This window comes from Serratia sp. K1WW1, from assembly GCF_055790865.1.
This window is the reverse complement of sequence record NZ_CM147697.1, coordinates 747,734-804,979: the sequence shown is the minus strand read 5'-3', so window position 1 is coordinate 804,979 and position 57,246 is coordinate 747,734. Positions and strand designations below refer to the sequence as shown.

The window sequence follows — 57,246 nt, the reverse complement described above, 5'->3', positions numbered from 1 at the left end:
GCCAGCTTGGCCTTAACCCCTTCAGCCAATAGCGTTTCATAGCATAGTCGCGCCAGATTGAGCGCAGCCAGCGTAGACTTGCCGCCCGCCATGCTGGTGGCCTGGGCATCAAAACAGGCCTGAGCTTCAAAATAGGTAGAAAGCGCGTCGCCCATGCCCGCCACCAGCAGGCGTACCGGCGCTTTGGCTATAATGGCGCTATCCATCACCACCATATTCGGGTTGGCGGGGTAGATCAGGTATTCTTCAAACTCGCCGCTTTCGCTGTAGATCACCGACAACGCGCTGGTAGGCGCATCCGTCGAGGCAATGGTCGGCATCAACACCACCGGCACATGCTGGTAATAGGCGATCGCCTTGGCGGTATCCAGCGTTTTACCACCACCGATACCGATCACACCTTTGCAGCCGTGGCTTTTCAGCTCCTGACCAAGGCGGTCGATTTCCTTGCGGCAGCATTCGCCATTAAACGTACCAGCGTGATACTTCACCCCATGCTGATGCAGGCTACCCATCACAGTATCGCCGACCAGTTTCATGACGAAATCGTCGGCGATCACAAAGTAATGATCGGCAAGGGCTTTGGCATATTCGCCCACGGAGGCCGACGCATTGACTCCTTGGATGTATTTGCTTGGGGATTGAATGATTCTCAACATAACTGACTCCTTGTAGGGACGTTAACCCAGTAACATTCAGATTTCAGAGGGTGATATCGACGTATTGTTCTGTTGCTGACTATACGACCTGCTGGCCGCTTGGCGAGTAAGGAAAAAAACGTTACATAATGGAACATGGCATCGAGCAGAACGTTCCATTATGTAACGCTTTTGCTGCAGTTATGCGCCGTAAAGCGAACTGGCGCACACCGTAACGTATAAGTGCGTAAAGAGTGGATCCTGCGGGTGTTTCAGCTTTAATTTTGAGCATCTTTCCCCTATCCTATCGACCACTACTGGGCAAGGGCGAATACAGCCCGCATGATGGGATAGATATCGATGAAACGGACCAAAAACATCAACAAAGACACCTTCCGCAAATCCTGGCGCAGCTACCGTGTTGCTCCCGTGGCTTTGGCGATCAGCGCAGTGTTTATGCTGGCCGGCTGCGAACAGGCGGATGAGACGGTTTCCCTGTATAAAAATGCTGACGATTGTTCAACCTCCAACCCGTCGATGAGCGAGCAGTGCACCACCGCGTATAACAACGCGCTGAAGGAAGCGGAAAAAACCGCGCCTAAATACGCCACTCGTGAAGACTGCGTCGCCGAATTCGGTGAAGCGCAATGTACTCAGGCTCCAGCACAGGCTGGCATGGCCGCAGAATCACAAAGCAGTGGCAGCATGTGGATGCCGCTGATGGCGGGCTACATGATGGGCCGCATGATGGGTGGCGGGGGCTACGCTCAACAGCCGCTGTTTACCTCTAAAAACGCCGCCAGCCCGGCAAACGGCAAGTTTGTTGATGCCAGCGGTAAAAGCTATGGCCCGGCAACCGCAGGCGGCCGCTCCATGACAGTACCTAAAACCGCCATGGCCCCTAAACCAGCGGTGACCAATACCGTTACCCGTGGTGGTTTCGGTGAGTCCGTGGCCAAACAGACCAGCATGCAACGCAGCAGCGCCACCTCCAGCAGCTCACGCAGCATGGGCGGTTAAGACATGAAACGCGTTGCGATTAGCGAGCGCCCAGACTGGCGCGAAAAAGCCACCGAATTTGGTTTCGCCTTTCACACCATGTACGGCGAACCCTACTGGTGTGAAGATGCCTATTACCAGTTCACGTTAGCGCAGATCGAAGAGATTGAAGATGCCACCGCCGAACTGCACCAGATGTGCCTGAAGGTGGTAGATAAGGTGGTCAACAGCGATCAACTGATGACCAAATTCTGCATCCCCAAGCACACCTGGGAATTCGTTCGCAGCTCCTGGCGCACTAATCAGCCCTCGCTGTATTCACGCCTCGATCTGGCCTATGACGGCATCAATCCACCCAAGCTGTTGGAAAATAACGCCGATACGCCAACCTCACTGTATGAGGCAGCGTTCTTCCAATGGCTGTGGCTGGAAGATCAGATCAACGCCGGCAAGCTGGATCCCGCCGCTGACCAGTACAACAGCCTGCAAGAAAAACTGATCGAACGTTTCGCCGATCTGCAAGCCAACCACGGCTTTGGCCTGCTGCATCTGGCCTGCTGCCAAGACAGCGAGGAAGATCGCGGTACGGTGCAATATCTGCAAGATTGCGCGCTGGAAGCGGGCCTGCCGACCGAATTCCTGTATATGGAAGAGATTGGCCTGGGTGAGAAAGGCCAGTTTACCGATCTGCAAAATCAGGTGATCAGTAACCTGTTCAAGCTCTATCCGTGGGAATTTATGCTGCGCGAGATGTTCTCCACCAAGCTGGAAGACGCTGGCGTACGCTGGCTGGAACCGGCCTGGAAGAGCATTATCTCCAACAAGGCTCTGCTGCCGCTGTTGTGGGAAATGTTCCCGGATCATCCAAACCTGCTGCCAGCCTACTTTGCCGAGGACGATCATCCGCAGATGGATCATTACGTCACCAAGCCGCTGTTCTCACGCGAGGGTGCCAACATCCAGATCGTCCAGAACGGTCAGGAAGTGGCGCGCGTAGATGGGCCATACGGCGAAGAAGGCATGATTGTGCAGCAGTTCCATCAGTTGCCACAGTTTGAAGGCAGCTATACGCTGATCGGCAGCTGGCTGGTCAACGATCAGCCTTGCGGCATTGGCCTGCGTGAAGATCGCGAGTTGATCACCCAGGATCTGTCGCGCTTCTACCCGCATATTATTCTTGGTTAATCCGTAGGGTCGAACCTATTCGATCGTAGAGGCGCGAATTTTTCGCGCCTTTTTTATTCGTCTCCGCTGGTGATTAATCGATTAACCCCATATACTCGTTCTGTCTGTTCTCCTCGGGCGGAGCTACCAGATATGAAGCTGACTTCCCTTATCCCGCCGCAGGTAAACCTGCATGATGGGCGCTTTACTGCACCTGATGTACAACATAAATCCACGACCCTGGGCAACCTGGCGGGGATATTTGCCGATCGTCACGCCTGGCAGGCGATGCCAGCAGAGTTTGCCGTCTACAGCGTAGAGATGCTGCCTTCCCCCTCGCAGGAAGGTGAGCTGTTTGTCGGCACTACGCACCTGCAACCAGGTAAAGTGGGTAACGAGTTCTTTATGACCCGCGGGCACTTCCACCAGCGCCGTGAACAAGCTGAATTCTACTTCGGGTTACGTGGTAAGGGTTTACTGTTGCTACAACACCAGGACGGTGACTGCATCCTTGAGCAAGTGTTTGCTGGCAGCGTCCACCACATTCCTTCCTTCACCGCCCACCGTCTGATTAATACCGGCGATGAGGTGCTCTCGGCACTAGCGGTCTGGCCAACGGTGGCCGGGCATGATTACAGCGCCTTACAGCCACAGGGCTTCAAACTGCGGGTGTTCGCCGATGCTGCAGGTTGGAAAGCGGAGGCTCAATATGAGTGACTCCATGCTGCCGTTTGGGTTGGACGTGCGCGTGACCCGCGATCCGATGGGTTTTGGCTATGGGGATGAGGTGATAGGGCCGCTGCCAGAGATCCGCACCTTGGATCAAATCCGCCCCTCGCTTCGCGACCCTGACTGCGATGGCCCAGAGCAGGTATACGCCATCGTGATGGATGTGGCCAAGCAGCAACACCTGGCGGAGTTAAAGAAGCGCATGCTGTTGTTTGGTATCGTGACCTATGCCAAAGGCCAACTGGGCCGTGAACCGATACGCAGCCAAGGGCATATTCACCGCGTCAGCCAGCACAGCGGCTGGTCCCCGCCGGAGCTGTACGAAATCTGGCAGGGCAAAGCGATCATCTATATGCAGGAACGGGTCGAACGGGACCCAGGCCGCTGCTTTGCCGTCCATGCCGGGCCAGGGGAAAAAGTGCTGGTGCCGCCGGGTTGGGCACATGCCACCATTTCCGCCGATCCCCATCAGCCACTAACCTTTGCCGCCTGGTGCGATCGCGAATACGGCTTTGAGTATGAGGCGGTACGGGCCTACAAAGGGCTGGCATGGTATCCATTATTGCAGGGCGATAACATCGTCTGGCAGCAAAACCCTCATTATCAATCCGGCAGGTTACACGCCATCGGGCCACGGCATTATGCGGAGTTTGGTCTGAGCGATGAGCCGCTCTATGCGCAGTTTGAGGCTGACCCGGCACGCTTTCAGTTTATTTCCAAGCCGGGTAGCGTAGCGGAGAAATGGCAGAGATTTGAACCTTGATGGAAGACGGGCGCAACTTTGGTTGCGCCCGATATTGCAGAGGGGGTCAGGAGAACAGGCCGCAGGCGACTCCGGCAGCGGCCAACACCAGCAGGCCTAGCATCGCCTTCACCGGTGAAAGCCCGCGCTTAGCCATCAGATACCAGGTAGCCAGCACTACGATCAGCGGCATCAGGTTAGGGAAAATACCATCCAGCATCTGTTGCAGCTGAATGTTCACCCCATCCTTGGTGATAAACTCCAGCCCGGTTCCCAGCTTGACGTAGCTGGCGGCCACCCCGCCCATGACAAACACCCCCAGCAGGGAAAGCGCTTCACGCAGGCGTGAGGATTTGCTGCTGACCAGCATCTCCACCGAGCCGGACCCCATGTTATAACCCTTCATAAACAGCCAGTAAGAGCCAGGGATAACGATCAGGCTGAAGGCAATAATGTAAAACAGCGGCCCAATCACGCTGCCACCGGCGGCCAGCGCCATGCCGATACTCAGCAGGATGGGGATCAACATCCCCGGCAACATGGAATCGCCGATCCCGGCCACAGGCCCCATCAAGCCCACTTTCAAGGTGTTGATGGTTTCACCATCGATCGGTTCCCCGTTGGCCCGTTTCTCTTCCAGCCCGATCACCATACCGTTGACGATCGCGCCCAGCTGCGGTTCGGTGTTGTAGAACGAGGTGTGGCGGCGGATCGCCTCAATCCGCTGCTGCTTGTCCTGATACAGTTTTTTCAGCGCGGGCATCATGCTCAGACAAAAACCATAAGACTCCAGGCGCTCAAAACTCATCGAGGAAAGGTTATACATCATCCAGGCGCGCCAGCAGCGGCGCAGATCCTGTTTATTCAATTTGGGTGTTGGCGTTTCCATCAGAATTCATCCTCATCGTCGGCCTGGGGCCCAGCCTGCGCGCTGGCGACCTGAGGCTCCGGCTTATAGTTGTAGTGGATCAGCGCTAACAGCGCGCCAACAATCACCAGCGCCACCATATTCAGCTTGAGGAACACGATGCAGATAAACCCCACCAGGAAATAAATCAGCATGCTGTAGTTTTTAATGATCTGCTTGAGAAGAATGGCAATCCCCACCGCCGGCAGAATGCCACCAACCACGTTCATGGTGGTTAGCACCAGCGCGGGCAGGCTGTCCATAAAGGCGTTGATGTAGCGCGCCCCAAAGAACACCGCGATAAAGGTCGGCACAAAACGCAGCAGGAAGTTGGTCACCTGCGGCCAAATGGCGCTGTTAAGATAGATCCCCCGTTCATCCCCCTGCTCCACAGCCACGTCCGCACGGTGGTTCCAATAGGAGTTGAGCACCATCATGGCGTTGAACAGCACGGTGCCCATGATGCCGATAGTCGCCGCCAATGCGACCGCCACCTCCGGGCCCTTGCCGGAAAGTATCCCCAGCGCAATCGCCGGGAAGGCGACAAAGTTGAGATCGGCCGGCATCGATCCTCCTGGCGTTACCATGGCGATATATACCGCCTGAACCGCAACACCGATGATGATACCGGTCTGTACATCGCCGAGGATCGCCCCCACCAGCATACCGGAGACCAACGGGCGGCTGAGAATATACCAGCCTCCGGTCAGCCCCAGCAGCCAAGGGCTACTCAGCGCGCCGAGATAGCAGAGTATCCCGATAAGCGTCGCTTCAAACCACATAGTTAACTCCTGTCAGTCAGACCTGTTTGAGTTTTTTTTTGGCATCTAGCCAGCTGAAATGGCTGGCGTCGGGTACCAGACGGAATTCGATCGCATGGCCACGTTCACTGAGAAAATCGAAGGCAGCGCTCTCTTCGTGATTTACCGACTGGTTCGGACCAATGGTCACGGTCTGTGCCCGTGCCGACATCGGCCCAACGTTGATCTTCTGGTTACGGTTTTTTAAATCGATACCGGCTTCCAACAGCCTGCGCAGCGTGACCGGCGATTTACCGATCACGAAGTATTGCTTGTCGCTGGCAATCACCTTCGGCAGCTTTTCTATCGCCTGTGCCACGGTGAACAACCACACCTTGGTGTCCTGTACCGCTCCTTTCATCACCGATGACAGCAGCGGATCTGCCGCTACCTCATCGTCGATCGCCACAATCCCGTCGCAGGGCAGCTCCTTCGCCCAACGGGTAACCAGCTGGCCGTGGATCACCCGATCGTCGATACGTACAAATGAAATCGCCATGATTTTTCCTCAGAAATCGTCCGGTTGTGCTGCTTGCGCCGGGCGGGCAACCACAATGGTTTCGCCCCCCTGCGCCACCAACTCTTGTGCGGCATGCTGCACATCCACGCCCTCCAGCAAGTCGGCACTCATCAGTAACATGGGGAAATTCACTCCAGTCACTACCGCCATCGGCACGGCGTTATTCGGGTCAAACGCATGGCGGCAGGCCACGTTATAGGGAGTGCCACACAGCAAATCGCACAGCACCAGTACCCCATCGGCACCGGGGCTAACCCGCTGCAATTCGGTGGCAAAATCCTGCTTGAAAGCCTCAATACCACCGGTTTCATCGAGGCTGACGTAACTGGTATGTGGCAACTCGCCATAAACCATGCTGGCGCTGGTCATCAGAGCCTCAGCCAGCGGGCCATGCGAGATCACAATCACTTTCAACATCGGTTTATCCCCTTACCCAGGCTTTGATGGTGGCGAGGGTTTTACCCTGGCTGCTGCCATAAGGGCTGATACGATAAGATCCCACCGCCGCCGGGACGATAAAGGTTTCCGCATAGTGCACCACAAACGGGGCGAATCGGCCCTCAGGGCTATCGACAACGGCCTCTTCCCCTTCGATCAGATTCAGCACGTTCACCCGCCCTTCGGTATGGTGCAACACCGGTTCACTGAACCAGTGGCGACGAGTTTCAATAAATTCACGCTCATGCAGGCCAGTACGCTCTTCCCGCCAGCCCGGCCCTTCGGCCACCGGCTCGATACGGTTTACCAGGTGCTCCTGCACCCAAGCGGTGTCACGCTGCCAGTCGATCACCTGTTCGCCATGATCCAAATGCACCGGTCGCGGCTGCCCATCCAACCCCAGACGACCCCAGTCCCAGAGTTTGAAGGTGAAGATGTAAGGCGTGGCGCTGATTTCCAGCACCATTGCCCCATCGCCAGAGCAATGCACCGTCCCCGCCGGGATCAGGAAGTGATCGTGTTTGTTGGCCGGGAACTGGTTAACAAACCTTTCATCATCAAAGGCTTTTTCACCCCGCTGAGCCGCAGCCAGATCGGCCATCATGGCCTGTGGGTCGGTGCCGGTTTTCACGCCCAGATAAACCTTGGCTTCCGGCTCCGCCGCCAGAATGTAGTAACTTTCATCCTGGGTGTAATGCATGCCGAAATGCTGCTGGATATATTCGGTAATCGGGTGCACCTGGAAACTGAGGTTTTGCCCGCCGACGGTATCCAGGAAATCAAAACGGATCGGGAATTCAGCGCCGAAGCGGGCATGTACTCGTTCACCCAACAGAGGGCGAGGATACAACAGCACCAAATCCTGTGAGGGGATCTCGACCCGGACGTCACCAAACCGCATTAGCAGGCTGTTTTCCTCGGGCACGCAGTCAAAACACCATGCATAGTTGGCTGCCGCCGGATCGAGATCGAACTGTTGCTTCATCCATTGACCGCCCCAGACACCGGGGTCAAAGAACGGGACTACGCGAAACGGTTGCTGGGTGGCCTGTTGCAACCCGGCGTGGAACGCGGTACCGGCTACCAGCTTGGGTGAGCCGGCCTGATTGGTATCCAGCACAAAGTTGGCTCGCTGCAACAAGGGGGTTTTGTGACGATCAAAGACCCGCCATTCCACAAAAAACGCGCGCTTATAACGGCGCAGTACGTCTTCATTCAGGTTGGCAACGCCCCAGTTGCCCAACTCGCCCCGGCGAAAACGTTGTTGTATCTCCCAGCGCGCCAGATCGGCATAGACCAGCACATCCCCTGCCGCGATGAGTGCCGCCCCTGCCCCATACACCACCACCAAGCCGCTTTCGACGGCCGCGATTGCCACACGCTGCTGCTGCACGGCCTCATCGGCAAAAAACTCCGGCATTTCGTGGCAGGACAACACGCCAAAGACCCGGTCATCCGTCAGATTGCGCTCAATCATCGCGTGGATATGGCTTTCATCATATTTTGCCTGCTCGGCGTTCAGTACCAGAGCGGGTAACAAGGGATCGATCAGCTGTGACTTGAGCTCCTCCAGATCCACGCCGTGGTAGCAATCCACCACCAGTACGGTTTTGGCCAATCCTTGCGCAGCGATATGGCTGCTGATGGCCTGCACCACGGCTGGCCAACCTTGCCAGGCTGCGCGGTCAAACCCCTGCACCACCAGTTCCGGGTGTTTGTCATAGTTTGCTTTACGATGTTGCTCGGACATGATCTTTTGCCTATGCACTGAAAACATAATCAAAGATTAATCGATTAACCCAATCTTAAACAGCGTGGTTAACGGGATTAACCTCAAACAACGGCGATAAAGCGGACTAAAACCCAAATTATTGCGATAGGCATCACAAATTATTTTCATCATTTGCCAACAAAAGGTTAATCGTTATACCTTAATGACAGATCCCGCCCGCAAACAGGATATGAAATGAGCACCATCACGCTGGCCGACGTCGCCGCCCAAGCCAAAGTCTCCACCGCCACGGTTTCCATGGTATTGCGTAATCGTGGCCGCATCTCGGATGAAACTCGCAAGCGCGTACTGAGCGCCATCGATGAGCTTGGCTACGTCTATAACCAGACCGCGGCTAACCTGCGCAATCGCAGCAGTAATCAGGTCGGCCTGCTGCTACACGACATCACCAATCCGTTTTATGCGGAAATGACCGCCGGGCTGAGCCAGGAGATGGAGCGCCACCAGCTCATGCTGTTTTTGGCTAACAGCGAAGAGTCGGCCCCCAGACAGCAAAAATTTGTCGACTCGCTGTTGCAGAACAATGCCAGTGGCATGGTGCTGTGCTCCGCACGCCAAACGCCGCCGCTGTTCTTTGAAACGCTCAAACGCCGCAAGATCCCAGCCATTATGGTGGTGCGCCCGGTTGCAGACGCTCATTTTGACTTTGTCGGTACCGATAACTTTTTGGGCACTCAGCTAGCCACGCAGCACCTGCTGGATCTGGGCCATCGGCATATCGCCTTTATTGGCGGTTCGGTCAGTTCCACCTCGCGCGCGCAACGCCTGGGTGGCTATACCAGCAAGCTGTTGGAAAGGGGGATTCAGGTCAACGGGGAATGGATTGTTTGCAGTGAGGCTAGCCAAAGCTCTGGTGCTAAAACCGCAGAGCAACTGTTTACGGCGTACCCGGAGATCACCGCCGCATTATGCTATCAGGACATCGTGGCGCTGGGTGTGATGCAGACTTTACGCAAACTTGGGCGCCAGGTAGGCCGCGACTTTGCGCTGATTGGCTTTGACGATATTACCGAGGCTTCCCTGGTACAGCCGGGGCTGACCACGGTGTCCGTCGCCTCACGCGAGATTGGCCGCAAGGCCGGAGAACTGTTGTATAGCCGCATTCAGGGTAACGATGAACCGCCAAAGCGCATCATTCTGCCGCCTTCGCTGGTGATCCGTGAGTCCTGTGGTTACGGGGGGTAATAGGTTTTTTGTAGAGCTTCAGCAAGCGTTTCGAATATTGCGATTTTCGATTATTTCGAATATATTGTATTTCGTGCTATAGAAATCAGAGAGACATGCCATTATGACCAGTGCAACTTTTTCCAAAATCAACTTGCCTGGTGTGCAAGAAAAAGAGATTGCCCAAAAAGGTTATCGAGATTTATCGGCGATGTTGGCAACAAAACTAGATATTCGCCACTTCTCGATCAGAGACGATGAGCAAAATGAACACTCTATTGAGGTTCCACCTTCTGCGGTGAAAATGCTCGTTGAGATACTAGGAGAACTAGCAAACGGGAACGCTGTTCAGGTTGTGCCCGTTCATGCGGAATTGACTACCCAAGAAGCCGCAAATTTACTTAATGTATCCAGGCCGCATGTTGTGAAAATGCTAGAAGAAGGCAAAATCGAATTCCATAAAACAGGGCGTCATCGCCGCATACGCTTTGCAGACCTTATGGCCTACAAAGAGCAGCGAGACATCGAAGCTGCTGCAGCAATGGATGAACTGACTCGTCTTTCACAGGATATGGATATCTATTAATGACGCATTCGCCTTACCCAGCATTGCTTGACGCTTGTGTGCTTTACCCAGCAAGACTGCGAGACCTGTTGATGCATTTAGGCCTAAGAGGTCTTTATCAGCCCAAGTGGACAGCGCAAATCCACGACGAGTGGAAGCGTAATCTACTGGTTAATCGGCGAGATTTGCAGGCCGAGCAGTTGGATCGCGTTCATGCTCTAATGGATAAGGCAATGCCGGATGCGAATGTCATAGGCCACGAACAATTGGTAGACAGCATTAGGTTACCTGACCAAGACGATCGCCATGTTCTGGCAGCTGCAATAATTGCAAACGCTGAGGTCATCGTCACTTATAACCTTAAAGACTTTCCGGTAGATTATTTATCGACTTTTGGTATCGAAGCCATACATCCTGACGACTTCGTGTCAGACCTTATTGATCTTAACCATGCGCTAGCACTTGAGGCGGTGACAAATCTAAGGCAAGCACTAAAGAATCCCCCCATGACAGCGGGTAGTTTTCTAGCTTCACTCACTCAAATTGAGATGGCAAAAACGGTTAAGGCATTGGAAGACTACAAGTTCATACTATAAGAAGCCCCGCAAAGGGGCTTCTATATCAACCAACCTGCACCGAAAGCATGCTCAGCGCGGCCATTTCAATCCCATCGATTGGCACCGAAATCGGCTCTTTACCATCCCAGCCGCCCAATACATACAGCAACGGCAGATAATGCTCTGGTGTCGGGTTCGACAACGCTGCGCCTTCATGCTGCATAAAATTCACCAGCGGGTGATGTTCGCCCTGATAATCCAGGTTATCACGCACGTACTGGTTGAATGACTCCGCCCAAGGATACGGGCTGGTGTCACCCTGCCATTTCACCATGCGCAGGTTATGCACTACGTTGCCGCTGGCCACGATCATTATCCCCCGATCGCGTAGCGCCGCCAGCTTACGGCCGAGCTCAAAATGGTATTCCGCTGGCTGAGTCCCATCGATGCTCAGCTGCACCACCGGGATATCGGCTTGCGGATACATCTTGATCAGCACGCCCCAGCTGCCGTGATCCAAACCCCACTCACTGGTATCGGCAATCACCTGCGCCGGGGCCAACAGGCTTTGCAGCTCTGCCGCCAGCTCCGGTGAACCCGGTGCCGGGTACTGTGTATCAAACAGCGCCTGTGGGAAGCCGCCAAAGTCGTGAATGGTTTTTGGATGTTCCATCGCCGTCACTGCCGTCCCACGAGTGTACCAGTGGGCAGACACAGCAACGATCGCCTTTGGCCGTGGCAATTGTTCACCCAACGCACGCCAGGCCTGGGTATAGCGGTTATCTTCCAGCACGTTCATCGGGCTTCCGTGGCCAAGAAAGAGTGCAGGCATACGAGAGGTGGTCATAAAAAATCCTTGGTTAGCGTGATAATCGTTCTGCTGACTACATTACGCTGTTTGTCCTACCAAGGCAGCCGGATAACCCTGATGGTGATCTTCAAGAAATTTGAATGGCTGGAACGATTGAAACCATCAGCCAAATCCACTCGATTTATGCTTTGGCTCTGTTAGTATCAGAAACTGATAAATATTATTGGCATACAAGGAGAATGCATGTCTGTACCGCTGATCCTGACCTTGTTAGCCGGGGGCGCTACCTTTGTCGGTGCCCTGCTCGGCATTATTGGCCAGAAGCCCTCCAACCGCCTGCTGGCGTTTGCGCTCGGCTTTGCCGCAGGGATTATGCTGTTAATTTCATTGATGGAAATGCTGCCCGCTGCGCTGCACACCGTCGGCATGTCGCCCATGCTTGGCTACGGCATGTTTATGCTCGGGCTGTTAGGCTACTTTGCGCTGGATCGCATGCTGCCACACCAGCACCCGCAAGACCTGGTGCAAAAGCCCATCAAGCCCCATAACCTGAAACGCACCGCCATGCTGCTGACGCTCGGCATCAGCCTGCACAACTTCCCGGAAGGGATTGCTACCTTTGTCACCGCCAGCGCCGATCTGGAACTGGGGATGGGCATTGCGCTCGCGGTCACCATCCACAATATTCCAGAAGGGTTGGCGGTCGCCGGGCCGGTGTATGCGGCAACCGGCTCCAAAACCAAAGCGCTGCTGTGGTCTGGGATCTCTGGGATGGCAGAAATTCTGGGGGGCGTACTGGCCTTCCTGGTGCTCGGCCCCATGGTTTCACCGGTGGTGATGGCGTCGATTATGGCTGCGGTGGCCGGGATTATGGTGGCGCTGTCGGTAGATGAATTAATGCCGTTGGCCAAAGAGATCGATCCACATAATAATCCAAGCTATGGCGTGCTGTGCGGCATGGCGGTGATGGGATTTAGCCTGACGCTGTTGCAAAGCGGCGGTATCGGCTAAAGAATTTTAAGCACAAAAAAGCCGCTTCATCAGCGGCTTTTTCATTTCAGTCAGCGACTCAGCTGGCCTTCTTTTCGTGCGACTGGCGATAGGCCACCAGATCTTCGATAGTCAGCACCACCATGTCATGCTGCTTGGCAAAGGTGATCACTTCTGGCGCATGCGCCATGCTGCCGTCATCGTTAGTCAGCTCACACAGCACGCCAGCGGGTTTGAAACCGGCCATTGAGACCAGATCGATGGTCGCTTCAGTGTGGCCACGGCGGTTCAATACGCCACCAGGCTGAGCACGCAGCGGGAACACATGGCCTGGGCGGTTCAAATCGCTTGGCTTGGCACCGTCTGCAATGGCCGCACGGATGGTCGTCAGGCGATCGCCAGCCGATACGCCAGTGGTCACGCCGTGCGCCGCTTCAATCGTCACGGTAAAGGCGGTCTGGAACTGGCTGGAGTTGTTGGTGACCATCATCGGCAGCTCAAGCTGCTGGCGGCGATCTTCGGTGATACACAGGCAAACAATGCCGCTACCGTGGCGAATGGTCAGCGCCATCTGCTCAACGGTCATGGTTTCTGCGGCGAAGATCATGTCACCTTCGTTTTCACGGTTTTCATCATCAAGCACCATCACACCGCGCCCGTTGCGCAGTGCATCAAGAGCGCGTTCAACGCGTTCTTCCGGCGTGCCGAAATCTGAAAGTAGAGTCTGATTCATGGTAAAAAACCTCATTAAAATTATGGATTACCAGAACCAGGGCGATCTTGAGGAGTGGCTATGCCAATAGCCAAAAAAATAACGCAAGCGGGGCATACGCCCGACAGGTGTCGTTACTCTCTCCCATCCGGACTATAACCGTCGGCCCCGGAATTACACCGGATCTGCTGACCTCTAACCCACTCCTGAGAGATAGGCTGAGCGCTCGCGGGCTTTCACCGTGAATGGTGATTTACCGCCGGTGGGGACTTGCACCCCGCCCTGAGAATAAGCATCTCGACTATAACCCCATCGCTTTAGTGTTTCAAGCCATCCGGTCGCGTAATGAGGGATCGCGCAGCAAACACGGTAATAGTTTATCCGGCGGGCAACTCGCATTACACTAGGCATCTGCCACCAAATATCAGAAAGGGAAACGCCATGATTGACCCGAAAAAAATTGAACAGATCGCTCGCCAGGTCCAAGAGTCGATGCCTAAAGGCGTACGTGAATTCGGGGAAGACGTTGAGAAAAAAATCCGCCAGGTACTGCAAGCGCAGTTGACCCGTCTGGATCTGGTTAACCGCGAAGAATTTGACGTGCAGACTCAGGTATTGCTACGCACCCGCGAGAAGCTGGCATTGCTGGAACAGCGCCTGACTGAATTGGAAGGCAAGCTGGATACCGCACCAGTAGCCAAGCCAGCAGACGAATAAGTTATTCTAAGGGGCGCATCAATGCGCCCCTTATTGCTTGGAGACCACCGCTGGCGTTTTACGCGGCAGCACCAGCCAAATCAGCACCAACATCGCCAACGCATACAGGCTTTTCCAGCCGATAATCACCAGCAGTAATAAGCACAGCGCGGAGCCGACGATCGCCATCAGCCGCGAACGCCCCTGCAAGATCCGCCAACCCGCCAACATACACAGCAGATAAATCAGTACGAAAATGCCATTGGCATACACCAGTAACGTATCCAGCGGCAGCTTCAGGGTATAGATCAGCAAAGTGAACAGCAGGCAGCAACCTACCACCGCGCTCAATGCATTGACCGGCACCTGGCCCGCGGAGAGTTTGGCTAAACCGCTAGCAGGCTTTTCCTGGGCCTGTGACCAGACCAGGCGGGCAAAGCTCTGGGTGTAGATATTCACGCTGGCAAAACAGGCCAGATAGCCGATGATGCAGGCAATCCACAGCGCATGTTCGCCAAACAGTTGCACCACGATCCCCGGCAACGAAGCGGCCGCCGCCTGATGTTCGCTGTAAGCATGGAAGTGCAGCACCGCTACGGTACAGCCCCAATAGACCGCCCCCGCCACCAACAGCCCGAGCATTAACGCGCGCGGAAAGTCCCGCTCTGGATGGCGAAACTCGGTCGCCAGATGAGCAAAAGCCTCCAGCCCGACAAAGCACCAGAACATCACCGCCAGCGCGTGGAACATATTAGGAGGAGAAATATCGCTGACCGCAGGCCATGGGATTTGGGATGGGGTAATGCCGCCTTGCCACCAGATAGCCCCCACCAGAGCTATCACCAGAAGGGCAATCAAGGTCTGAATATTGGCACTGGAACCGGCGCTGCGTGTGCCAAGCAGCCAAATCACCACTAGCGTGACAATTTGCACCAGCAACAGGCCGTTGGCATCCCAACCAAAAGTAGCCTGCCAGAACCCTGCGGCGATTTGTAATGCGGCGGGCAAGCCCACGGGGATCACAGAGAGGAACAGCCAAGCGGTTACCTTTGCCATGCGTGGCCCAAAAGCCAGGCCGACAAAATGCGCGGCACCACCGGCGCTGGGGAAATGGCGGCCCAACGCCGCAAAAGCGATGGCGATCGGGAATACCAGCACAATCAGTATTGGCCAGGCCCACAGGCTATCACCGCCCGCTACCTGCGCCGCCAATGCCGGAACAGCAAAGACCCCGGTGCCCAGCAGTGAAGTGGACAATAGCCCAACGCCCTGCGCTAAACTCAGCTCCTGCTTTAGTCCACTCACTGCAAACCACCCTGTTTACCCGTCGTCTTTTTCGGGCGCATTGCTCAGCGCCCCCTACAGTCAAAAAATATTAACCGCGCCCATCCTTGATGGCCTTGATGATGTTGGTGGTGGATAACCCATCTTCAAAGTTCAGTACCCGCACATCGCCACCGTTGGCCCAGACTTCAGCACTGCCAGCAATCTCATGCGGCTGGTAGTCACCGCCTTTCACCAGCAGGTCCGGCAGAACTTCGGCGATCAGGCGTTGCGGCGTATCTTCTTCAAACGGCACGACCCAATCCACGGCTCCCAGCGCACCCAACACCACCATACGGTTTTCCAACAGGTTAACCGGGCGGGTTTCCCCTTTCAGGCGTTTGGTTGACGCATCGCTGTTCACTGCAACGATCAGGCGATCGCCCAATTTGCGCGCATTCGCCAGGTACGAGACATGGCCTGCGTGCAGAATGTCGAAGATGCCGTTGGTCATCACCACTTTCTCGCCGCGTTGGCGCGCCTGCGCTACCGCTTTTTTCAGCTCGGCTTCGGTCATTACACCAAAGCCGGTTTCGGCGCGGCCACGAATGGCGTTTTCCAGTTCGACTGGCGAGACGGTCGAGGTGCCCAACTTACCTACCACCACACCGGCGGCGGCGTTGGCCAGGAAGCAGGATTCTTCCAGCGTATTACCCGCAGCCAAAGCGGCGGCCAGCACACCGATCACCGTATCACCGGCACCGGTCACGTCGAACACTTCCTGCGCCTGGGTTGGCAGATGCAACGGCTCACGGCCCGGTTGCAGCAACGTCATCCCCTGCTCGGAACGGGTGATCAGCAGTGCAGACAGTTCAAAGTCCGCCACCAGCTTCATCCCACGCGTCACCAGCTCTTCTTCACTTTGACAATGACCGACCACGGCTTCAAATTCGGACAGGTTTGGGGTCAGCAGCGTGGCGCCACGGTAACGTTCAAAATCGGTACCTTTCGGGTCGATCAGTACCGGAACCTTCGCAGCACGCGCCAGAGCGATCATGCCCTGCACCTTGCTCAGCGCGCCCTTGGCGTAATCAGACAGCACCAGTGCGCCAATCTGCGGCAATGCCTGCTGGATACGCTCCATGATCGGCTGCGGATCGACGTTGGAGAAACCTTCCTCGAAATCCAGGCGGATCAGCTGTTGGTTACGGGAAAGTACACGCAGCTTGGTGATGGTTGGGTGCGTAGGGACCGAGACAAAGTCACAGCGCACGTTAACTTCGTTGAGCTTGGCGCTCAGCGCACGCGCCGCGTCGTCGATCCCCGTCAGGCCCACCAGGCGTGAATTGGCACCCAACGAGGCGATGTTCATCGCGACGTTAGCCGCACCACCGGGACGCTCTTCGATGGTTTCAACCTTGACCACCGGCACCGGCGCTTCCGGTGAAATACGGCTGGTCGGCCCATACCAATAGCGATCCAACATGACGTCACCAACCACCAACACACCGGCGCGGCGAAAATCAGGTAGTGTAACTTTCATCCGATAACTCCAAACAAGTCATAAAAATAAATTCGGCAGATATTAGCATAATAGCCCGCAATACCCGTAAAAACTGTCCCCTCACCCCAACCCTCTCCCACAGGGAGAGGGAGCTGGTAGCCCCTGCTCGTTTGGCAGGAAAGCGATAATCTCAACACACTCGGTCGGTTCCCTCTACCACAGCTGTCTCTTATACACAACTTGGCATCTTGCTGTTTTATATGGGAATTATTTTAAGCTTATCATTTCCTCGCTCGAAAAAATTCTCTTTAAAATCAGCCTGCTATGTTTCTCAAATTACGGCTATTTGACCGCAATTTGAGATGTGTATAAGAGACAGCTACCACAGGGAGAGGGAGCTGGTAGCCCCTGCTAATTTGGCAGTAAAGCGATAATCTCAACACACTCGGTCAGTTCCCTCTACCACAGGGAGAGGGGGCTGATAGCCCCTGCTCGTTTGGCAGGAAAGCGATAATCTCAACACACTCGATCGCCCCTCAGCCAAGGTGAGTCACTATAATTTCAAACACACTCGACCGCCCCCTCAACCAAGGTGAGTCACTATAATTTCAAACACGCTCGACCGCCCCCTCAACCAAGGCGAGTCACTATAATTTCAAACACGCTCGATCGGTCCCCTCTCCCTGTGGGAGAGGGTTAGGGTGAGGGAACACATATGCCTCTCAGCCCAGCCATTTGCTCCAACTGACACGCACCTGCTCACGCTCGGCAGCAAACAGCTCGCTACTGACCTTGCTGGAATGCTCCTGCAACGCCAGATGATGGATCTCATCACGCATGGTGACATAGGCCTCGGTCAACGCCCGGGCCTCGTCTTCCAGCATGATGTCGTAATTGGCCATTAGCTCAAAAATACGCACGTTATCCGACCAACGCGTCAGGCGCGGTTCGCCCGCGGCATAACCTAAGACCAGGTATTGGGCAATAAATTCGATATCGGTGATCCCGCCTTCGTCCGCTTTGATATCAAACAGATCGCGCTGTTTGCTGCCCAGATGGTTGCGCATTTTCTCGCGCATTTCACGCACCTCCTGCTGCAGCTTGTTCACTTCACGCGGTTTGCACAAAATCTCGCGGCGGATCGCATCGAACTGCTGGTGCAGCGCCGGATCGCCATACACGATGCGCGCCCGCACCAGAGCCTGATGCTCCCAGGTCCAGGCTTCGTTACGCTGATAATCGGCGAAAGCTTCGACGGTGCTGACCAGCATTCCCGCAGCACCAGAAGGACGCAGACGGGCATCCACCTCATAGAGAATACCTGAAGAGGTACGGGTGCTGAACAAATGCATCACCCGCTGTGCCAGGCGCAGATAGAACTGGCGGCCATCGATGCAGCGATCGCCATCCGTCATTACGTCTGGTGGGCAATCCAGCAGGAACACCAGGTCTAGATCCGAGCTATAGCCCAGTTCCCAGCCCCCCAGCTTACCGTAGCCGATCACCGCAAACCCTAACCCCTCCCGCTCATGCAGATGGGTTGGTTGGCCGTAGCGCGCGACCATGTCTTTCCACGCCTGCTGCACCACCGCATCAATGATCGCCTCAGCCAGATAGGTTAAGTGATCGCTCACTTTCATCACCGGCAGCGCCTCGGCGATATCCGCAGCGGCAATGCGCAAGTGCTGTGCCTGTTTGAACTGCCGCAACGCTTCCAACTGCTGTTCTTCATCGTCTTCCGGCACTCGCAGACGATATTGGCGCAGTTCGCTACGATAGGCATCCGGAGCCACCGGTTGGTACAGCGTGGCCGGATCCAACAGCTCATCAAGCAACAGCGGATAACGCGCCAGTTGGCTGGCCACCATCGGAGATGCAGCACAAAGGCGGATTAGGTGGCTGAGAGCGGCATGGTATTCCACCAGCAGCTCGAGGTAAGTGGTGCGGGTCACGATGCTTAGCAACAGCTGGGTCAGGCGCGTCAGAGCCGTGGCCGCGTCCACGCGCGAACATACCTCGGCCAGCAAGCGTGGCATCAGTTGATCCAGCACGTCGCGGCCACGCGGACCAATGGTGCGTTTGTCCACGTCGTGGCGGAAGTCGGCGATGGAACGCAGCATCTGCCGCCGCGCCTCTTCGTCCAGATGGGGCGTCAGTGGTGCCAGCTCGTTCTCGTCCAGCGCATCCTGCCACAGGCTGTGATAATGCTGGTAGTTGGGATCTTCGCCTACGTCTGGGCTATCGTCGCCGATCAGGTCATCAAATACCGCACGGACCTGGCGCATATGCTCTTCCAGCACCACCATCAACGACGGCCAGTCTGGCTGATCCATTCCCCAGGCCAGGCGCGCCTGATCCAGCTCGTCCTGCGGCAGGGTCTGGGTCTGCTGGTCGGCAATCGCCTGCAACAGATTCTCCAGCCGCCGCAGGAACAGATAGCCGTCACTCAGCTCTGCGACCTGCTGCGCGGTCAACAGCCCCAGCTCGCCAACCGCCTGCAACGTCGGCAGAAGTGACCGCCCCTGCAAACTGGGCTCACGCCCGCCACGGATCAGTTGGAACACCTGGGTGATAAATTCGATTTCGCGGATGCCACCAGCACCCAGCTTGATATTGTCCTTCAGCCCCCGCCGCCGCACTTCGCGGGCAATCATGCCCTTCATATTACGCAGCGACTGGATCACGCTGAAATCGATATAGCGACGGAATACGAATGGCCGCAATGTCTTACGCAACTCCTGGCTGTAGGCATCTTCATGCCCCCCCATCAGGCGCGCCTTGACCATCGCGTAACGTTCCCAATCGCGCCCCTGCTCCTGGTAATAATCTTCCAGCGCGGCAAAGCTCATCACCAGCGGGCCGCTATCGCCAAACGGCCGCAGACGCATATCGACGCGGTAGACAAAGCCGTCGATGGTTTGCTGATCCAACGCTTTGATCAGCCGTTGCCCCAGGCGGGTAAAGAATTGAGCATTATCCAGCTCACGCCGCCCACCTTGGGTGTGGCCGTTTTCCGGATAGGCAAAGATCAGATCGATATCAGAGGAGAAGTTCAGTTCACCACCGCCGAGTTTGCCCATCCCCAGGATTAGTAAAGGCTGCGGCACGCCATCGGCATTGCAAGGTGTGCCCCACTCGCGGCAACAGGTTTGATAGAGCCAGTCACGGGCGCTGACGATCAGCGTTTCTGCCAGAGCACTCAGCTGTTGTAGCGTTTCCTGCGTGGTACATAGCTGCTGAGCCTGTGCCCAGGCAATGCGCACCAGACTCTCACGGCGGAACAGACGGAGCACACGCATAAGCTGCGCTTCGTCCTGAACCTCTTCAAGCTCATCCTGCAACCAGGCGGCATAGTGCTGCCACTCATCGGCCACCGGCGGCTGCTGGCGTAACGTTACCAACCATTCAGGATGGCCGAGCAACATGTCGCTGACAAAATCACTCGACGCCAGAACGCTTTGTTCTGCAGCGCTGAGTATCAACTCCGCGCCCTGAGTTTCCTGAAATCGCTGCACGATGTTCTGTGCCTGAAGCTGTAACGCAGCAGAGAGTGGCAACATAGTGAATGACCCGTTCTGTGGCCTGCAGCCCGGCAGGCCCGCTGGAGTTAACGAACCGCGCCGTTTAACCAGAATGGCGCATGGGATAATGCCTGTTTGCGGCTGGCTTCGTACCACCCCTGCCGACGCTCGGCAATGGCTGATTGCAGTTCGCGCCAGCTGTCGATATACGGCCCGGTTTCGCTATCCGGATAGGCACCAGAAAGCAGGATAAACGCCAGCACCTGGCGCGTCAGGCGTGGCAGTTGCTCTTGATATTCATCTTCATTCAGGGTGCGCGTAAAGGCTTCTTTCAGCTCTGCGGCGCTACGGCCCAGCATGATGTCGCTAAAACGCTTGAATGAACCATCCAGCTTAGCCTGCGATTTGGCATCGATAAACGGCCGCCATGCGCCGGTGATCAACCACGATGTGAGTGCCAACTTACATTGCAGATACTCCGTGCCGTAGCACAGCTCCTGCGGCTGGGTGGTTTTATCCACCAGCAAAGGTTCCAAAGCCGTCAGCCGAGCGCGCAGATCGGTGCTTGCCTTGCGCGGAACCAAGCCGCCAAAGATCACCAGCGCCTGGCGGATCAGGCCGATGGCTTCCATTACCGCACGGCGTGCCTGCTTGTCGCCACGCAGCCACAGCTCTTCGTGATACTGCCAATGGCTCAGCGCCAGCTCGAAAGCGGCCACCATGCCCTGTTCTACCGTGGACTTAGGTGCAGGCTTCAACACGCTTAATGGGCGTAGCTCACGTTCGGCATTGCCCTGCGCCAGATGATAGCCCCGAGCCGCTTTGCTGAGGCTGCCCTGGCGTAAACCACCCTGTTCCGCCAATGCGGTGGCCAATGCCAGCAAATCAGCAGTCTCACCGCTTTTCAGCTCCAACTCCAACTCGCATAACGGTTCGGCCAGTTCACCCGCGCGCACTTCACCTTGGTCGAGGCCAATCTCGATCTCGCTTGCGCCGTAAGTGACCACCCACTTTTCACGCACAAAGTCGGTGCGGAACAGCGGCTGCAACGCCTTTTGCAACGGGGCCAGCTTGCAGCCCTCCGGCCAGATATCCGCCGGGAATTTTTTCAGCGCCAGCGCGGGTTTGGCAATGGCGACGTTATATTCTGGCCGCTGGTGCAGCCCACCCACCACCGAACCGGCGGTTTTGATGGTCATTTCATAGCTATCGTCAAAACCGCGGATACGCAGGCCCATATCATGGTTGCGCAGGAAGTTGTCGGCGGTTTCATAGTAGATATTGGTCAGCTTCTGCGGCGCAGAATGCTGATTGGGCCAGGCGGCAATCCGCTCCGGTAGGCTGGCAATCGCTGCGGGGGAAACAATAAACTTCAGTTCTATTTCAACGCTCATAGTTCTTTTACACCAATAGGTTAGGCATTCGCGTGAGTCTTCACGGCGGCGGAGTCTGCCGGCCGCACTCAGCCCGACGACGCACAGTGAGAGTATCTTACCGCGATTCCCCCTGACTTGACTCTGCCAACTGCAGAAAAAACCTGTTACGTTATAGAATGCTGCGCAACTGACGGGATTTAGCATAGTAAGATAGTTCCCATTCCGGTTTTGGCGTTGCGCCGTCAGACTGAACGCTCTACTATCGTTCCATAAATCCACGCAGAAACGATGACATAATGCAGAAATTACGCCTGATTTGCCTTGCCGTGCTAAGTTTTAGCATCACTTGGGGCGCACATGCCGAAGATAAACGCTATATCTCCGATGAATTAAATACTTATGTCCATAGCGGCCCAGGTAACCAATACCGTATCGTCGGCACCTTGAATGCCGGTGAAGAAGTCACGCTGTTGAGCGTCAATGACAGCACCAGCTACGGCCAGATCCGCGATTCCAAAGGACGCAGCGTCTGGATCCCACTGGATCAGCTGAGCCAGACGCCAAGCCTGCGCACTCAGGTGCCAGAGCTGGAACAGCAGGTGAAAACCCTGACCGACAAGCTGGCCAATATTGATAATAGCTGGAACCAGCGCACCGCCGAAATGCAGCAGAAAGTGGCCGCCAGCGACAGCACCATCAGCGGCCTGCAGCAGGAAAACCAGGATCTGAAAAATCAGCTGGTTGTGGCACAGAAGAAGGTGAATGCGGTGAATCTGCAACTTGACGACAAACAGCGCACCATTATTCTGCAATGGTTCATGTACGGCGGCGGCGTTGCCGGCGTTGGTTTGCTGCTCGGCCTGCTGTTGCCGCGCCTGATCCCACGCCGCAAGAATAATCGCTGGATGAACTGATTGCAGTTCCGCCAGTTTAAGCGCCTTCGGGCGCTTTTTTATTGCCTGACGCATCCGTTGCCCAATTGATGTAATCTGATCAAACGAGCTATTGATAGGAGTTAAACCGTGAAAATTTACCTGGTCGGCGGTGCCGTCCGTGACACCCTGCTCAACTTACCGGTAGTGGATCACGACTGGGTGGTGGTCGGCGCAACGCCTGCCGATCTGTTGGCTCTTGGCTATCAGCAGGTGGGTAAAGACTTCCCGGTATTCCTCAACCCGCAAACCCATGAGGAGTATGCGCTGGCCCGCACCGAACGTAAATCCGGCCAGGGCTACACCGGATTTACCTGCTACGCCGCCCCGGACGTGACGCTGGAAGAGGATCTGCTACGGCGCGATCTTACCATCAACGCCATGGCACGGGGTGAAGATGGAGTATTGGTTGACCCCTATAACGGCAAGGCCGATCTCGACGCCCGCCTGTTGCGCCATGTCTCCGACGCTTTTGGCGAAGATCCGCTGCGAGTGTTACGCGTGGCGCGTTTTGCCGCCCGCTTTGCCTCCCTGGGTTTTACCGTTGCCCCTGAAACCAGCGCGCTGATGCAACAGATGGCCGAAAGCGGTGAACTGGCCTCCCTGACGGCGGAGCGCGTGTGGAAAGAGACCGAGAAGGCATTACAGAGCCAGAGCCCGCAGGTGTATTTCCAGGTGCTACGCGACTGCGGGGCGTTGAAAGTGCTGTTCCCGGAAATCGACGCCCTGTTTGGCGTGCCTGCGCCAGAGAAGTGGCACCCAGAAATTGATACTGGCATACACACGCTGATGACGCTGGCGATTGCCACCCAGCTCAGCCCCGAGGTAGATATCCGCTTCTCGGCGCTGTGCCACGATCTCGGTAAAGGCATCACGCCGCAAGAACTCTGGCCACACCACTATGGCCATGGCCCTGCGGGCGTCAGGCTGGTGGAGCAGCTTTGCCAAAGGCTGCGTGTGCCTAATCCAGTACGTGAGCTGGCGAAGCTGGTGGCGGAGTACCACGACCTGATCCACACGGTCAATAAACTGCGGCCAGAAACGCTGTTAAAACTATTTGATGCCATCGATGTATGGCGTAAACCGCAGCGGCTGGAGCAGATGATCCTCACCAGCGAAGCCGATGCCCGCGGGCGCACCGGTTTTGAAAACAACCCTTATCCGCAGGGCGATTACCTGCGCCAGGCCTATCAGGTCGCCAACGCGGTTTCGGTCAAAGAGGTGGTGGAAAGTGGCCTGCAAGGGCTGGCGATCCGCGACGAGGTCAAACGCCGCCGTCAGCAGGCGTTGGCGGACTGGAAGAAACAGCAAGAACCTCAGCCTTAGGTAAAACGGGCGCTGCATGCGCCCCTACCTATCCCTCCAGAACCAACGAATCACGGCTGATTTCAGCGATACTTTTCGCCCCCGTGAGCGTCATCGCTACGCACATCTCTTTTTTGATCAATGCGAGCAGGTTTTCCACCCCAGCCTGGCCTGCGGTTGCCAGTGCATAGAGATAAGCACGCCCAAGCAGCACACTATCCGCCCCGAGCGCGATCATGCGCACCACGTCTAATCCGCTGCGTATCCCGCTGTCTGCCAGGATGGTGATATCGCCCTTCACCGCATCGGCAATCATCGGTAGCGCACGAGCAGAAGAGAGCACCCCATCCAGTTGGCGACCACCGTGGTTGGAAACCACAATGCCGTCGGCACCAAAACGCACGGCATCACGTGCATCGTCGGGGTCGAGAATGCCCTTTATCACCATCGGCCCCTGCCAGAAATCACGGATCCATTCCAAATCACTCCATGAAATCGAAGGGTCAAAGTTGGCCCCCAACCACCCGATATAATCTGCTAATCCGGTGGGCTTTCCGAGGTAAGCGGAAATATTGCCCAGATCGTGCGGACGCCCATTCAGGCCAACATCCCACGCCCAGGCAGGATGGGTAACGGCTTGCCAATAGCGCCGTTGGGCGGCATAGGGGCCACTCATTGCCGAATGTGCATCGCGGTAACGGGCGCCTGGTGTCGGCATATCCACGGTGAATACCAAGGTGGTACAGCCCGCGGCTTTCGCCCGCTCCAAGGCATTACGCATAAATCCACGATCTTTCAACACATACAGCTGGAACCACATGGGCCGCTTGATGGCCGGCGCCACCTCTTCGATTGGGCACACCGATACGGTGGAAAGCGTAAACGGAATGCCTTGTTGTTCTGCGGCGCGCGCGGCCTGCACCTCACCACGGCGGGCATACATGCCACATAACCCAACCGGGCCAAGGACAACAGGCATAGCCAAGGTTTCGTTAAACAGCTTGGTTTCCAGGCTGAGCGCCGACATGTTCTTAAGAACACGCTGCCTCAATGCGACCTGAGCCAGATCTTCCACGTTACGCCGTAAAGTGTGTTCGGCATAAGCGCCACCATCGATGTAGTGAAACAGAAACGGCGGCAGTTTACGTTGTGCCGCAGCGCGATAATCCGTGGCTGCTGAGATAATCATCAACCGATCTCCCTTTGTTACGGTGAATTGTCATCAGGAAGGCGGGTTATACGCGCCTGCCTGGCCTCGTCTTCATGCAGATTTTTAATGGTGGAATGCACGAATCCCAGGTGAGATTTGGCCGCTTTACCCGCCCGTTCAGGATCGCCTGCCAGGATCGCCAGCAGCAGTTCCTCGTGCTGTTCAGTCAGCCGGGTGAAAATCGTCGGCTGGGTGTACATACGCTGGCGGCTATGCATGACGGAGGAGCGCATTAAATCGAAAAAGCCGCGCATGGTTTGCAGCAACACCACGTTGTGTGAAGCCTCGGCAATCGCCAAATGGAAGCGCACATCCGCCTGAGCGGCAAGTTCAGGATGCTCGCTCTCCTTAAGCGCCAACATGGCGTCAAAGCAAGCCTGTAGCTTCTCCTTGTCTGCGGCGGTGGCGCGCATTGCCGCGTGCCAGGCGGTGCTGGCCTCAATGGCATGGCGAGCTTCCAGAATGTCATAACGATAGTCAGGATCGTCGGCAACCAAGGGTCTCAGCGGTTCCACGATGCATTGCTCCGACCAGGGGGAAAGCTCGTCGCAGACATAGGTTCCGCCGCCACGTCGGCTGATAAGCGCTTTTTCACCAATCAGCTTTTGAATCGCCTCACGTAAAGAGGAACGCGAGACGCCCAACTCGTTGGCCAACTGGCGCTCGGCAGGCAGGCGCATCCCCATTTCCAGTTGGCGTTCGCGGATCATCACCTTGATACGTTCAACCAAGCGATCGGCCGAGCGTAGTGGATCAGTGGGTTGAAGATTTACAGTCATGGGATCATCCAGGTCAGCCAGTAAGCCTGAAGCGTAGTAATAACCCCCACCATACAGGTGAAGATCAGGCTGTGTTTTACCGTAAAGCGGAACAGGTCCGACTCTTTCCCCACCAACCCCACGGCGGCACAGGCAATCGCGATAGACTGTGGTGAAATCATTTTGCCTGTGACTCCGCCGGTGGTGTTAGCCGCAACCAACAGCACATCCGAAACGCCGATCTGCTGGGCGGTGGTGGCCTGCAGAGCGGCAAACAACGCGTTGGACGAAGTGTCTGAGCCGGTCAGGAATACGCCCAACCAGCCAAGGAACGGTGAGAAAAAGGTGAACGCGCTGCCGGTATGCGCCAATGCCAGCGCCAAGGTTGCCGACAGACCGGAATAGTTGGAAATAAAGGCAAAGGCTAACACCATGCCAATGGAATAGATGGGCAACATCAACGCCTTTAGCGTTTCAGCCAGCGTGGTGAGCGCATCTTTGGGCTTCATGCGCAGGTAAATCACAGAGGCGATCGCAGCAACCATAATGGCGGTGCCGGTGGCAGAGAACCAGTCAAGTTTGAAAACGGCGACATAAGGCGTGATGTTTGCCACCACCGGCGGCATTTTGGCCACCAGCTTATCCAAAAAAGGCACCGGAATAGAGAACACCCAATCGTACAGCGCACCACCTTGAGCGAACAGCGCTTTAAACGGCGGGATGCTCCACAGGGTGACCGTAGCAGTCAGAAAAATAAACGGCATCCAGGCGCGAATAATCTGCCCTAAAGCATAGTGCTGCTGCACCAGCTTTTGGTCGACTACCGCCCCCTCTGCATTATCGAAGCGGAACAGGCGTTTTGGCTGCCAAACCCGCAGAAACAGCGTCAGGCATACCAGTGAAACCAGCGAGGAGATGATGTCTGGCAACTCTGGCCCAAGAAAGTTGGAGCTGAGATACTGCGCCAAGGCAAAGCTTCCCCCCGCCACAACAACCGCAGGCCAGGTTTCTTTAATGCCGCGCCAACCGTCCATAATCGCCATGATCCAGAACAGCACGATAATCGTCAGGAACGGCAATTGGCGCCCAACCATCTGGCCGATTTCAAAGCTGTCCAATCCGGTCACCTGGCCCGCAACAATAATCGGGATGCCCATAGCGCCGAAAGCCACCGGGGCGGTGTTGACGATCAGGCAAAGCCCTGCGGCATACAACGGATTGAATCCCAGCCCAACCAACAAGGCGGCGGTAATGGCTACCGGTGCGCCAAACCCGGCGGCACCTTCCAGAAAGGCACCAAAACAGAAGCCGACGATCAGCATCTGTAAACGTTGATCGGGGGTGATAGAGAGAATGGAAGAACGGATGATGTCAAACTGCCCGGTTTTCACCGAAATCTGGTAGACAAAAACCGCGGCAATAATGATCCAGGCTATCGGCCACAGCCCGTAGAAAAAACCATAAACCACCGCAGCGAGCGCTCGGTCAATGGGCATCCGGTAGAGGAATAATGCCACCAGCAAAGCTATCCCAACGGTTAACGTTGCTGCAATATGCCCCTTGAGTTTCAGCTTAATCAACGCCAAGAAAAAAAACGCAATGGGCAGTGCAGCGATCGCACTTGATAACCAGATATTACCAATGGGATCATAAACTTGTTGCCAGACTTCCATGTAGTTAACTCCCGCGATTATTTACATACTCCTCCGCTTAATGGGTCGTACCAACAGGGCGAAGTCATATAATTGATAACCGATAGTTAACTCACTGTTAAAAACATGCAATGTGTCTGTTTGGGTTTTTGCCGTTTATGTGCCAGAGGTTCACATTTTTCCGGCATTGGTCGGACCAAAATAGGGAGAAGGAAGGCTAAGATGAGCAAGGCTGAGCATCCCCATAATCCTCATAAATTGGGGCCCCTCACGCTATCGCTTTTTTAAATATGTGTATGATGTGGTGCAGACAACAGCAGGAGTACATACATGACAGTAAATAATAGGCTCACTAATAATACTGGTATTAACCTTAACGCCAGCTTTGCTGCCAAACTACATAATCACGCAACGAAAAAATGGCAGGAAGAAAACAAGGGAACTCTCGAGGCATTAAATCGTTTTCATGATGAACACGGCTGTTTCAGCGATGAGTACAGAACGTTTTAACAATGCAATTCACCGTCTACTGCAAAAACGGCAATAGATTTTCTCATTGATGGAATTTGAAGCCACTGGTAGCGACCAATCGAATGCGCCAATACAAGTAATTTGAACATAGTGGGCAAAGAGCCCACTATTGGAGAGGACAAAACGTTCGAGCCGGGTGCCAGGATTAATGAATAAACACCATGTAGACCGCCGCCGCGACGATAAAGCGGTAGATGGCGAAAGGCACAAACGAGATACGCTTGATAAGCTGCAGGAAGGTCTTGATTGCAATTAACGCCACCACAAACGCAGTAGCGAAACCGACGGCAAACATCGGCAGGTCATTGAGCGTCAGGAAGTGCAGGCTCTTGTACAGATCCAGGCCGCTGGCCCCGAGCATCATCGGCACCGCCAGAATAAAGGAGAATTCAGAGGCCGCATAGCGGCTCACGCCAACCAGCATACCGCCCGAAATGGTAGAACCGGAACGGGAAAAACCAGGCCACAGCGCCAGACACTGGAAGCAACCGATCAAAAATGCCTGCCGATAGGTAATATCATCCAGCCCGACCGCGCGCGGCTTTTTCGGTTTCAGCCATTCGGCGGCCAGCAGCAACAGCCCCCCAACGACCAAGGCATACATCACGTTTTTTGGTTCAAACAGGGATTTGATCACATCGTGGAAGATCAGCCCCAGGACGACCGCCGGGATCATCGCCAGCAGGATATGGCCCAGCTTCAGCCGCCCTGCAGTGTGCCCTTCATGGGGGACCGGTTTGCCACCAAAGTGAATGCCGATCAGGCCAAACAGACGGCGCCAGAACACCACTACCACCGCCAGGATCGAACCCAGTTGGATAATAACTTCGAAGGTTTTCGCCTTATCGCCGGTAAAACCCAGTAACTCACCAACGATAATCATGTGCCCAGTTGAAGAAACTGGCAGGAACTCTGTAAGCCCTTCGACTACCCCAAGCACGAATGCCACAAACAATGAATGCATGTCCGCCATCAGACCACTACCCCATTTCAAATTTAACGCTATTAAAGGTACAAGCACAAAAAAGCGGCAGTGTTCAATACCTTGCCGCTTAAACAATTCTAGTTACAGACCAGCATATCGGTCTTTAGTTGCATATTGGTGACAACTTGTCAGGCTGGGCGCTGACCGCGTTCGATGATCACCCCAACCCGGCTGGCGTGCGCGACTGCACCCGGCTTGCTGACCTTAATACGGACCCAGGGAGATTTAAAGCGCCGTAGCAAAATTTCGGATACCTCCTCTGCTACCCGTTCCACCAGCGCAAAACGATTGGGCTGCACATGCTGGATGACCGCATCGCTGATATCGGCATAGCTCAGGCAATCATTCACATCATCGCTGGCGGCCGCCTGGCGGTTGTCCCACGCCATTTCGATATCGAACACCAGCTTTTGCGCAATGGTTTGTTCCCAATCATAAACGCCAATGGTGGTGATCACGGTAAGCTCTTCAATAAATACGATATCCATCACGTCATTCTCAGTTTTTGGCCTTGCCGGATACCACTTCCGACGGAATATGCGTATTATCCATAGATGTTGCGAGTAAAACGACCATTATTAAACGGAACCGCGTTATGAGTGCTACCGCGCTTGGCATGATTATCTTCGCGTATCTGTGTGGCTCAATTTCCAGTGCGATCCTGGTTTGCCGGATCGCCAGGCTGCCAGATCCGCGTGAACATGGATCGGGAAATCCAGGGGCGACCAACGTCCTGCGTATCGGTGGCCGCCTGGCGGCGGCTACGGTGTTGGTGTTCGATATACTAAAAGGGATGCTGCCAGTCTGGTTGGCTTATGCATTCAACGTCCCACCGCTGTATCTGGGCCTGACGGCGATCGCCGCCTGTCTTGGGCATATCTACCCGGTGTTCTTCCACTTCCGTGGGGGCAAGGGCGTGGCGACGGCGTTCGGTGCCATCGCACCGATCGGCTGGGATCTCACCGGCCTGATGACCGGCACCTGGCTGTTGACCGTGCTGCTGAGCGGCTATTCCTCGCTCGGGGCGATCGTCAGCGCGCTGATTGCGCCCTTCTACGTCTGGTGGTTCAAACCGCAGTTTACTTTCCCGGTGGCAATGCTCTCCTGCCTGATCCTGATGCGCCATCACGACAATATCCAACGCCTGTGGCGTGGGCAGGAAGGGAAGATCTGGGGTAAGTTCCGCAAGAAGAAAGACGGTGTTTTAGAGCAGGAAGAAAAACCGGAAGAGTGATCAAACAAGGCTGGGGACTCCAGCCTTTTACATTATGCTTTCTCGGGATACCTCAAGGAGTTATACACCCCCTCTGGCTCCGATAAATAGGTAACCTTTGTCAGCGCAGGTGCAGCGCGAACCATAGCCGCGAATAACTCACTTTTCGAGACGTTGATGCTTTTACCACGCGGCGTGATCGCGGTGGCGCTGAAACCGTTTGGCCCTTCAATGATAGCAGCAGAACCCTCTGCGCTAACAATGTGATTAGAGAGTTCAGATATCTTGATTTTTGCTGTTCTACTGACCATACCTAACTCCTTTTCGCATTGTTGCTCAAGTTGTCATTATTGCTCATATTTCACTCACCATCAACCAAAGGCAATTGAAGCCTTGTGAACCAGGAGGCGAGCTCATCTGCCGAACGGTACAGTATTAACTTTTCCCCATCGGTGATATCGACAAACTCATGTCGATTAATATAGTAATCCGCCACGCGCTCGTTAATCGGACACATCAATCTAACGCCTGTTCCCCCTGTATCGGCCAGGAAAAAGACAATCGTGACAAGCGAATAGGTCAACATGTTGCCATCAAGTATCGAACCTTGCGGCGAAAAATTTTGCAGCATGTTTACATTTAAAACCTGTTCTTCCTGAACATACTCACAAACACAAGCACCTGCGGGTCGATCTGCCGAATCTACCAGTTTGAAAGAAAAGTTGAACGCTTCCTCGTCATACAAAGAAGCGTTTGCCATATCCCAAGGGAGCCTTCTCTCCTCTGGCAAATTACGTACCATCGCCATGCACCATTCCAAATCCTGCTGACTCAATGCATTTGCCAAAAGAGGCAATTGAGTAGCAAGAAAATACCGATTGGTTGTTGCGATGGCATCAGCCCCATACTGACGTACTGTTAGGTTCGGCATCTTTGGTTCCATCCATTAATGCAAAATGTGATTTGTTTTTACACCGCAGGCAGCTCTGCCAGCGGCCAACGTGGGCGTACGGTAACGCCCAACTCCGGGTTACCCCCGTTTTTCATTCGAACCATCCCGGCATAAGCGATCATGGCCCCATTGTCGGTGCAGAATTCCGGGCGAGCATAGAACACTTCGCCACCGCGTTTTTTCATCAACTCTGCCAGCTTGCTGCGCAACGTGCGGTTGGCGCTGACGCCACCGGCCATCACCAGGCGTTTAAACCCTGTCTGCTCCAGCGCGCGTTTACATTTGATCGCCAGCGTATCCACCACAGCATCTTCAAAGGCACGGGCGATGTCGGCACGGGTTTGATCGTCGTTGCCGTTAGAGCGGATGGTATTGGCGGCAAAGGTCTTCAGGCCGGAGAAACTGAAATCCAGCCCTGGACGGTCGGTCATTGGGCGTGGGAAGGTAAAGCGCCCTTCAGTCCCCTGCTGCGCCATTTTCGACAACATCGGTCCACCAGGATAATCCAGCCCTAACAGCTTGGCGGTTTTGTCGAATGCTTCGCCAGCGGCGTCGTCGACCGACTCCCCCAGCAAGGTATATTCACCAATCCCGGTCACGCTGATCAGTTGCGTATGGCCACCAGACACCAACAGCGCCACAAACGGAAACTCCGGTGGGTTGTCTTCCAGCATCGGTGCCAGCAAGTGGCCTTCCATATGATGCACCGGCACCGCAGGCACGCCCCAGGCAAACGCCAGTGCGCGGCCAATGGTTGCCCCTACCAACAAGGCACCCACCAAACCCGGTCCGGCGGTATATGCCACGCCGTCGATATCACCCGGCTTCAGGTTCGCCTCTTTCAGTGCGGCCTGGATCAGTGGCACTGTCTTGCGCACGTGATCGCGGGAAGCCAGCTCCGGCACCACACCGCCGTAATCGGCATGCAGTTTCACCTGACTGTAGAGTTGGTTGGCTAACAAACCGGCTTGATCGTCATACACTGCAATACCGGTTTCATCGCAGGACGTTTCTATACCCAATACGCGCATTACATTTCCCATCATTCACGTGCGGCCGCCAGTTTATCACAATCAACGCCATTTACCGCCAGCCTGCAGCACCCTGGCCGCCATGGTGCGCTATGTCGATGATTCACAAGGTTGCCCACCGGGTGATTAAAAACGAGCAATTTTTTCTGATTAGTCTATAATCGGCGGCCGATGCATAATTGCGCGAGTTTGCCGGAACGCGGCGTGTTTCAATTTGCTATGGTGCTTTACAAAGCAGCATCCATTGAAGTAAAATTCCGCACCATTTTGAAAAGGCTGGCGCTTGGCCAGCAGCAAACCGAATTCTATTGAGGTGAGAGGCACATGCCGGTAATTAAAGTACGTGAAAACGAGCCATTTGACGTTGCACTGCGTCGTTTCAAACGCTCCTGCGAAAAAGCAGGTGTTTTAGCTGAAGTTCGTCGTCGTGAGTTCTATGAAAAACCGACTACCGAACGTAAACGCGCTAAAGCTTCTGCAGTAAAACGCCACGCGAAGAAACTGGCTCGCGAAAACGCACGCCGCACTCGTCTGTATTAATCCTTCGGGGGTAACCCCACCGCGTGATTTTTTTCTTTTTCAAGAACACGCAGACCGAGTAGTTGCATACGAAGGCCGTGCTTTCCGAAAGGAATGCGCGGCTTGTTCTCGTTTATAGGCAATCGTAACAGGGGCTTATGGCTGGACGAATTCCGCGTGTATTTATCAATGACTTGCTGGCTCGCACCGACATCGTCGATCTGATCGACGCCCGGGTAAAGCTTAAAAAGCAGGGCAAGAACTATCACGCGTGCTGTCCGTTCCACCACGAAAAAACGCCTTCATTCACCGTTAATGGCGACAAACAGTTTTATCACTGTTTTGGTTGTGGAGCGCACGGTAACGCCGTCGACTTCCTGATGAATTACGACAGACTCGAGTTTGTCGAAACCATCGAGGAACTGGCCACCATGCACGGGCTGGAAGTGCCTTACGAGGCAGGCACCGGACCGACGCCAATCGAACGCCATCAGCGTCAAAGCCTATATCAACTGATGGAACAGCTCAGCGCGTTCTATCAACAGTCACTGCATCAATCCAACGGTACGCAGGCGCGTAACTACCTGCAACAGCGCGGATTGAGTGACGACGTTATCCGCCATTTTGCCATCGGCTTTGCACCTGCCGGTTGGGATAATGCGTTAAAACGTTTCGGGCGTGATACCGACAGCCGGGCAGCACTGAACGATGCCGGAATGTTGGTGACTAACGATCAAGGGCGCACTTACGATCGCTTCCGCGAGCGTGTGATGTTCCCCATCCGCGACAAACGCGGGCGGGTAATCGCTTTTGGTGGACGCGTACTGGGCGATGGTATGCCCAAGTACCTGAACTCGCCGGAAACCGAAGTATTCCACAAGGGCCGTCAGTTGTACGGCCTGTATGAAGCACAGCAGAGCCACGCCAACCCGCAACGTTTGCTGGTGGTCGAAGGCTATATGGACGTGGTGGCGTTAGCGCAATATGGCATTGATTATGCCGTTGCCTCACTCGGAACCTCGACAACGGCTGAACATATTCAGCTGCTGTTCCGCGCCACAGATAACGTTGTCTGCTGTTACGACGGCGACAGGGCTGGCCGTGAAGCCGCCTGGCGTGCGTTGGAAACCGCACTGCCCTATCTGAACGACGGGCGTCAGTTACGGTTTATGTTTTTGCCAGACGGCGAAGACCCGGACACCCTGGTCCGTAAAGAAGGCAAAGACGCCTTCGAACAGCGAATGGAGCTGGCGCAGCCGCTTTCCACTTTCCTGTTCGAAACGTTGATGCCACAGGTAGACCTGAGCAGCCCGGATGGCCGTGCCAAACTGAGTACCTTGGCGCTACCGCTGATCACTCAGGTGCCGGGCGAGACATTACGTCTCTACCTGCGCCAACAGCTAGGCAGCAAACTGGGCCTGCTGGACGATAGCCAGCTCGACAAGCTGATGCCCAAACAGGCGGAAAATGCGAATACTTATCAGGCGCCCCAGCTAAAACGCACAACCATGCGTATACTGATAGGATTACTGGTGCAAAATCCGCGTTTGGCTACACTTATCCCTTCTCTGGAAGGGCTCGAGCAGACTAAACAGGCGGGTTTACCGCTATTTGTTGAACTGGTGCAGACCTGTTTAGCGCAGCCGGGCCTGACTACCGGCCAGTTGCTGGAGCTGTACCGAGATAACAAATTGAGCCAGCAGCTTGAAACCTTGGCGACATGGAACCATATGATCGTTGAGGAACAAGTTGAGCAACACTTTTTAGATACTCTGACGAATCTCTATGACTCGGTGCTGGAGAAACGTCAGGAAGATTTGATCGCACGTGACAGAACGCATGGCCTGAATGCAGACGAACGCAAGGAACTCTGGTCATTACAACTGGCATTGGCGAAGAAAAACTGAATACCAAACGGCTTAAGTGCCGATAAATGCGAGGGCAGAGCCCTGCAATATGCCGCCACAGTGGGCCGCGGCAACAACAAAAACGCCCCAAATGCTATTGTTGGCGGTTTCGCCGACCGACACCAACCCAAATACTCTGAAGTGTGGATACCGTCTTATGGAGCAAAACCCGCAGTCACAGCTTAAACTTCTTGTCCAACGTGGTAAGGAGCAAGGCTATCTGACCTATGCTGAGGTCAATGACCATCTGCCGGAAGATATCGTCGACTCCGATCAGATCGAAGACATCATCCAGATGATTAACGACATGGGCATCCAGGTGATGGAAGAAGCACCGGACGCCGATGACCTGCTGCTGGCTGAAAACACCAACAGCACAGACGAAGATGCGGAAGAAGCTGCCGCTCAGGTGCTGTCCAGCGTAGAATCTGAAATCGGGCGTACCACTGACCCAGTGCGCATGTACATGCGTGAAATGGGTACCGTTGAATTGCTGACGCGTGAAGGCGAAATCGACATCGCCAAGCGTATCGAAGACGGCATCAACCAGGTGCAGTGCTCGGTTGCTGAGTACCCTGAAGCCATCACCTATCTGCTGGAGCAGTACGATCGTGTCGAGGCTGGCGAAGCACGCCTGTCCGATCTGATCACCGGCTTCGTCGATCCTAACGCGGAAGAAGACATCGCCCCTACCGCTACTCACATCGGTTCTGAATTAACTACCGAAGAGCAGGACGACGACGACAAAGACGAAGATGAAGAAGACGAAGCTGAAGACGACAACAGCATCGATCCTGAACTGGCACGCCAGAAGTTTACCGATCTGCGCGATCAGTACGAAGCCACTCGTCTGGTTATCAAAAAGAACGGCCGTAGCCACGCCAGCGCAGCAGAAGAGATCCTGAAGCTGTCTGAAGTGTTCAAGCAGTTCCGCCTGGTGCCAAAACAGTTCGACTTCCTGGTCAACAGCATGCGTACCATGATGGATCGCGTTCGTACGCAAGAACGTATCATCATGAAGCTGTGCGTTGAGCAGTGCAAAATGCCGAAGAAAAACTTCGTCACCCTGTTCGCCGGCAACGAAACCAGCGACACCTGGTTCGCAGCGGCACTGGCAATGGGTAAACCCTGGTCAGAGAAGCTGAAAGACGTTAATGAAGATGTTCAGCGCAGCCTGCAAAAACTGCGTCAGATCGAAGAAGAAACCGGCCTGACCATCGAGCAGGTGAAAGACATCAACCGTCGTATGTCGATCGGTGAAGCGAAAGCCCGCCGCGCGAAGAAAGAGATGGTTGAAGCCAACTTGCGTCTGGTTATCTCGATCGCCAAAAAATATACCAACCGTGGCCTGCAGTTCCTGGATCTGATCCAGGAAGGCAACATCGGCTTGATGAAAGCGGTAGACAAGTTTGAATACCGTCGTGGCTACAAGTTCTCAACTTACGCCACCTGGTGGATCCGTCAGGCTATCACCCGCTCTATCGCCGACCAGGCACGTACCATCCGTATTCCGGTGCATATGATTGAGACGATCAACAAGCTCAACCGTATTTCACGCCAGATGCTGCAAGAGATGGGCCGTGAACCAACGCCGGAAGAGCTGGCCGAGCGTATGCTGATGCCAGAAGACAAAATCCGTAAGGTACTGAAGATCGCCAAAGAGCCGATCTCCATGGAAACGCCGATTGGTGATGATGAAGATTCACATCTGGGCGATTTCATCGAGGATACCACCCTCGAGCTGCCACTGGATTCTGCCACTTCTGAAAGCCTGCGTTCTGCCACGCACGACGTCCTGGCTGGCCTGACCGCACGTGAAGCGAAGGTGCTGCGTATGCGTTTCGGTATCGATATGAACACTGACCACACGCTGGAAGAAGTGGGCAAACAGTTCGACGTTACCCGTGAGCGTATTCGTCAGATCGAAGCCAAAGCGTTGCGTAAACTGCGCCACCCAAGCCGTTCAGAAGTGCTGCGTAGCTTCCTGGATGACTAAGGTTTAACGACCTCGTAAAAACCCCGGCTCGCCGGGGTTTTTTTATGCCTTATTTTAACGCCAGGAATAGCTCGCGGTAACTCTCGGTAAGCTGCTCCAGCGTGGCACGATTCAATCCACTGGGATTAGGCAATACCCACACCTCGGTTTTACCCAGCATCATCTCCTGACGCCCCCAGGCGGCATTACGCACGCCAAACGCACTGCTGAATGCCTGTTTGCCCAGGATCGCCAAAGCACGAGGTTGGTAACGCAGAATTTTTTCTTTGAGCACCTCACCGCCACCGCGCAGTTCATCGCGTGAAAGTTCACTGGCCGCCACCGTTGGGCGCGCGACCAGAGCGGTGATGCCACAACCGTTTTCTTGCAACTGCAGCCATTGTTCCGGGGCCAACTGGCGATCGGTGAAACCCGCCTGATGGATCACTTTCCAGAAGCGGTTACTGCCATTGGCAAAAGGATAGCCCTGATGGGCAGAGGAAAGGCCAGGATTGATGCCGCAGAACACCACCTGTAGGTTTGGCGCCAAGAGTTCCATGAGTATCACCAGTCCGTTAAAAGGAATTAACCGCGGTTATCGCAAAATCTGCCTGCAATTACAACAGGCTAGAACTGTGCATAAAAACATCATATGGTTTTATGGGTGTAGACCTGCATCCCATGATTACCGTATAATCACGCCGCTTGGCCCCTTAGCTCAGTTGGTTAGAGCAGGCGACTCATAATCGCTTGGTCACTGGTTCAAGTCCAGTAGGGGCCACCAAATTTTAGCTTTAAAATCATATGATTAAGCCATCCTTCAGGGTGGCTTTTTTATTGGCATATCAACCTGTGCCCCCTTTTCGTCCCCCCAGTGAGGCAAAAAGGCGAGCGATTATCTTTATTTAATATTCTACAAACTCAAATCTACCGTGCCATTGCCAGTTCAACCGCTATCGAAACAGGTGTTTCTGTGTAAAAAATTGAGCAGCAACTCAAACAAAATCAGGTTCAGGCTAAAGCTGTAGGGCTCGCTCGTTAATCTGGCAATATGTCGCTCGCCAATTGCATCATAGGACTGTAGTTGCCAGATAGACCTGCCTGCACGCCCATTTCCTTCCCGAAAAAGGTGGATTAGAATAAATTCCACATGGTATTTAGCGCTATACTGTGACTCCCTGCAGCACTTCGCACTATTGAAGGTTAATACCTTTCAAACCGATGTCTTTCGCCAGCAAGGTTATTATCAAGCATTCATTGGAATTTGATATTTTATCATAATAATGAAATCACGTTATAATATACCCCTTCATTATCAATTTGGTTAGGATTATCTTGACACCTAGAGTTTCTATACCAAGTTCTTTAGCTACATGATCTAAAGATGAGTATTCCGGTTTTATTTTTACCAGGGCTAATAACTTAGCCTCTGTTTTGTTTTATGAATAATTTATTTTCAATATCATTGAGATAGAGGCAATACCACAGGTGCTGCCAAACTGTTGCCTATCTACCCCTTGAAACCTAAGTTCTAAATACGAACTATTAGCACAGCAACTTGAGATCAATATGAGTAAAAAGATAAACAACCGCGTCTTTTTAATAAACACCATTAAATGACTCCAGCCCATGAAAGAATAATGCGCATTACGAATAAAAAAGGTAGCATCAGGTAAGTCATGTATAAATCTACAAAAGATTTCAATGACAATCTGTTAGTATTATTCAGATGTTGAATAACCAGACCAAAAAATACAAAAAGACAAATAACAAAGAAAACCGATTTAGCAGCACTATAATAATATACAGTGTAACTAAGAACACCTGTTGCGATAGCCAAATAGACCTTTTTTGATTTTGCTATATTCTTATTGAATGCGAAAACACCAAAAAAAGCAAGAATGATAAAAGCATTGGCCAAAAACCACATCAGCGTGTCCTCTTATTAATTCATTTTCCTTTATTCAAGCGATTAAAAACCGTGATCGGTAGAAGACACTTCAGCTGCCTGGGTTGAAGCAACCACTCCTGTGCCTGTCACCACTGTTATGAAAACAATTCTTGAAATAATAATGATAATCATTCCGATTGACTATTTTTTGATAGTGCAACCATGAAAATTAAATGTCAAGAATTTAATATGACTGTGTGCATTTTTTTGCTGCAATGCACAAGGGGCAACGAAAACCGCGTCACCCCTTGTTTTCTATCCTAACAGCCAGCAATCACTTGCCCTATTGCGGCTTCTGCTGAACCTCTTTCCACAGCTTCAAGGCCAACAATACCAATCCCCCCGCCCCCACAACCAGCAGTAGCCAGAGCAGGCCTTTCTTCCACATACTGGCCTCTTCTGCGGCATCTACCGCGCTCAAGCGTTCGGTGCCGCCCAGGGTCACTTGGGATTGCAACCCAGCTTCTGGCAACGCATCGGTATCTATCGTTTTACGCAGCTCTGCCGGGATCAGGCTATCTAAAGGGATCGCCTGAGGCTGGGCGGCTTTATTTCCCCACACCAGCAGGAATGGCGTGGTTCCCTGGGCATTGAATATCAAGGTTTGGCTATCGCGCTGTGCCGAGACTTCTGGCAGTGAATCGCCCCATTGCTGGTTGATGCCTTTCAAGCGGATACCCTGCACCAGCAAGCCGTTCAGCGGGATTGCCTCAGCGGTGCGGCCATTCACCGAGAACACCACCTGCTTGGTCAGAGGGTGCCAACTGTCATTAGCTGCGCTGCGGTAATCGATCTCGAGTGGCAGTACCGTATTGCTCTGCGTCGGCCTAATGCTGATATTGTTCAAGGGCTGTGGATTCGGCCAGCTATATTCCGCCTCACTGGCCGAAATGGCTTTTTGGTTGAAGGTCAGGCCGATCCTTTGTTGTTCGGTGTGTCTGGAAGCCGCAATCCCCTGCACTGACTGGATCTTCAAATCAGGGGCCGTTTTGGCATCGTTGAACACCAATAGCAGATAGCGAGGTCTGGCATAGTCATCAAGATCGATGGTATCCAACAGCAACCGATCGCTGCCAGAGACCAGATCCATCAAGGGCACATCCTCAGCGCTGCTCGACCAGTCTTTTAAATCGCTGCTATAAAACAGGCTAACGCGGGTCTGCCAATTCTCGGGCAGACGCTCCCAGGCCAGTTTTAACTGGGTTAGGCGCGGATAGTTGCCCTCATGCTGCGGGATCTCCAGCAGATAGGTGTTCCCCATTGGCTGGTCGCTATCCACTGGCAAGGTCACTTCAACACCACCTGCGGATTTTAACGAAATCACCTGTTGTTCCTGATTAGTGACCCTTTTACCCTTCATCGGGAACAGGCGCAGAGGGAAAGTCTGGCTATTCTCCTGAGTGGTGACGTTCGCAGCCAACGCAAATGGGACGGCCTGCCCCTGATTGTTGAACACCCGCACATCGCGCAGATCAGGCCAAACGCTCTCGGTATACACTGCCTCAGGCAGTTCAATACGGAAAAATGGCGCGCTGCCTTCAGTGGTTAGCGAGATGCCATAGGCGAAATCTTGCGGTTTTTCAGCCACCGGCTCCGCATTGGCCGCCCCGGCCAGACAAAGCGACCCCAGCAGCAACCAGTTATTCAGTTTTACTTTCATACATTCCCTCGTTCGCTTGCCACATTGGGTTCCTTAACGCGCACCGCTTTGGGTGGCAATGGGGAAAAATATCCCACGATCAACACCAGTATCGCCACGCCGATAAACGAGATGGCACGAGCCAATCCCCCACCCCTGGCGCTATCAACCAGCATCAGCTTAACAATGACGATACCGAGCAACGCCGCACCGCCAAACCAGACCTCACGCTGCCCACGGCGAGTTGACAACACCATGACGATCAGCGCTATCAGCATCCACAGCAAAGCGAAGGTGGTCTGCACCAGGCGGGAGCCCCAGAGCGTATCAACCCGCCAGGCAATATCGGCGTAATAGGCCAGTGCACGCAGGACTGCCCCATTGCCCCACCAGAACAGCATCGCGAGGGTAAACAGCGGTAGCGCCTGTTTCAGCAATGCAGCAAACTGCGAGTATTCCCGCCGGACAAACAGCCCCAGAGTCACCAGTGCCAAGAGTGCAAAACCAGCGCCCTCTTCCAATGGGTTCAACAGCGGTAAATAACGCCAGCCTATACTGACCCCATCAAACACGTTGCCTACCAGCAACAGCAGCAGAGCCAACGCCGCCAATGGGGCCAAGGCAATCGCACCATACAGTTGACGATGTTCGGCAAACGGCCAGCATCCTTTGCGCAGCGCACCATGTGTAGCCAAGATGATCAGGGAGAGGAAGCCCATTTGCAGGCCCAACTGCCATTCATCCATACCCCACGGCAAGCGCATCGTGCGCCAAAAGACTTCATAACCCAGCGCAAACACCACCATCCAGAACAGCGACAGGTGTAATCCTTGCTGCAGACGCAGTAACGGCAGAGAGCCTTCTTCGCGCTTCAGCAGCCAGTACGCCACCGGCAAGGCCAGCAACCAGACCAGATTCGGCCAGCCGAAGAACAATAAAGAATCAAAGTCGACTAATTGGAACAACAGCATGGCCAACATGCCCGGCCACAGCAGCCAAATGCTATAACGTAGTTCGAGCCAGGCCAGCCTTTGTGCCACCCAACGCCACAGCACTACGGATAGCGTCAACAAGGCCAACGCCAGGAAAGCCCCGTAGCCATAATCAAGCGGCAATCGCCCGGCAAAACCGAGCAGGCAAACCAGCCAGAGCAGGATGCCGCCAGCCAGGAAGGAGCAGCTGACAACCCGCCTGAATGCAGCATCGCTCTCCAGATCGCGCCAAAGGAATGCCACCGCGAGCCAAGTTAATGCCAGTACGGCGAACACCAGCGTGAAGGAGAGCGTCGTCATTCCAGCGCCAAGAGCTACCAGGGCGGAAGCCAAGGCCAGCACCAACAGGCCAGAACCGCTGAGGCTCATGCGGATTTGCTTTTGTTCACGACCAAGCCACAGAATGCCGAGCCCTTCCAGCGCCCAAGCCATAGATGTCCACTCGGCAGAGAGTGCCAATGGGATCGCCAGCGTAGTGAACACCCCACCCAGTGCCAAACCGGAAACCGCCAACATGCGGCCCAGAGATGGGTAGCGCTTCAATGCTGCCCAGGCCAGTAACAGGTAAGCCAAACCGAAGCCCAGCGCCGAGAACGCCGGGCCAAACTCCCAGTGGCGAACAATCAGATACTGCATGCCAAAACCGATTAACGGTGGGCCAAACAGCAGCGCGCCATCGATAATCTTCTCGCCAGGCAACTGTGCACGCAGAGTCAACGCCAGGCATAGCACGCCAAAAATCACGATATTGGCAATCAGGAACAGCTGACAACCCAGATAGTATTCCGGCAGGTAGTTGTTTACTCCCCACAGCCCTGCGACGCCAAAGGAAAAAACAAAACCCAGCAGGTTAAGTGGCCGCCATGGCTGCCAGACGCTGATCGCCAGAATGCCCAGCGAAAGCAGCAGATAATAGGAGAATAGCGCGACATAGCTGCCGCCACCGGTGGACAGCAGCAAAGGTGAAAGATAGCCGCCAATACTGGCAAGCATCGCCAGGCTGAGGGCGCGCTGCAATACGGCCAAGCCCACGCTGGCGGCGCAGATCACCAGCATCAGGCCAAATGCCAGCATATGTGGCAACAGTTGATAAAGCCGGAAGGCACCAAATACGGTGATATAGAGCGCGCCAACCGCGCCCCCTTGCAGGATCAGGGCATACATCGTCTGTTTAACACGTAGACGCCAGCCAAACCACAGTAAAACGCCGCTAGCCACCGCCGCGCCCATTAACCTGAACTCAATAGGCAGCATGTCGCGTTCAACGGTGTATTTCATCAGGTAGGCCAAACCGAAGAACAGCAGCAAGACACCCAGCTTTGCCAGCGGATTGCCTTGCATAAACCAACCCACCAGCCCGCTGAGCAGGTCGTTTTTCGGTTGCTGTGGTTTATCAATGGCAGGTTTATCAGCAATAGGTGGGCGAGGAATGGTTGTTACTGGTGCGGCTGGTTTTGGAGCTGTAGGCTCCCAGGCAGATTTAACCGGTGGAGGCACGGCTATTTCAGCAGCGGGCAGCACGGCTGACTGTTGTGCAGCATGCGCCGCAAAGTCATGCGTTGTCTTCACAGCCACAGGTGGCGCCTGGGGAGCTGGCGTTGGCCGCGATCTCCCGGTTTCCTCGAAGCGGAGATCATCCACCTGTTTTTGCAACTGGGTGAGGGCCAGTGTCAGTTGGGCAATTTCCCGCTGGTTGCGGTTGCCACGGCCGAGCGATACCACCACAGAAATGGGTAATACCACCAGGCACAGGAACAACGCCAAACCAGCGATAAATATCAATCCATCCATGGTGCACCTTTAGATCATTTATCGTGGCATCAGTCTTACACCAAAACATAACCGCCGACAATGGATTGATACTGCCAACCCGGCTCAGGCCAATAAAATACCGTTAGCTTGGCGGCTGTTCTTCGGCTGATTCCGGCTGGTTTTTTCTGAGCCGTGGATATTTCCATAGCCAGCGCCCGCTGACCATTCGCCAGTAGAAGAAGACCCCGCGAACTGCCCAGTCCAAGAACATCCCCAGCCAGACGCCCACTACGCCCATGCCCAGCACTATGCCCAGGATATAACCGGCGACTACTCGGCAGCCCCACATGCCCAACATCGTCACCCACATGGCAAATCGGACATCACGCGCGCCCTTCAGCCCAGCGGGTAATACCCAGGATGCAGCCCAAATCGGCATAAACGCGGCATTAAGCCAAATCAGGATTTTGACCACCTCTTTAACATCGTCTTCCTGGGTATAAAATGAGGCAAACAGCCCGGCAAAGGGAGCGGTTCCCCAGGCAATCACCGTCAGGCCAATCGTCGCCAGCCAAAAGACGTGCTTCATCTGCCGTTCGGCCTGAGCAATTTGCCCTTTCCCCAGACGCCTGCCGACGATAATGGTCGAAGCCGATCCCAAGGCATTCCCAGGCAGGTTAATCAGGGCAGCGATAGAGAAAGCGATAAAGTTACCGGCGATGACGTTGGTCCCCATCCCCGCCACAAACATTTGTGTCAGCAGTTTGCCAGCGTTGAACAGCACCGATTCGATACTGGCGGGAATACCAATCCCCAGCACCTCACGCAGGATGCTGCCGTTGAGTGGCGTAAAATAGCTTTTGAGCGTAATACGCAACGCCGGATTAAAGCCCACCGCCAGAACAGCAATAATGGCGATCGCGCCAATATAGCGGGCAATGGTCAGCCCCAGGCCCGCGCCAACAAAACCCAGGCCTTGCCAGCTAAATACCCCATAAATCAGCGTACTGCTGATGAGGATGTTGAGGATATTCATGCCGCCATTGATCAGCAGCGGGATCTTGGTGTTGCCCGCCCCACGCAGGGCACCGCTACCAATCAGGGCGATGGCGGCTGCCGGGTAGCTCCAGACGGTGGTTTGCAGATAAGAGAGCGCCAGCGCTTTGACTTCGGGCGTAGCTTCACCGGCGATCACGTTAATGATCTGCTGCCCGGCCAAATGGATCCCAACCGCCAGCAGTACCGCCAGCACGGTCATTAATACCAGCGACTGGCGTGCCGCAGCCCGCGCCCGTTTGCGATCGCGGGTGCCAAGGCTAAAGGCCACCACCACCGTGGTGCCCAGATCCACCGCCGCGAAAAAGGCCATGATGACCATGTTGAAACTGTCTGCCAGGCCAACACCCGCCATCGACTCTTTGCCGAGCCAGCTCACCAGGAAGGTGCTGAGCACCCCCATCAGCAGTACGCAGGTGTTCTCTAGAAAGATCGGTACTGCCAGTGGCGTGATCTCGCGCCAAAAAAGCACCCGATAGCTTTTTCGCTTGGCATACCAATGCGTCTTGGCAACGTGCTGGGGCAGTAGCCCGTGTAAGTTCAAGGTTGGCCTGTAGCAAGGAAGTGAAACGTCGTTTCAAATGATGGTTTATCAACGCTTACTCTGCAAGCGTTTTCTTTCCCAATATACCCACACAATGGCAATAAAGTATTCATCCGCCCGAGAGCCAAAATCGACATCCCATCATTCCCTTCCCCATCCACCTCGGGTACTATCGCCATAGACTGTATAAAAAAACAGGTAGCCCTATGCAACCCTTACTACTGCAATCCGCCAAGATTTCCCGTGATCAATTCCGTGGTGAGATCATCACCAACGGCAAGTTTCTGAACTGTGATTTCTCCGGCACCGATCTGACCGATACCCAGTTTATCAGCTGCGTTTTCTATGACGAAGAGACCCAGCTCGGTTGCAACTTCAGCCGCGCGGTATTGAAAGATGCCAGCTTTAAAAGCTGCGATCTCTCGCTGGCCGATTTCAGAAATACCCAGGCCCTCGGCCTGGAGATCCGCGAATGCAAGGCACTGGGGGCCGATTTTCGTGGCGCCAGCTTTATGAACATGATTTCTCAGCGCAGCTATTTTTGCAGCGCCTTTATCATCAAAAGCAATCTGAGCTACAGCAATTTCTCCAAGGTGGTGCTGGAGAAATGCGAGCTGTGGGAAAACCGCTGGAGTGGCGCTAACGTGCTGGGTGCCAGCTTTATTGGCTCCGATCTGTCCGGCGGGGAGTTCAACCAGTTTGACTGGCGAGCCGCCACCTTCAACCACTGCAATCTGACCGGCGCAGAGCTGGGAGAGATGGATGTCCGCCAGGTTGATCTGGAGGGGGTACAGTTGGATAGCCAGCAGGTCGTTGGGCTAATCGATCGGCTGGGGATAATCCTGGTCAGTGATGATTGACGAACAGGTCATTTAATGGCACTTTTAAAGGTGCTAATATCGATATTCCAAACAGGAGATCACCATGGCCTTTCAAATTTTAACCACTATCGCTGCCAGCATCACCGACCTGAAAAAGAATCCTATGGGAACCGTTGCAGACGGAGAAGGTGAAGCGGTTGCCATCCTGAATCGTAACGAACCGGCTTTCTACTGCGTGCCCCCTGAGCTGTATGCATACTATCGGGAGCTTGCCGAAGATGCAGAATTAAACCGTATTGCAGATGAACGCATGGAAGATGCGGAGTTTGTGAGTGTAGATCTTAATGATTTATAAGCTCAAATTTGAAAAGCGCGCACTGAAGGAATGGGTAAAGCTGGGCTATCCCGTTCGTGAACAACTGAAAAAGAAGCTGGCTGAGCGTTTAGAAAACCCGCATGTGCCCGCATCCCGCCTAAGTGGCCGCCCGAACCGTTACAAAATCAAACTGCGCTCATCAGGCTATCGGTTGGTTTATGAAGTACGTGATAATGAAATTGTTCTATTGGTGATCGCCGTTGGAAAACGGGCTGGGGAGGAAGTCTATTTTGCTGCCGATAAGCGATAGAATTCATCACTGAGTATCCCCTTCACAAATCAACAAAACCGGCTTGAAAGCTAATTAAGGTATTACTCGGCCTAATACGCCATTACGATTAATCATCGGCCATCGCCTTGATTTTATTGCGTCGTTCGCCAATGATCCCAAATACCTTTCCCATCCCCAAGGATCCGTATGAACTCATCGGCCACTGTTCTCTACACTGATAGCGACTTTTTCAGCCCCTATGCCATGTCGACCTTTGTGGCGCTCACGGAGAAAGGCATGCCGTTTACCATCAAGCCGGTAGATCTCTCACTGGGAGAACAGCAAAGCCAGGCCTACGGCAGCCTGTCGTTAACCCTGCGGGTGCCGACGTTAGTGATGGGCAGCTTCCAGCTTTCCGAGTCTTCCGCCATTGAGGAATATTTGGAAGAACTCCACCCAGCCCATCCGCTCTATCCGCGTGACATCAAACAGCGCGCCAAAGCCCGTGAGATCCAGGCATGGTTGCGTAGCGATCTGTTACCGCTGCGGGCAGAACGCCCAACCGAGGTGATTTTCAGCGCGGTCAAATTTGCCCCATTGAGTGCAGATGCCCAACGGGCAGCCAACAAACTGCTGACTGCGGCGGAAAAGTTACTGAGCCACGGCCAGGATCATCTGTTCCACGAATGGTGCATCGCCGATACCGATCTGGCCCTGATGCTCAACCGGCTGGTGATGCATGGCGATCAGGTACCGGAACCGCTGCGCGACTATGCACAAAAACAGTGGCAGCGCCCATCGGTGCAGGCTTGGTTGGCATTACCAGAGAAAATGCGCGGTTAAAAAAACCGGCGGCCACGACGCCGCCGTTCTCAACGGTGAGAAACATCACTTCTTGCTCGGAGGAAGCGCTCCCCAGCGTAGGCCACCAGGGAGCGTTCAAGTCTTGAGGGTTAGCAACTCACGTCAATACACAGGTATTTCAGTTCCAGATACTCTTCAATACCGTAGCGAGAGCCTTCGCGCCCCAGCCCAGACTGTTTGATACCGCCGAAAGGCGCTACCTCGTTGGAGATCAAACCGGTATTGATGCCCACCATGCCGTATTCCAACGCCTCTGGCACCCGCCATTGGCGGGCGGCGTTTTGCGTAAACAGGTAAGCAGCCAGACCAAATTCGGTATCGTTGGCCATCGCGATAGCTTCTGCTTCGTCATGGAAACGGAACAGCGGCGCAACCGGGCCGAAGGTTTCTTCTTTGGCAAAGCGCATCTGCTGGGTCACACCGGTAACCACCGTCGGCTGGAAGAAGGTACGGCCCAACGCATGCGGCTGCCCGCCGGTCGCGATCTGCGCGCCTTTGATCAGCGCATCATCAATGTGGCTCTGCACTTTCTCTATCGCGGCCTCATCGATCAGCGGCCCCTGCGTCGTCCCTTCCTGTGTGCCATCACCGACTTTCAGTTGCTCAACCGCGGCCACCAGCTTATCCACCAGGCGATCGTAGATGCCGTCCTGAACGTAAATACGGTTGGCGCAAACGCAGGTCTGCCCGCTGTTGCGGAACTTGGAGGCCATGATCCCGGCAACGGCCGCGTCCAGATTGGCGTCGTCAAACACGATCACCGGTGCGTTGCCGCCCAGTTCCAGCGAAAGCTTTTTAATGGTTGGCGCACATTGGGCCATCAGGATGCGCCCAACCTCGGTCGATCCGGTAAAACTCAGCTTGCGCACTACCGGGCTGTCACACAGCACTTTACCCACCTGTGCGGCTTCGCCGGTTACCACCTGCAATACGCCTGCGGGAATACCGGCATCCTGCGCCAGTTTGGCCAGTGCCAATGCGGTCAGCGGCGTTTGCTCAGCCGGTTTGACAATCATGGTGCAGCCTGCAGCCAGCGCAGGAGCCGCCTTACGGGTGATCATCGCTGCCGGGAAGTTCCACGGCGTGATCGCCGCGCAGACGCCGATCGGCTGTTTCACCACCACCAGACGCTGCGAAGCCTGTGGAGCCTGTAATACGGCACCGTCGACACGCTTGGCCTCTTCGGCGAACCAGGTAATAAACGAGGCGGCATAGGCCACTTCGCCACGCGCTTCCGCCAACGATTTACCCTGCTCAGCGGTCATCAGCTGCGCCAGATCTTCCTGAGCCGCCATGATTTTATCGGCCCAGGCCAGCAGCAATACGGAACGCTGCTTGGCGGTCTGTTGCTTCCAGCCGATTTGTGCCTGCTGTGCGGCGTTAATTGCCTGCTGGGTTTCCTCTGCGCTCACCAGAGGCACCGTTGTCAGCTCTACACCGTTGGCCGGGTTGATCACGGCTTCACGTTTGCCGCTGCGGGCATCGCACCACTCGCCGTTAATCAGGCATTGGCTACGCAGCAGATCGGGGTTTTGCAGTTTCATGGATATTGCTCCTTATTGGGCCAGCGCGCGGGAAAGGATTGCCAGCGCCTGGTTAAACTGGGCATCAGGAATGGTCAGCGGGTACAGGAAACGGATCACGTTACCGTTCACCCCACAGCTGAGTAGCAACAGTCCTTCTTCCTGGGCTTTTTGCTGTACCTGACGGGTAAACTCCGGCGACGGTTTACCGGTTGCCGGGTCGTTGAACTCTACTGCCACCATGGAACCCAGCGCGCGAATATCCACAATCGCCGGGCAGTGGCTACGTGCCTGTTGCAGCACTTCCACCAAATGTTGCCCCAAACGCTGGGAGCGTTGGCACAGCTGTTCTTCTTCAATCACGTCCAATACCGCCAGCGCGGCAGCAACGGCTAATGGGTTACCGGCGTAGGTACCGCCAAGACCGCCGGGAGCCGGGGCATCCATCACTTCGGCACGGCCCGCCACGGCAGACAGCGGCATACCGCCAGCCAGGCTCTTCGCCATGGTGATCAGGTCCGGTTTCACCGCATAGTGGTCCATCGCAAACAGCTTACCGGTACGGGCAAAGCCGGTTTGCACTTCATCGGCGATCAGCAGGATACCGTGTTGGTCACACAGCGTACGCAGCGCCTGCATGAATTCTGCCGGAGCCACGTTAAAGCCCCCTTCACCCTGCACCGGCTCCAGCACTATCGCGGCAACCTGCTTGGGATCGATATCGGCCTTAAAGATGCGCTCCAGGCTGTTCATGGCATCTTCGGTGCTGACGCCATATAACGCATTCGGATACTGACCGTGGAACACGGAGCCAGGGAACGGGCCAAAGCCCAGTTTGTAAGGGGCCACTTTACCCGTCAGCGCCATGGTCATATAGGTACGGCCATGGAATCCGCCGCCGAAGGTGATCAGGCCTGGACGCCCTGTGTATGCGCGGGCGATCTTCACCGCATTTTCTACCGCTTCTGCACCGGTGGTGAAGAAGGCGGTTTTACAGGTGCCTTCGATTGGAGCGCGTTGGTTGATGCGCTCTGCCAGCGAAATATAGCTCTCATAGGGAACGATCTGGTATGCCGTATGGGTAAACGCCTGGAGCTGCTTTTCAATGGCGGCGATCACCTTGGGATGACGGTGGCCGGTATTGAGCACCGCAATGCCCGAGGCAAAGTCGATCACCTCATTGCCCTCCACATCCCACAGGGTGGCATTTTCTGCACGCTCGGCGTAAAAACCACACATCACGCCAATCCCTCTTGGGGTAGCGGCCAGACGACGTTGATTCAGTTCTGCGTTTTTCATGCTGTTCTCTCCGGGCGGGACCAGTTATCGGTTTTGTTCACAAACGTGAAACATTGCGTTTATTTACACCTGATGTGGCCCTATAATCGAGTGCCAGTTACGATTAATTGAGGGATCCAATTGCGCTCATTGAGTGGTGACCTGCTGCTGCAACGCCTCGGCGAGCAGCCCGATGATAAACTGCACAAGCGGTTATACAATGCCATTCGTACCAGTATTCTGGACGGCAGCCTGCCCCCTTCCAGCCGCCTGCTGGCGTCACGCGATCTGGCACAAGAGCTGGGTCTCTCACGTAATACGGTGTTAACCGTTTATGAACAATTGCTGGCGGAAGGATATGTGTTTTCGCGCCAGGGAAGTGGAACCTTCGTCGCAGAAACGGTACCCGACAGCTGTTTATCCACCGCCAGCCAGCCGATTGGTGGTGACGGTGAGCAACGGCGTGCCGAGCTGTCACAGCGTGGCATCACGCTACTGCAACACGCCAGCGCCAGCCCGAAACAGTGGGGAGCCTTTATCCCCGGCGTCCCCGACGTGAATGCATTCCCGCATCACATCTTCAGCAAACTCCAGGCACGCATCAGCCGCCGCCCAACCTCACAGCGCTTAACTTACAGCAACCAAGGCGGCAGCCCGGAGCTGCGGCATGCGCTGGTGGACTATCTACGGGTGTCACGTTCGGTGCGCTGCTCGCCGGAACAGATCCTTATCACCGAAGGCATTCACCAGGCGATCGATCTGGTTACCCGCATGCTGTGTAATCCAGGGGATGATGCCTGGATCGAGGAGCCCGGCTATTGGGGGATCCGCAATATCCTGCGCATGAACGGCGTCAATATCTGCCCCTGGGCGGTGGACGAGGCCGGGATGGTGCCACCAGAACAACCAGCGGCCTTGCCACGGCTGATTTTTGTCACTCCTTCACATCAATACCCGTTGGGATCGGTGATGAGCCTAGCACGTCGGCAACGGCTGCTAGCTTTAGCTCGTGCGGCTGGTGGCTGGATCGTGGAGGATGATTATGACAGCGAATTCCGTTTCTCCGGCCAACCGATCCCGGCCTTGCAGGGGTTGGAAGCCGATGCGCCGGTGATCTACATCGGCACTTTCAGCAAAACGCTCTATCCGGCCCTGCGTCTGGGTTATGTAGTGCTTCCCAAGCCATTGATGGACGAGTTAAAAACGGCTCACGCGGAGCTTTACCGTGGCGGCCATCTGATCATTCAGGCGGCGCTGGCACAGTTTATTCAGGAAGGCCACTATACGGCGCATATCCGTCGCATGCGGTTGCTGTATGCCAAACGGCGTGGGTTCCTCACCGCGTTGATTGAACAGCATCTGGGTAAGCAGGCATTAAGCGAGTTCAACAGCAACGCTGGGCTGCACCTGGTGCTCAACCTGCCAGATGATGCCGACGATGTCGCCATCGCTGCGGCGGCCAATGAACGTGGAGTGCTGGTAAGAGCGTTATCGCGGTATTACATGCTGCCAAATGCGCGACGCGGGCTGTTGATGGGGTTTGCTTGCGTGCCCGAAGAGCAGATGGCGGCGGCGTTTGACGTGTTGTTGGAGTGTATAGGTTCCCCTCACCCTAACCCTCTCCCACAGGGAGAGGGAACCGATCGAGTGAGTCTGAAAACTCAGTGACACACCTTGGCTGAGGGGGCGATAAAATTTACTGAGGTTCCTCAATAACTACCAAATGTGCAGGGACTAACAGCTCCCTCTCCCTGTGGGAGAGGGTTGGGGTGAGGGGCAATCCATCAATCCAGCAGGTGGTTGATATCATCCTGGGTGGATGGGGGATCCTGACGCATCCCCTTGGTCAGCCACAGCAGATAAATAAAGCCGGCAAACAGCCAGGTGAAGCCCACTTTCAGCGCTTCGGGATCCAGGTTGACCCACAGCCACACCGACATGCCGAAGCCAATCAGCGGCAGCAGGCCGTATTTGAACATCGCGTTCAGCCCACGGCGTTTTTGGTTAATCAGGAAGTGTTTGATCACGCTGAGGTTAACGAAGGTAAACGCCCCCAGTGCGCCAAAGCTGATCATCGACACCACCATGCTCAAATCCATCCACAACGCCAGCAACGAGATGATCGCGACAAACACGATCGCGCGCCACGGAGTGCGGAAACGAGGGTGCAGATGGTAGAACACTTTGCGCGGCAACACGCCTTCACGCCCCATGGCGTAGAAAATACGTGAGACGCCGGTTTGCGCAGACATGGAAGAGGCATATACCCCAGTGAGGTAAGTGGCCATAAAGAAGTTGTACATCCACTTGCCGCCCACGTGCTCCGAAATAATCAGGCTGGCGGTGTCCTGATGCGGGATCAGCGATTGCCAGTCAGGATAGGCCAGATGCGCGGCGTAGGAGACGGCAACAAAGATGCCACCGGCACAGATCACGGTGATCAGGATCGCGCGCGGCAGAGTACGTTTGGCGTCGGCGGCCTCTTCGGCCATGGTGGCAATAGCGTCAAAGCCCAGGAAGGCCAGGCACAGCACCGCAGCCCCGGCGATCAGGCCAGAGAAGTCACCGGCATCCACCAGCAGCGGCTTCATCAATGACGCCGGGCTGAGATCGGCCTCGCTAAACGCCAGCACAATAAACAGCACGATAAACACCATCTGCAAGGCAATCAGCGTGAAGTTCACCGAGCTAAGCAGGCGCACGCCCAGAATATTCAGCGCGCTGACGCTGGCAATGGAGCCAAGAATAAACACGTAAGCAGGGATCGACGGGAATGCCTCGTGCAAGAAGATACCTAAAACCAGATAGTTAAGCATCGGCAGGAACAGATAATCCAGGATCTGCGCCCAACCTACCAGGAAACCGGTTTTACCACCAAAACTGCGCTGTACGTAGGAATAGGCCGAACCTGCCAGCGGCATGGCGTTGGTCATCCGGCAATAGCTCAGGGCGGTAAACAGGATGGTCACGATGGTAACCAGATAAGCGATGGGTAAGTGGCCCTGGCTTAACACGGTAACCTGACCGTAGGTGGTAAACACGCCCAGTGGCACCATATAGGCAAGGCCAAACGCAACCAGGGCGGGGGTTTTAAGAACTCGTTGCAACCGAATGTTTTGCGGCATTACCGTATCATCTCCTGGCGCAGCTCAGCGCTATTCAGGGCCAATCCCAATAGGCTATTTGATTCGCTGCGGTAAAAACAAGGGGACGGATTCTGGCACAAGTTAGGCTGCCGGGGAAGCTAACAATCCGCTTTCAGCCAACTAGGCGGCAATAGGTAAACAACAGGATGCTGGCTCGTTGATATATTGTTTCTGCGGGAAGGGGGCAAACCCTGCCCGTCAAGGGCAAGGCTTGCTGTTCGGTCAACGCAACGTAGGCCAGTAGTCTTTATTGGCTTCAATCAGTGCATCAAGCACCAGGCGTGCTTTCTTGGCATCCACAATGGTGCGGTTTAGCGTCAGCGCCTGCAAAGCTTTAGTGTAGGAGCCTTCAAACCAGGCTTCTACCGTCAAGCGTTCATAGGCAAATTGCTGCTCAATAAGCCCTTTATAAAAGGTTGGGATCTTACCCACGCCGAAGGCCCTTGGCCCGTTGCTGCCAATTTCGGCGGTCACTTCGACCATCACATCGTCGTCCAGGTTTGCTACCAGGCCGTTATTAGGCACCATGACGATAAACTTTTTCTTCAGATTAAAGGCAATCGCCTCTGCCAGCTCGACAATCATGTCACCGTGAGCATCGTTATGCACCACATGCACGTTCTTCGTCGTGCCCTCTTTCGCCGCGGTACGGCATTCGTCAAAGACCCGCTTTTCACGCCCATCAATGACCTCATTGGCTCGCGTGTAATGGGCATCCAGTTTCGACAGTTTGTATTCTGGATAGAGGTAATATTGCAGATAGGTATTGGGCAAGTAATCCGGGAAGTCGCGCAGCATATCGGCAACCGCAGCGTAGGTTTCCAGCCAGGATTGATCGCGTTGTTCCGCATCCACCGGCTTAAAACCATTTTCTGCGATAAATGATTTCAGTTCCGGTGCCAGATCGTGCCCGGTTTCGTCATACAGATGTTTAAACCAGCCAAAGTGGTTGAGCCCAAAATAGACCGGATCAAAGGTCGCCGGATCGCGGTTTAACAATCGCCCATAAGAACGCAGTAAATTCACCGGCTGATCGCAGATATTCAGGATCCGTTTATCATCCGGGAATTTTTTGTTCAGGGCATCCGCCACGATCGCCGCCGGGTTGGTGTAGTTCAATATCCAGGCCTGAGGGGAACGTGCCCGGACATTTTCCACCAGCTCAATCATGTCACGTATGGAACGCATGCCATAAGCAAACCCGCCAGCACCACAGGTTTCCTGACCAATCACGCCCAGTTCTAACGGGATCTTTTCATCCTTTTCACGCATGGCATATCCGCCGGTACGCATCTGGCAGAAGATAAAATCCATATCCGTAAAAGCGACGTCTTCATCATTGGTATAAGTAAACTCCAGCTCAGGATACTCCTCACTGAAAAGGACTTTAGCATACTCACCGATAACGGCCTGGCGCTCGCGATTGATATCAAACATCACCAGCTTTTTTAGCGGCAGACGTGCTTTGAGTTTACATAATGCTTTTAATAAACCCGGCGTCCAGGTAGAACCGCCACCCACTAATACAATATTAAAAGATGTTTTCATCATGAGTTTCTCTTATTGCGTCTGTTGAACCAGTAAACTTTGCTTGACCGCTCCGGCGATACTTTCCACCTGCGGGCCATAAATCACCTGTAAGTCATTCTCAGTGGCACGGATGATCCCGCTTGCGCCGCTTTGTTTCAGGATGACTTCATTAATTTTTTGTATGTCTTTGATTTTCACCCGCAGCCGGGTGAAACAGCAGTCAACATGTTGGATATTCTCTTTACCCCCCAGGCCGACAATAATTTGTGCCGATTGACCTTCATCCTGGTTTGCTCCTGACCTGGAAAGCGCAATGGCAGTTTCTTCATCTTCCCGCCCGGGGGTTTTGACGTTCAGGCGTAAAATAATCCACCGGAAGGAAAAGTAATAAACAGGCGCCCAGATACACCCCATAATCAGACTGACCCACCAATGTGTTTTCTCCCCGCCAAGCACGCCGAAGACGACAAAATCGATAAATCCCCCCTGAATGTTGCCAATCATCACCTGAAAGATCTGGGCAACGGCAAACGATAGGCCGGTCATGATGGCATGGAATAAAAACAGTACCGGCGAGACAAAGATAAAGCTGAACTCCAGCGGTTCCGTGATGCCGGTGGTAAAGGAGGCCAGCGCGCCTGCCATCATTAACGCCTTGACGCGCTGCTTGTGCTCAGGCTTGGCACAGTGCCAGATAGCCAAAGCAGCGGCAGGAAGACCAAACATCATGACCGGAATTTTGCCCTGGGCCAGGAAGCGCGTCGCCTCGCGCACAACGTTGTCGGTGAGTTCACCGGGATGGGCCAAGGCAAAGTTGAAGATGGATAATGCCCCAATCACGCTTTCATTATTAATGTGAACCATGCCTCCGACCGGGGTAAAACGGACGGTTTCATTTAGGATATGGTGCAGCCCGGTGGGAATAAGCACGCGTTCAGTAAAGGCATAGACAAATGTGCCCCATGGCCCTGATTCCCCGATGTATTTACCAAGGTGAATAATGCCATTGGCGATAACCGGCCAGATTAATGACACCAGCACACCAGTAATAGGTAAAACAATGACGGTAATAATGGGAACAAAACGGCGGCCACCAAAGTAGGCAATGGCCGCCGGGAGCTTAATGGTATAAAAACGATTATGCAGCATGACCGTCATCAGGCCAGCAATGACCCCGCCCAGCACGCTCATTTGATAGGTAAAAATTCCCAAGGTGTGGGTAAACTCGGCGGAGTACATCACCGCTTCCGTCTGGCTATACCCTTTCGCGACCAACGCCGCTACCGAGATGGTGTCTGGCGTCAACCCTTGCGACAGTAAACTGAAATTCACACCGACATGAAAGGTGATAAAACCAATCACTGCCGCCAGGGCTGCCGTGGGTTTCTCATCACGGGCAAGGCCAATAGCCGCAGCAATGGCAAACAGCAGCGGCAGGTTGGCAAATAAGGAACCGGCAACTTTTCGTATAAACCCAATACATCTCTGCATGGTTTCGGCATGCATGATGCTTTCCCCGACAATCGCCGGATTCTGTAAGGCAGCAGCAAGCCCGAGGAATATCCCTGCTGCGGCAATAACAGAAATAGGCATCATCAATGCCTTACCTAGATCTTGTAGAAACTCACCGGCACGACTCATTGTATCTCCCTCCTGCAAAGGGGCTGAGGCTGTTTTAATTGTGCGTAAGTATAACCACAGCAAATGTCTAGTTGTCTAGCCCACTAATGGCAAAGCAAGAGAGTGATCACAAATCAACCAGGATTACCGTTTAGGCGCGGGAGGCCGTCAGGGTAAAACGGTAATGCTGCTGATTATAGTAGATATCTGAAAACTCGAATATTTTACCCCCACTAAGGGTGGCAAGAGAGGTGGCGTGTAACACCGGTTCGTCTCGCTTTAATCCCAGCATATCCCGCACTTCATGTGAGGGAAGTTCCGCCCGGATCTCTTTTTCTGAATGCTCTACGCTAAAGCCTTTGCGGCTGATATAAGCATATTTCGAACTGTTCAGGTCATCTTCATGCAGATCGGCGAAAAGCTCGGTAATCATCCACGACTGTTCAAAGACAAAGGGCACATCCCCCACTAGTCGCAGACGTTTCATAAACCAGACGTCACTGCCGGGCGCAATGCGGAGCTTCTCCGCGATATCGGCAGTAGCCTGTTGCCGAAAAAGACAAATCAGACGATTGCTGACAGGGACATCCAACCCACAGGTGACTTCACTGGAAGAAAGATGGCGATCGAGAGGTAATGATACCAGGACGTTTTTTTTTGCCTGGATCACGAAGGTTCCTTGTCCGCGTCTGCGTTCTACCTTCCCCTGGCGTACCAGGTAATCGACCGCTTTACGTGCCGTCATACGGGAGATGGTGAACTGCTGGCAAAGTTCGTGTTCTGAAGGCAACGCATCGCCCGGGCGTAGGGTGCCGTAGGCAATCAGCCCATTCAGGTATTGTTCAAGTTGTAAATAAACCGGAACGGTAGAATATCGGTCAATCATCAGCAGCCCCCTATTTTTCCAAGGTATGGTAGCAGTCTGCCGCAAAGTAACAACAATTAGTCTGGTTTCATTCAAAGCCCTGCCCTCACGGCCAGGGCTTTGTCATCAATGAAAATCGCTATCAGGACTGATAGCCGATCTGCCCACCGATCAAGGTCCGCTCAATGCGGGTTTGGTACAGTTTCTCTGCTGGTTGCTC

At 54.5% G+C, this 57,246-nt stretch carries 53 protein-coding genes, 1 tRNA gene, 1 pseudogene and 1 riboswitch (2 of these 56 only partly in view); of the genes and pseudogenes, 22 read left to right on the top strand and 33 right to left on the bottom strand.

The features are described from left to right. A protein-coding gene (locus tag ACX9GU_RS03690; protein WP_473193872.1) for a glycerol dehydrogenase crosses the window boundary here: on the bottom strand, positions 1-659 show its 5' portion. It extends 442 nt beyond the left edge of the window; the window shows 659 of its 1,101 coding nt (coding positions 1-659); the start codon lies at positions 657-659; its stop codon lies off the left edge, out of view. A gap of 339 nt (positions 660-998) precedes the next feature. On the opposite strand from ACX9GU_RS03690, the gene ACX9GU_RS03685 reads away from it, so the two are divergent. From ACX9GU_RS03685 to ACX9GU_RS03670, 4 genes are all read left to right on the top strand, one after another. Next, complete coding sequence (locus ACX9GU_RS03685; protein WP_021179506.1) at positions 999-1,658, top strand: DUF1190 family protein; 660 nt, start codon at positions 999-1,001, stop codon at positions 1,656-1,658. Positions 1,659-1,661: 3 nt separating this feature from the next. After that, positions 1,662-2,822 carry a glutathionylspermidine synthase family protein gene (locus ACX9GU_RS03680; protein WP_473193871.1) on the top strand — a complete coding sequence of 387 codons (1,161 nt, stop codon included), beginning with the start codon at positions 1,662-1,664 and terminating at the stop codon, positions 2,820-2,822. 132 nt (positions 2,823-2,954) lie between these two features. Then, on the top strand, positions 2,955-3,518 hold the full coding sequence (locus ACX9GU_RS03675) for a glucose-6-phosphate isomerase family protein (RefSeq protein WP_473193870.1): 564 nt from the start codon (positions 2,955-2,957) through the stop codon (positions 3,516-3,518). Next, a complete protein-coding gene (locus tag ACX9GU_RS03670) occupies positions 3,511-4,293 on the top strand; it encodes a glucose-6-phosphate isomerase family protein (protein ID WP_059201840.1) in 783 nt (260 codons plus the stop codon). Before ACX9GU_RS03675 ends, ACX9GU_RS03670 begins: the two co-directional genes overlap by 8 nt. A gap of 46 nt (positions 4,294-4,339) precedes the next feature. Here the strand turns inward: ACX9GU_RS03670 and ACX9GU_RS03665 are convergent, their stop codons facing one another. Genes ACX9GU_RS03665 through ACX9GU_RS03645 form a run of 5 tightly spaced genes read right to left on the bottom strand, consistent with a single transcriptional unit; the run spans position 4,340 to position 8,687 of the window. Then, on the bottom strand, positions 4,340-5,161 hold the full coding sequence (locus tag ACX9GU_RS03665; RefSeq protein WP_059201841.1) for a PTS system mannose/fructose/sorbose family transporter subunit IID: 822 nt from the start codon (positions 5,159-5,161) through the stop codon (positions 4,340-4,342). Next, entirely contained in the window at positions 5,161-5,961 is an 801-nt protein-coding gene (locus ACX9GU_RS03660; RefSeq protein ID WP_024483041.1) for a PTS mannose/fructose/sorbose/N-acetylgalactosamine transporter subunit IIC, read from the bottom strand. Before ACX9GU_RS03660 ends, ACX9GU_RS03665 begins: the two co-directional genes overlap by 1 nt. Before the next feature lie 16 nt (positions 5,962-5,977). Then, entirely contained in the window at positions 5,978-6,478 is a 501-nt protein-coding gene (locus tag ACX9GU_RS03655) for a PTS sugar transporter subunit IIB (RefSeq protein ID WP_223498499.1), read from the bottom strand. A gap of 9 nt (positions 6,479-6,487) precedes the next feature. Beyond that, the gene (locus ACX9GU_RS03650; RefSeq protein ID WP_059201843.1) at positions 6,488-6,916 is read right to left on the bottom strand and encodes a PTS sugar transporter subunit IIA; all 429 of its coding nucleotides are present in this window, start codon (positions 6,914-6,916) and stop codon (positions 6,488-6,490) included. A gap of 4 nt (positions 6,917-6,920) precedes the next feature. Further along, positions 6,921-8,687: a class I mannose-6-phosphate isomerase gene (locus ACX9GU_RS03645; RefSeq protein WP_473193869.1), complete on the bottom strand. Its 1,767-nt coding sequence runs from the start codon at positions 8,685-8,687 to the stop codon at positions 6,921-6,923. Between the two features lie 216 nt (positions 8,688-8,903). On the opposite strand from ACX9GU_RS03645, the gene ACX9GU_RS03640 reads away from it, so the two are divergent. The 3 genes from ACX9GU_RS03640 (at position 8,904) to ACX9GU_RS03630 (ending at position 11,054) form a co-directional block, all read left to right on the top strand. Next, on the top strand, positions 8,904-9,914 hold the full coding sequence (locus ACX9GU_RS03640) for a LacI family DNA-binding transcriptional regulator (protein WP_059201845.1): 1,011 nt from the start codon (positions 8,904-8,906) through the stop codon (positions 9,912-9,914). A gap of 103 nt (positions 9,915-10,017) precedes the next feature. Next, positions 10,018-10,479: a helix-turn-helix domain-containing protein gene (locus ACX9GU_RS03635; RefSeq protein WP_024483048.1), complete on the top strand. Its 462-nt coding sequence runs from the start codon at positions 10,018-10,020 to the stop codon at positions 10,477-10,479. Further along, positions 10,479-11,054, top strand: a complete 576-nt coding sequence (locus ACX9GU_RS03630) for a PIN domain-containing protein (RefSeq protein ID WP_473193868.1) — start codon at positions 10,479-10,481, stop codon at positions 11,052-11,054. Before ACX9GU_RS03635 ends, ACX9GU_RS03630 begins: the two co-directional genes overlap by 1 nt. Before the next feature lie 25 nt (positions 11,055-11,079). Here ACX9GU_RS03630 and ygiD read toward each other — a convergent pair whose 3' ends face one another. Then, on the bottom strand, positions 11,080-11,862 hold the full coding sequence (gene ygiD, locus ACX9GU_RS03625) for a 4,5-DOPA-extradiol-dioxygenase (RefSeq protein WP_473193867.1): 783 nt from the start codon (positions 11,860-11,862) through the stop codon (positions 11,080-11,082). A 207-nt stretch (positions 11,863-12,069) separates the two neighbouring features. Between ygiD and zupT the strand changes: the two genes are divergently transcribed. Continuing rightward, entirely contained in the window at positions 12,070-12,837 is a 768-nt protein-coding gene (zupT, locus tag ACX9GU_RS03620) for a zinc transporter ZupT (protein WP_473193866.1), read from the top strand. A 58-nt stretch (positions 12,838-12,895) separates the two neighbouring features. Here zupT and ribB read toward each other — a convergent pair whose 3' ends face one another. Beyond that, positions 12,896-13,549 (bottom strand): 3,4-dihydroxy-2-butanone-4-phosphate synthase, encoded by a 654-nt coding sequence (gene ribB / locus ACX9GU_RS03615; RefSeq protein WP_473193865.1) that lies wholly within the window; start codon positions 13,547-13,549, stop codon positions 12,896-12,898. Positions 13,550-13,660: 111 nt separating this feature from the next. Continuing rightward, positions 13,661-13,822: riboswitch (FMN riboswitch) on the bottom strand. 147 nt (positions 13,823-13,969) lie between these two features. On the opposite strand from ribB, the gene ubiK reads away from it, so the two are divergent. Continuing rightward, on the top strand, positions 13,970-14,245 hold the full coding sequence (gene ubiK / locus ACX9GU_RS03610) for a ubiquinone biosynthesis accessory factor UbiK (RefSeq protein WP_021806869.1): 276 nt from the start codon (positions 13,970-13,972) through the stop codon (positions 14,243-14,245). A 30-nt stretch (positions 14,246-14,275) separates the two neighbouring features. Here the strand turns inward: ubiK and yjeH are convergent, their stop codons facing one another. The 4 genes from yjeH to ACX9GU_RS03590 all read right to left on the bottom strand — a co-directional run bounded on the left by yjeH (position 14,276) and on the right by ACX9GU_RS03590 (position 21,906). Next, positions 14,276-15,529 carry an L-methionine/branched-chain amino acid transporter gene (gene yjeH / locus ACX9GU_RS03605; RefSeq protein ID WP_473193864.1) on the bottom strand — a complete coding sequence of 418 codons (1,254 nt, stop codon included), beginning with the start codon at positions 15,527-15,529 and terminating at the stop codon, positions 14,276-14,278. Positions 15,530-15,599: 70 nt separating this feature from the next. Then, a complete protein-coding gene (hldE, locus tag ACX9GU_RS03600) occupies positions 15,600-17,030 on the bottom strand; it encodes a bifunctional D-glycero-beta-D-manno-heptose-7-phosphate kinase/D-glycero-beta-D-manno-heptose 1-phosphate adenylyltransferase HldE (RefSeq protein ID WP_024528276.1) in 1,431 nt (476 codons plus the stop codon). Positions 17,031-17,713: 683 nt separating this feature from the next. Next, positions 17,714-20,551, bottom strand: a complete 2,838-nt coding sequence (gene glnE / locus ACX9GU_RS03595; protein ID WP_473193863.1) for a bifunctional [glutamate--ammonia ligase]-adenylyl-L-tyrosine phosphorylase/[glutamate--ammonia-ligase] adenylyltransferase — start codon at positions 20,549-20,551, stop codon at positions 17,714-17,716. A 47-nt stretch (positions 20,552-20,598) separates the two neighbouring features. Further along, entirely contained in the window at positions 20,599-21,906 is a 1,308-nt protein-coding gene (locus ACX9GU_RS03590) for a CYTH domain-containing protein (protein WP_021806872.1), read from the bottom strand. A 278-nt stretch (positions 21,907-22,184) separates the two neighbouring features. Between ACX9GU_RS03590 and ACX9GU_RS03585 the strand changes: the two genes are divergently transcribed. Together ACX9GU_RS03585 and ACX9GU_RS03580 are read left to right on the top strand one after the other, a co-directional pair. Then, on the top strand, positions 22,185-22,802 hold the full coding sequence (locus ACX9GU_RS03585; RefSeq protein WP_059201853.1) for a TIGR04211 family SH3 domain-containing protein: 618 nt from the start codon (positions 22,185-22,187) through the stop codon (positions 22,800-22,802). Positions 22,803-22,910: 108 nt separating this feature from the next. Beyond that, positions 22,911-24,146: a multifunctional CCA addition/repair protein gene (locus ACX9GU_RS03580; protein WP_473193862.1), complete on the top strand. Its 1,236-nt coding sequence runs from the start codon at positions 22,911-22,913 to the stop codon at positions 24,144-24,146. 28 nt (positions 24,147-24,174) lie between these two features. Here ACX9GU_RS03580 and lldD read toward each other — a convergent pair whose 3' ends face one another. The 3 genes from lldD to lldP are packed head-to-tail and all read right to left on the bottom strand — an operon-like array spanning position 24,175 to position 27,766. After that, positions 24,175-25,314 carry an FMN-dependent L-lactate dehydrogenase LldD gene (gene lldD, locus ACX9GU_RS03575; protein WP_021179494.1) on the bottom strand — a complete coding sequence of 380 codons (1,140 nt, stop codon included), beginning with the start codon at positions 25,312-25,314 and terminating at the stop codon, positions 24,175-24,177. Between the two features lie 17 nt (positions 25,315-25,331). Further along, the gene (gene lldR, locus ACX9GU_RS03570) at positions 25,332-26,114 is read right to left on the bottom strand and encodes a transcriptional regulator LldR (protein WP_473193861.1); all 783 of its coding nucleotides are present in this window, start codon (positions 26,112-26,114) and stop codon (positions 25,332-25,334) included. After that, entirely contained in the window at positions 26,111-27,766 is a 1,656-nt protein-coding gene (gene lldP, locus ACX9GU_RS03565) for an L-lactate permease (protein WP_179248508.1), read from the bottom strand. The genes lldR and lldP overlap by 4 nt, the downstream gene beginning before the upstream one ends. 309 nt (positions 27,767-28,075) lie before the next feature. Between lldP and ACX9GU_RS03560 the strand changes: the two genes are divergently transcribed. Then, the gene (locus ACX9GU_RS03560) at positions 28,076-28,255 is read left to right on the top strand and encodes a type II toxin-antitoxin system CcdA family antitoxin (RefSeq protein WP_473193860.1); all 180 of its coding nucleotides are present in this window, start codon (positions 28,076-28,078) and stop codon (positions 28,253-28,255) included. A gap of 166 nt (positions 28,256-28,421) precedes the next feature. Here ACX9GU_RS03560 and bacA read toward each other — a convergent pair whose 3' ends face one another. After that, a complete protein-coding gene (bacA, locus tag ACX9GU_RS03555) occupies positions 28,422-29,249 on the bottom strand; it encodes an undecaprenyl-diphosphate phosphatase (RefSeq protein WP_422527672.1) in 828 nt (275 codons plus the stop codon). A gap of 140 nt (positions 29,250-29,389) precedes the next feature. Next, positions 29,390-29,749 carry a bifunctional dihydroneopterin aldolase/7,8-dihydroneopterin epimerase gene (folB, locus tag ACX9GU_RS03550; protein ID WP_021806879.1) on the bottom strand — a complete coding sequence of 120 codons (360 nt, stop codon included), beginning with the start codon at positions 29,747-29,749 and terminating at the stop codon, positions 29,390-29,392. Between the two features lie 107 nt (positions 29,750-29,856). Here folB and plsY point away from each other — a divergent pair, with 107 nt between their 5' ends. Continuing rightward, positions 29,857-30,495, top strand: a complete 639-nt coding sequence (gene plsY, locus ACX9GU_RS03545) for a glycerol-3-phosphate 1-O-acyltransferase PlsY (protein WP_473193859.1) — start codon at positions 29,857-29,859, stop codon at positions 30,493-30,495. 32 nt (positions 30,496-30,527) lie between these two features. Here the strand turns inward: plsY and ACX9GU_RS03540 are convergent, their stop codons facing one another. From ACX9GU_RS03540 to tsaD, 3 genes are read right to left on the bottom strand one after another with little or no spacing between them, the layout of a single operon-like run. Then, complete coding sequence (locus ACX9GU_RS03540) at positions 30,528-30,785, bottom strand: hypothetical protein (protein ID WP_473193858.1); 258 nt, start codon at positions 30,783-30,785, stop codon at positions 30,528-30,530. 50 nt (positions 30,786-30,835) lie between these two features. After that, positions 30,836-31,405: a hypothetical protein gene (locus ACX9GU_RS03535; RefSeq protein WP_473193857.1), complete on the bottom strand. Its 570-nt coding sequence runs from the start codon at positions 31,403-31,405 to the stop codon at positions 30,836-30,838. A 38-nt stretch (positions 31,406-31,443) separates the two neighbouring features. After that, complete coding sequence (tsaD, locus tag ACX9GU_RS03530; RefSeq protein ID WP_021806880.1) at positions 31,444-32,457, bottom strand: tRNA (adenosine(37)-N6)-threonylcarbamoyltransferase complex transferase subunit TsaD; 1,014 nt, start codon at positions 32,455-32,457, stop codon at positions 31,444-31,446. 324 nt (positions 32,458-32,781) lie between these two features. Between tsaD and rpsU the strand changes: the two genes are divergently transcribed. From rpsU to rpoD, 3 genes are all read left to right on the top strand, one after another. Next, positions 32,782-32,997, top strand: coding sequence for a 30S ribosomal protein S21 (gene rpsU, locus ACX9GU_RS03525; protein ID WP_001144069.1), 216 nt, complete (start codon positions 32,782-32,784; stop codon positions 32,995-32,997). A gap of 137 nt (positions 32,998-33,134) precedes the next feature. Next, a complete protein-coding gene (gene dnaG / locus ACX9GU_RS03520) occupies positions 33,135-34,883 on the top strand; it encodes a DNA primase (RefSeq protein WP_223500410.1) in 1,749 nt (582 codons plus the stop codon). A gap of 157 nt (positions 34,884-35,040) precedes the next feature. After that, the gene (gene rpoD, locus ACX9GU_RS03515; RefSeq protein WP_021179483.1) at positions 35,041-36,879 is read left to right on the top strand and encodes an RNA polymerase sigma factor RpoD; all 1,839 of its coding nucleotides are present in this window, start codon (positions 35,041-35,043) and stop codon (positions 36,877-36,879) included. Between the two features lie 49 nt (positions 36,880-36,928). On the opposite strand, the gene mug is transcribed toward rpoD, so the two are convergent. Then, on the bottom strand, positions 36,929-37,417 hold the full coding sequence (mug, locus tag ACX9GU_RS03510; RefSeq protein WP_071682895.1) for a G/U mismatch-specific DNA glycosylase: 489 nt from the start codon (positions 37,415-37,417) through the stop codon (positions 36,929-36,931). A 148-nt stretch (positions 37,418-37,565) separates the two neighbouring features. Between mug and ACX9GU_RS03505 the strand changes: the two genes are divergently transcribed. Further along, positions 37,566-37,642 (top strand) — tRNA-Ile (locus ACX9GU_RS03505). A gap of 254 nt (positions 37,643-37,896) precedes the next feature. Here ACX9GU_RS03505 and ACX9GU_RS03500 read toward each other — a convergent pair. From ACX9GU_RS03500 to ACX9GU_RS03480, 5 genes and pseudogenes are all read right to left on the bottom strand, one after another. Further along, positions 37,897-38,026 (bottom strand): annotated as a pseudogene (locus tag ACX9GU_RS03500) (cell filamentation protein Fic); the annotation flags it as partial. Between the two features lie 444 nt (positions 38,027-38,470). Beyond that, complete coding sequence (locus tag ACX9GU_RS03495) at positions 38,471-38,788, bottom strand: hypothetical protein (RefSeq protein ID WP_473193856.1); 318 nt, start codon at positions 38,786-38,788, stop codon at positions 38,471-38,473. A 304-nt stretch (positions 38,789-39,092) separates the two neighbouring features. Next, complete coding sequence (locus tag ACX9GU_RS03490; protein WP_473193855.1) at positions 39,093-40,469, bottom strand: DUF3999 family protein; 1,377 nt, start codon at positions 40,467-40,469, stop codon at positions 39,093-39,095. Further along, positions 40,466-43,231, bottom strand: coding sequence for a DUF2339 domain-containing protein (locus ACX9GU_RS03485; RefSeq protein ID WP_473193854.1), 2,766 nt, complete (start codon positions 43,229-43,231; stop codon positions 40,466-40,468). Before ACX9GU_RS03485 ends, ACX9GU_RS03490 begins: the two co-directional genes overlap by 4 nt. A 103-nt stretch (positions 43,232-43,334) precedes the next feature. Then, the gene (locus ACX9GU_RS03480) at positions 43,335-44,792 is read right to left on the bottom strand and encodes an EmmdR/YeeO family multidrug/toxin efflux MATE transporter (protein ID WP_473193853.1); all 1,458 of its coding nucleotides are present in this window, start codon (positions 44,790-44,792) and stop codon (positions 43,335-43,337) included. 206 nt (positions 44,793-44,998) lie between these two features. Between ACX9GU_RS03480 and ACX9GU_RS03475 the strand changes: the two genes are divergently transcribed. From ACX9GU_RS03475 to yfcF, 4 genes are all read left to right on the top strand, one after another. Next, positions 44,999-45,652 carry a Qnr family pentapeptide repeat protein gene (locus ACX9GU_RS03475; RefSeq protein WP_473193852.1) on the top strand — a complete coding sequence of 218 codons (654 nt, stop codon included), beginning with the start codon at positions 44,999-45,001 and terminating at the stop codon, positions 45,650-45,652. A gap of 64 nt (positions 45,653-45,716) precedes the next feature. After that, positions 45,717-45,968: a type II toxin-antitoxin system Phd/YefM family antitoxin gene (locus tag ACX9GU_RS03470; RefSeq protein ID WP_021806919.1), complete on the top strand. Its 252-nt coding sequence runs from the start codon at positions 45,717-45,719 to the stop codon at positions 45,966-45,968. After that, entirely contained in the window at positions 45,958-46,239 is a 282-nt protein-coding gene (locus tag ACX9GU_RS03465) for a type II toxin-antitoxin system RelE family toxin (protein WP_473193851.1), read from the top strand. The genes ACX9GU_RS03470 and ACX9GU_RS03465 overlap by 11 nt, the downstream gene beginning before the upstream one ends. Positions 46,240-46,407: 168 nt before the next feature. Beyond that, positions 46,408-47,043 (top strand): glutathione transferase, encoded by a 636-nt coding sequence (gene yfcF, locus ACX9GU_RS03460; RefSeq protein ID WP_473193850.1) that lies wholly within the window; start codon positions 46,408-46,410, stop codon positions 47,041-47,043. A 110-nt stretch (positions 47,044-47,153) separates the two neighbouring features. Here the strand turns inward: yfcF and ACX9GU_RS03455 are convergent, their stop codons facing one another. Together ACX9GU_RS03455 and ACX9GU_RS03450 are read right to left on the bottom strand one after the other, a co-directional pair. Continuing rightward, positions 47,154-48,608, bottom strand: a complete 1,455-nt coding sequence (locus ACX9GU_RS03455; protein ID WP_021180637.1) for an NAD-dependent succinate-semialdehyde dehydrogenase — start codon at positions 48,606-48,608, stop codon at positions 47,154-47,156. Between the two features lie 12 nt (positions 48,609-48,620). Continuing rightward, on the bottom strand, positions 48,621-49,886 hold the full coding sequence (locus ACX9GU_RS03450; RefSeq protein WP_024483077.1) for a 4-aminobutyrate--2-oxoglutarate transaminase: 1,266 nt from the start codon (positions 49,884-49,886) through the stop codon (positions 48,621-48,623). Between the two features lie 120 nt (positions 49,887-50,006). On the opposite strand from ACX9GU_RS03450, the gene pdxR reads away from it, so the two are divergent. Continuing rightward, positions 50,007-51,533, top strand: coding sequence for a MocR-like pyridoxine biosynthesis transcription factor PdxR (gene pdxR, locus ACX9GU_RS03445; RefSeq protein WP_473193849.1), 1,527 nt, complete (start codon positions 50,007-50,009; stop codon positions 51,531-51,533). A gap of 116 nt (positions 51,534-51,649) precedes the next feature. On the opposite strand, the gene ACX9GU_RS03440 is transcribed toward pdxR, so the two are convergent. The 5 genes from ACX9GU_RS03440 to ACX9GU_RS03420 form a co-directional block, all read right to left on the bottom strand. Beyond that, positions 51,650-52,990, bottom strand: a complete 1,341-nt coding sequence (locus ACX9GU_RS03440; protein WP_021806924.1) for an APC family permease — start codon at positions 52,988-52,990, stop codon at positions 51,650-51,652. Between the two features lie 243 nt (positions 52,991-53,233). After that, complete coding sequence (locus tag ACX9GU_RS03435; protein WP_254698879.1) at positions 53,234-54,562, bottom strand: 6-phospho-alpha-glucosidase; 1,329 nt, start codon at positions 54,560-54,562, stop codon at positions 53,234-53,236. Positions 54,563-54,571: 9 nt separating this feature from the next. After that, positions 54,572-56,182, bottom strand: a complete 1,611-nt coding sequence (locus ACX9GU_RS03430; protein WP_473193848.1) for a PTS transporter subunit EIIC — start codon at positions 56,180-56,182, stop codon at positions 54,572-54,574. A 130-nt stretch (positions 56,183-56,312) separates the two neighbouring features. Next, positions 56,313-57,047, bottom strand: coding sequence for a GntR family transcriptional regulator (locus ACX9GU_RS03425; protein ID WP_175415641.1), 735 nt, complete (start codon positions 57,045-57,047; stop codon positions 56,313-56,315). A gap of 121 nt (positions 57,048-57,168) precedes the next feature. After that, on the bottom strand, positions 57,169-57,246 hold the 3' portion of the coding sequence (locus tag ACX9GU_RS03420; protein ID WP_473195103.1) for an amidohydrolase. 1,629 nt of this gene lie beyond the right edge of the window; 78 of the gene's 1,707 nt are visible here — the last part of the coding sequence; its start codon lies off the right edge, out of view; the stop codon is at positions 57,169-57,171.

Excerpts from the sequence above, each read along its gene's own strand:
- ACX9GU_RS03685 (WP_021179506.1), top strand. The coding sequence starts at position 999 with ATGAAACGGACCAAAAACATCAACAAAGACACCTTCCGCAAATCCTGG.
- ACX9GU_RS03680 (WP_473193871.1), top strand. The coding sequence starts at position 1,662 with ATGAAACGCGTTGCGATTAGCGAGCGCCCAGACTGGCGCGAAAAAGCC.
- ACX9GU_RS03675 (WP_473193870.1), top strand. The coding sequence starts at position 2,955 with ATGAAGCTGACTTCCCTTATCCCGCCGCAGGTAAACCTGCATGATGGG.
- ACX9GU_RS03670 (WP_059201840.1), top strand. The coding sequence starts at position 3,511 with ATGAGTGACTCCATGCTGCCGTTTGGGTTGGACGTGCGCGTGACCCGC.
- ACX9GU_RS03665 (WP_059201841.1), bottom strand. The coding sequence starts at position 5,161 with ATGGAAACGCCAACACCCAAATTGAATAAACAGGATCTGCGCCGCTGC.
- ACX9GU_RS03660 (WP_024483041.1), bottom strand. The coding sequence starts at position 5,961 with ATGTGGTTTGAAGCGACGCTTATCGGGATACTCTGCTATCTCGGCGCG.
- ACX9GU_RS03655 (WP_223498499.1), bottom strand. The coding sequence starts at position 6,478 with ATGGCGATTTCATTTGTACGTATCGACGATCGGGTGATCCACGGCCAG.
- ACX9GU_RS03650 (WP_059201843.1), bottom strand. The coding sequence starts at position 6,916 with ATGTTGAAAGTGATTGTGATCTCGCATGGCCCGCTGGCTGAGGCTCTG.
- ACX9GU_RS03645 (WP_473193869.1), bottom strand. The coding sequence starts at position 8,687 with ATGTCCGAGCAACATCGTAAAGCAAACTATGACAAACACCCGGAACTG.
- ACX9GU_RS03640 (WP_059201845.1), top strand. The coding sequence starts at position 8,904 with ATGAGCACCATCACGCTGGCCGACGTCGCCGCCCAAGCCAAAGTCTCC.
- ACX9GU_RS03635 (WP_024483048.1), top strand. The coding sequence starts at position 10,018 with ATGACCAGTGCAACTTTTTCCAAAATCAACTTGCCTGGTGTGCAAGAA.
- ACX9GU_RS03630 (WP_473193868.1), top strand. The coding sequence starts at position 10,479 with ATGACGCATTCGCCTTACCCAGCATTGCTTGACGCTTGTGTGCTTTAC.
- ygiD (WP_473193867.1), bottom strand. The coding sequence starts at position 11,862 with ATGACCACCTCTCGTATGCCTGCACTCTTTCTTGGCCACGGAAGCCCG.
- zupT (WP_473193866.1), top strand. The coding sequence starts at position 12,070 with ATGTCTGTACCGCTGATCCTGACCTTGTTAGCCGGGGGCGCTACCTTT.
- ribB (WP_473193865.1), bottom strand. The coding sequence starts at position 13,549 with ATGAATCAGACTCTACTTTCAGATTTCGGCACGCCGGAAGAACGCGTT.
- ubiK (WP_021806869.1), top strand. The coding sequence starts at position 13,970 with ATGATTGACCCGAAAAAAATTGAACAGATCGCTCGCCAGGTCCAAGAG.
- hldE (WP_024528276.1), bottom strand. The coding sequence starts at position 17,030 with ATGAAAGTTACACTACCTGATTTTCGCCGCGCCGGTGTGTTGGTGGTT.
- glnE (WP_473193863.1), bottom strand. The coding sequence starts at position 20,551 with ATGTTGCCACTCTCTGCTGCGTTACAGCTTCAGGCACAGAACATCGTG.
- ACX9GU_RS03590 (WP_021806872.1), bottom strand. The coding sequence starts at position 21,906 with ATGAGCGTTGAAATAGAACTGAAGTTTATTGTTTCCCCCGCAGCGATT.
- ACX9GU_RS03585 (WP_059201853.1), top strand. The coding sequence starts at position 22,185 with ATGCAGAAATTACGCCTGATTTGCCTTGCCGTGCTAAGTTTTAGCATC.
- lldD (WP_021179494.1), bottom strand. The coding sequence starts at position 25,314 with ATGATTATCTCAGCAGCCACGGATTATCGCGCTGCGGCACAACGTAAA.
- lldR (WP_473193861.1), bottom strand. The coding sequence starts at position 26,114 with ATGACTGTAAATCTTCAACCCACTGATCCACTACGCTCGGCCGATCGC.
- lldP (WP_179248508.1), bottom strand. The coding sequence starts at position 27,766 with ATGGAAGTCTGGCAACAAGTTTATGATCCCATTGGTAATATCTGGTTA.
- ACX9GU_RS03560 (WP_473193860.1), top strand. The coding sequence starts at position 28,076 with ATGACAGTAAATAATAGGCTCACTAATAATACTGGTATTAACCTTAAC.
- bacA (WP_422527672.1), bottom strand. The coding sequence starts at position 29,249 with ATGGCGGACATGCATTCATTGTTTGTGGCATTCGTGCTTGGGGTAGTC.
- folB (WP_021806879.1), bottom strand. The coding sequence starts at position 29,749 with ATGGATATCGTATTTATTGAAGAGCTTACCGTGATCACCACCATTGGC.
- plsY (WP_473193859.1), top strand. The coding sequence starts at position 29,857 with ATGAGTGCTACCGCGCTTGGCATGATTATCTTCGCGTATCTGTGTGGC.
- ACX9GU_RS03540 (WP_473193858.1), bottom strand. The coding sequence starts at position 30,785 with ATGGTCAGTAGAACAGCAAAAATCAAGATATCTGAACTCTCTAATCAC.
- ACX9GU_RS03535 (WP_473193857.1), bottom strand. The coding sequence starts at position 31,405 with ATGCCGAACCTAACAGTACGTCAGTATGGGGCTGATGCCATCGCAACA.
- tsaD (WP_021806880.1), bottom strand. The coding sequence starts at position 32,457 with ATGCGCGTATTGGGTATAGAAACGTCCTGCGATGAAACCGGTATTGCA.
- rpsU (WP_001144069.1), top strand. The coding sequence starts at position 32,782 with ATGCCGGTAATTAAAGTACGTGAAAACGAGCCATTTGACGTTGCACTG.
- dnaG (WP_223500410.1), top strand. The coding sequence starts at position 33,135 with ATGGCTGGACGAATTCCGCGTGTATTTATCAATGACTTGCTGGCTCGC.
- rpoD (WP_021179483.1), top strand. The coding sequence starts at position 35,041 with ATGGAGCAAAACCCGCAGTCACAGCTTAAACTTCTTGTCCAACGTGGT.
- mug (WP_071682895.1), bottom strand. The coding sequence starts at position 37,417 with ATGGAACTCTTGGCGCCAAACCTACAGGTGGTGTTCTGCGGCATCAAT.
- ACX9GU_RS03495 (WP_473193856.1), bottom strand. The coding sequence starts at position 38,788 with ATGTGGTTTTTGGCCAATGCTTTTATCATTCTTGCTTTTTTTGGTGTT.
- ACX9GU_RS03490 (WP_473193855.1), bottom strand. The coding sequence starts at position 40,469 with ATGAAAGTAAAACTGAATAACTGGTTGCTGCTGGGGTCGCTTTGTCTG.
- ACX9GU_RS03485 (WP_473193854.1), bottom strand. The coding sequence starts at position 43,231 with ATGGATGGATTGATATTTATCGCTGGTTTGGCGTTGTTCCTGTGCCTG.
- ACX9GU_RS03475 (WP_473193852.1), top strand. The coding sequence starts at position 44,999 with ATGCAACCCTTACTACTGCAATCCGCCAAGATTTCCCGTGATCAATTC.
- ACX9GU_RS03470 (WP_021806919.1), top strand. The coding sequence starts at position 45,717 with ATGGCCTTTCAAATTTTAACCACTATCGCTGCCAGCATCACCGACCTG.
- ACX9GU_RS03465 (WP_473193851.1), top strand. The coding sequence starts at position 45,958 with ATGATTTATAAGCTCAAATTTGAAAAGCGCGCACTGAAGGAATGGGTA.
- yfcF (WP_473193850.1), top strand. The coding sequence starts at position 46,408 with ATGAACTCATCGGCCACTGTTCTCTACACTGATAGCGACTTTTTCAGC.
- ACX9GU_RS03455 (WP_021180637.1), bottom strand. The coding sequence starts at position 48,608 with ATGAAACTGCAAAACCCCGATCTGCTGCGTAGCCAATGCCTGATTAAC.
- ACX9GU_RS03450 (WP_024483077.1), bottom strand. The coding sequence starts at position 49,886 with ATGAAAAACGCAGAACTGAATCAACGTCGTCTGGCCGCTACCCCAAGA.
- ACX9GU_RS03440 (WP_021806924.1), bottom strand. The coding sequence starts at position 52,990 with ATGCCGCAAAACATTCGGTTGCAACGAGTTCTTAAAACCCCCGCCCTG.
- ACX9GU_RS03435 (WP_254698879.1), bottom strand. The coding sequence starts at position 54,562 with ATGATGAAAACATCTTTTAATATTGTATTAGTGGGTGGCGGTTCTACC.
- ACX9GU_RS03430 (WP_473193848.1), bottom strand. The coding sequence starts at position 56,182 with ATGAGTCGTGCCGGTGAGTTTCTACAAGATCTAGGTAAGGCATTGATG.
- ACX9GU_RS03425 (WP_175415641.1), bottom strand. The coding sequence starts at position 57,047 with ATGATTGACCGATATTCTACCGTTCCGGTTTATTTACAACTTGAACAA.